Origin of the sequence: Zhenhengia yiwuensis (assembly GCF_014384995.1) — a bacterium.
Taxonomy (GTDB): domain Bacteria; phylum Bacillota; class Clostridia; order Lachnospirales; family Cellulosilyticaceae; genus Zhenhengia; species Zhenhengia yiwuensis.
In genome coordinates, this window is sequence record NZ_JACRSY010000003.1 from 1 (window position 1) to 57,671 (window position 57,671).

56 protein-coding genes, 11 tRNA genes and 1 riboswitch are annotated in these 57,671 nt (G+C 35.6%); of the genes, 58 read left to right on the forward strand and 9 right to left on the reverse strand.

The genetic code is table 11. The annotated features are described in order from the left end of the window. Positions 1-152: 152 nt before the first annotated feature. On the reverse strand, positions 153-1,988 hold the full coding sequence (locus H8718_RS02175) for a flavocytochrome c (protein ID WP_249331354.1): 1,836 nt from the start codon (positions 1,986-1,988) through the stop codon (positions 153-155). Positions 1,989-2,184: 196 nt separating this feature from the next. On the opposite strand from H8718_RS02175, the gene H8718_RS02180 reads away from it, so the two are divergent. The 16 genes from H8718_RS02180 (at position 2,185) to H8718_RS02255 (ending at position 17,726) form a co-directional block, all read left to right on the forward strand. Beyond that, positions 2,185-2,256 (forward strand) — tRNA-Glu (locus tag H8718_RS02180). Positions 2,257-2,642: 386 nt separating this feature from the next. After that, the gene (locus tag H8718_RS02185; RefSeq protein ID WP_249331355.1) at positions 2,643-4,364 is read left to right on the forward strand and encodes a phospho-sugar mutase; all 1,722 of its coding nucleotides are present in this window, start codon (positions 2,643-2,645) and stop codon (positions 4,362-4,364) included. Between the two features lie 88 nt (positions 4,365-4,452). Further along, complete coding sequence (gene hdhA / locus H8718_RS02190) at positions 4,453-5,241, forward strand: 7alpha-hydroxysteroid dehydrogenase (RefSeq protein WP_249331356.1); 789 nt, start codon at positions 4,453-4,455, stop codon at positions 5,239-5,241. Between the two features lie 21 nt (positions 5,242-5,262). Beyond that, entirely contained in the window at positions 5,263-5,790 is a 528-nt protein-coding gene (locus tag H8718_RS02195; protein ID WP_249331357.1) for a 2'-5' RNA ligase family protein, read from the forward strand. 158 nt (positions 5,791-5,948) lie between these two features. Then, a complete protein-coding gene (locus H8718_RS02200; RefSeq protein WP_177671008.1) occupies positions 5,949-6,269 on the forward strand; it encodes a PadR family transcriptional regulator in 321 nt (106 codons plus the stop codon). Further along, positions 6,262-6,858 (forward strand): DUF1700 domain-containing protein, encoded by a 597-nt coding sequence (locus tag H8718_RS02205; protein WP_249331358.1) that lies wholly within the window; start codon positions 6,262-6,264, stop codon positions 6,856-6,858. The genes H8718_RS02200 and H8718_RS02205 overlap by 8 nt, the downstream gene beginning before the upstream one ends. Continuing rightward, complete coding sequence (locus H8718_RS02210) at positions 6,852-7,847, forward strand: DUF4097 family beta strand repeat-containing protein (protein WP_177671006.1); 996 nt, start codon at positions 6,852-6,854, stop codon at positions 7,845-7,847. The genes H8718_RS02205 and H8718_RS02210 overlap by 7 nt, the downstream gene beginning before the upstream one ends. 230 nt (positions 7,848-8,077) lie before the next feature. Then, positions 8,078-8,899, forward strand: a complete 822-nt coding sequence (locus H8718_RS02215) for a metallophosphoesterase (protein WP_249331359.1) — start codon at positions 8,078-8,080, stop codon at positions 8,897-8,899. Between the two features lie 121 nt (positions 8,900-9,020). After that, the gene (locus H8718_RS02220) at positions 9,021-10,307 is read left to right on the forward strand and encodes an adenylosuccinate synthase (RefSeq protein WP_249331360.1); all 1,287 of its coding nucleotides are present in this window, start codon (positions 9,021-9,023) and stop codon (positions 10,305-10,307) included. A 528-nt stretch (positions 10,308-10,835) separates the two neighbouring features. After that, on the forward strand, positions 10,836-11,330 hold the full coding sequence (locus H8718_RS02225; protein ID WP_177671003.1) for a nucleoside deaminase: 495 nt from the start codon (positions 10,836-10,838) through the stop codon (positions 11,328-11,330). 714 nt (positions 11,331-12,044) lie between these two features. Next, entirely contained in the window at positions 12,045-12,200 is a 156-nt protein-coding gene (locus tag H8718_RS02230; protein WP_177671002.1) for a hypothetical protein, read from the forward strand. A 335-nt stretch (positions 12,201-12,535) separates the two neighbouring features. After that, entirely contained in the window at positions 12,536-12,595 is a 60-nt protein-coding gene (locus tag H8718_RS20915; protein ID WP_334299072.1) for a hypothetical protein, read from the forward strand. 169 nt (positions 12,596-12,764) lie between these two features. After that, the gene (locus tag H8718_RS02240; RefSeq protein WP_249331361.1) at positions 12,765-13,709 is read left to right on the forward strand and encodes an AAA family ATPase; all 945 of its coding nucleotides are present in this window, start codon (positions 12,765-12,767) and stop codon (positions 13,707-13,709) included. After that, the gene (locus tag H8718_RS02245) at positions 13,696-14,889 is read left to right on the forward strand and encodes a DUF58 domain-containing protein (RefSeq protein ID WP_249331362.1); all 1,194 of its coding nucleotides are present in this window, start codon (positions 13,696-13,698) and stop codon (positions 14,887-14,889) included. Before H8718_RS02240 ends, H8718_RS02245 begins: the two co-directional genes overlap by 14 nt. 14 nt (positions 14,890-14,903) lie before the next feature. Next, complete coding sequence (locus H8718_RS02250) at positions 14,904-17,042, forward strand: transglutaminase family protein (RefSeq protein WP_249331363.1); 2,139 nt, start codon at positions 14,904-14,906, stop codon at positions 17,040-17,042. 81 nt (positions 17,043-17,123) lie between these two features. Then, a complete protein-coding gene (locus H8718_RS02255; RefSeq protein WP_177670998.1) occupies positions 17,124-17,726 on the forward strand; it encodes a cyclase family protein in 603 nt (200 codons plus the stop codon). Between the two features lie 115 nt (positions 17,727-17,841). On the opposite strand, the gene H8718_RS02260 is transcribed toward H8718_RS02255, so the two are convergent. Further along, a complete protein-coding gene (locus tag H8718_RS02260; protein ID WP_177670997.1) occupies positions 17,842-18,390 on the reverse strand; it encodes a hypothetical protein in 549 nt (182 codons plus the stop codon). 202 nt (positions 18,391-18,592) lie between these two features. Between H8718_RS02260 and H8718_RS02265 the strand changes: the two genes are divergently transcribed. Continuing rightward, positions 18,593-19,036, forward strand: a complete 444-nt coding sequence (locus tag H8718_RS02265; RefSeq protein WP_249331364.1) for a hypothetical protein — start codon at positions 18,593-18,595, stop codon at positions 19,034-19,036. A gap of 46 nt (positions 19,037-19,082) precedes the next feature. Here H8718_RS02265 and H8718_RS02270 read toward each other — a convergent pair whose 3' ends face one another. Beyond that, positions 19,083-19,823: a putative ABC transporter permease gene (locus tag H8718_RS02270; protein ID WP_249331365.1), complete on the reverse strand. Its 741-nt coding sequence runs from the start codon at positions 19,821-19,823 to the stop codon at positions 19,083-19,085. Positions 19,824-19,885: 62 nt separating this feature from the next. Between H8718_RS02270 and H8718_RS02275 the strand changes: the two genes are divergently transcribed. The 5 genes from H8718_RS02275 to H8718_RS02295 all read left to right on the forward strand — a co-directional run bounded on the left by H8718_RS02275 (position 19,886) and on the right by H8718_RS02295 (position 22,089). After that, entirely contained in the window at positions 19,886-20,203 is a 318-nt protein-coding gene (locus H8718_RS02275; RefSeq protein ID WP_283246138.1) for a DUF1904 family protein, read from the forward strand. 21 nt (positions 20,204-20,224) lie between these two features. Further along, positions 20,225-20,584 (forward strand): nucleotidyltransferase domain-containing protein, encoded by a 360-nt coding sequence (locus tag H8718_RS02280; protein ID WP_177670993.1) that lies wholly within the window; start codon positions 20,225-20,227, stop codon positions 20,582-20,584. Then, positions 20,577-20,972, forward strand: coding sequence for a HEPN domain-containing protein (locus H8718_RS02285; protein ID WP_177670992.1), 396 nt, complete (start codon positions 20,577-20,579; stop codon positions 20,970-20,972). The genes H8718_RS02280 and H8718_RS02285 overlap by 8 nt, the downstream gene beginning before the upstream one ends. Positions 20,973-21,242: 270 nt before the next feature. Then, complete coding sequence (locus H8718_RS02290; protein WP_249331367.1) at positions 21,243-21,698, forward strand: LytTR family DNA-binding domain-containing protein; 456 nt, start codon at positions 21,243-21,245, stop codon at positions 21,696-21,698. Next, positions 21,691-22,089 carry a DUF3021 family protein gene (locus H8718_RS02295; RefSeq protein WP_249331368.1) on the forward strand — a complete coding sequence of 133 codons (399 nt, stop codon included), beginning with the start codon at positions 21,691-21,693 and terminating at the stop codon, positions 22,087-22,089. Before H8718_RS02290 ends, H8718_RS02295 begins: the two co-directional genes overlap by 8 nt. A gap of 70 nt (positions 22,090-22,159) precedes the next feature. On the opposite strand, the gene H8718_RS02300 is transcribed toward H8718_RS02295, so the two are convergent. Together H8718_RS02300 and H8718_RS02305 are read right to left on the reverse strand one after the other, a co-directional pair. Further along, a complete protein-coding gene (locus tag H8718_RS02300; protein ID WP_249331369.1) occupies positions 22,160-23,365 on the reverse strand; it encodes a cation:proton antiporter domain-containing protein in 1,206 nt (401 codons plus the stop codon). 54 nt (positions 23,366-23,419) lie between these two features. After that, positions 23,420-23,499: riboswitch (Fluoride riboswitch) on the reverse strand. 48 nt (positions 23,500-23,547) lie between these two features. Continuing rightward, the gene (locus H8718_RS02305) at positions 23,548-23,838 is read right to left on the reverse strand and encodes a rhodanese-like domain-containing protein (RefSeq protein WP_177670988.1); all 291 of its coding nucleotides are present in this window, start codon (positions 23,836-23,838) and stop codon (positions 23,548-23,550) included. A 220-nt stretch (positions 23,839-24,058) separates the two neighbouring features. Between H8718_RS02305 and H8718_RS02310 the strand changes: the two genes are divergently transcribed. From H8718_RS02310 to H8718_RS02335, 6 genes are all read left to right on the forward strand, one after another. Further along, positions 24,059-25,336, forward strand: coding sequence for an alkaline phosphatase family protein (locus H8718_RS02310; protein WP_177670987.1), 1,278 nt, complete (start codon positions 24,059-24,061; stop codon positions 25,334-25,336). A gap of 101 nt (positions 25,337-25,437) precedes the next feature. Beyond that, positions 25,438-26,193 (forward strand): hypothetical protein, encoded by a 756-nt coding sequence (locus H8718_RS02315; protein ID WP_249331370.1) that lies wholly within the window; start codon positions 25,438-25,440, stop codon positions 26,191-26,193. A gap of 188 nt (positions 26,194-26,381) precedes the next feature. Next, positions 26,382-27,416 carry an N-acetyl-gamma-glutamyl-phosphate reductase gene (gene argC / locus H8718_RS02320; RefSeq protein ID WP_249331371.1) on the forward strand — a complete coding sequence of 345 codons (1,035 nt, stop codon included), beginning with the start codon at positions 26,382-26,384 and terminating at the stop codon, positions 27,414-27,416. A gap of 20 nt (positions 27,417-27,436) precedes the next feature. Continuing rightward, positions 27,437-28,657, forward strand: a complete 1,221-nt coding sequence (argJ, locus tag H8718_RS02325; RefSeq protein WP_177670984.1) for a bifunctional ornithine acetyltransferase/N-acetylglutamate synthase — start codon at positions 27,437-27,439, stop codon at positions 28,655-28,657. Positions 28,658-28,668: 11 nt separating this feature from the next. Beyond that, positions 28,669-29,553, forward strand: a complete 885-nt coding sequence (gene argB / locus H8718_RS02330; RefSeq protein ID WP_249331372.1) for an acetylglutamate kinase — start codon at positions 28,669-28,671, stop codon at positions 29,551-29,553. After that, a complete protein-coding gene (locus H8718_RS02335) occupies positions 29,546-30,712 on the forward strand; it encodes an aspartate aminotransferase family protein (RefSeq protein ID WP_249331373.1) in 1,167 nt (388 codons plus the stop codon). The genes argB and H8718_RS02335 overlap by 8 nt, the downstream gene beginning before the upstream one ends. A gap of 67 nt (positions 30,713-30,779) precedes the next feature. On the opposite strand, the gene H8718_RS02340 is transcribed toward H8718_RS02335, so the two are convergent. After that, positions 30,780-31,256, reverse strand: coding sequence for an S-ribosylhomocysteine lyase (locus H8718_RS02340; RefSeq protein ID WP_249331374.1), 477 nt, complete (start codon positions 31,254-31,256; stop codon positions 30,780-30,782). A gap of 119 nt (positions 31,257-31,375) precedes the next feature. Here H8718_RS02340 and trpS point away from each other — a divergent pair, with 119 nt between their 5' ends. Then, on the forward strand, positions 31,376-32,383 hold the full coding sequence (gene trpS / locus H8718_RS02345) for a tryptophan--tRNA ligase (RefSeq protein ID WP_177670981.1): 1,008 nt from the start codon (positions 31,376-31,378) through the stop codon (positions 32,381-32,383). 83 nt (positions 32,384-32,466) lie between these two features. On the opposite strand, the gene H8718_RS02350 is transcribed toward trpS, so the two are convergent. Continuing rightward, positions 32,467-33,327, reverse strand: coding sequence for a YitT family protein (locus H8718_RS02350; protein ID WP_249331375.1), 861 nt, complete (start codon positions 33,325-33,327; stop codon positions 32,467-32,469). A gap of 175 nt (positions 33,328-33,502) precedes the next feature. On the opposite strand from H8718_RS02350, the gene H8718_RS02355 reads away from it, so the two are divergent. The 21 genes from H8718_RS02355 to H8718_RS02455 all read left to right on the forward strand — a co-directional run bounded on the left by H8718_RS02355 (position 33,503) and on the right by H8718_RS02455 (position 46,662). Beyond that, positions 33,503-34,219 (forward strand): phosphatase, encoded by a 717-nt coding sequence (locus H8718_RS02355; protein WP_249331376.1) that lies wholly within the window; start codon positions 33,503-33,505, stop codon positions 34,217-34,219. A 58-nt stretch (positions 34,220-34,277) separates the two neighbouring features. Then, entirely contained in the window at positions 34,278-34,565 is a 288-nt protein-coding gene (locus H8718_RS02360) for a YerC/YecD family TrpR-related protein (protein WP_177670978.1), read from the forward strand. 60 nt (positions 34,566-34,625) lie between these two features. Beyond that, on the forward strand, positions 34,626-37,031 hold the full coding sequence (locus H8718_RS02365; protein ID WP_249331377.1) for an ATP-dependent helicase: 2,406 nt from the start codon (positions 34,626-34,628) through the stop codon (positions 37,029-37,031). 84 nt (positions 37,032-37,115) lie between these two features. Then, the gene (locus H8718_RS02370; RefSeq protein ID WP_249331378.1) at positions 37,116-37,307 is read left to right on the forward strand and encodes a hypothetical protein; all 192 of its coding nucleotides are present in this window, start codon (positions 37,116-37,118) and stop codon (positions 37,305-37,307) included. A 118-nt stretch (positions 37,308-37,425) separates the two neighbouring features. Further along, entirely contained in the window at positions 37,426-39,387 is a 1,962-nt protein-coding gene (ligA, locus tag H8718_RS02375; protein WP_249331379.1) for an NAD-dependent DNA ligase LigA, read from the forward strand. Positions 39,388-39,426: 39 nt separating this feature from the next. Continuing rightward, on the forward strand, positions 39,427-39,594 hold the full coding sequence (locus H8718_RS02380; protein WP_177670975.1) for a hypothetical protein: 168 nt from the start codon (positions 39,427-39,429) through the stop codon (positions 39,592-39,594). Further along, positions 39,569-40,960, forward strand: a complete 1,392-nt coding sequence (locus H8718_RS02385) for an amidase (RefSeq protein ID WP_249331380.1) — start codon at positions 39,569-39,571, stop codon at positions 40,958-40,960. The genes H8718_RS02380 and H8718_RS02385 overlap by 26 nt, the downstream gene beginning before the upstream one ends. Before the next feature lie 798 nt (positions 40,961-41,758). Continuing rightward, positions 41,759-43,960: an N-acetylmuramoyl-L-alanine amidase family protein gene (locus H8718_RS02390; protein ID WP_249331381.1), complete on the forward strand. Its 2,202-nt coding sequence runs from the start codon at positions 41,759-41,761 to the stop codon at positions 43,958-43,960. A gap of 115 nt (positions 43,961-44,075) precedes the next feature. Further along, the gene (locus H8718_RS02395; protein ID WP_249331382.1) at positions 44,076-44,573 is read left to right on the forward strand and encodes a GerMN domain-containing protein; all 498 of its coding nucleotides are present in this window, start codon (positions 44,076-44,078) and stop codon (positions 44,571-44,573) included. Then, entirely contained in the window at positions 44,536-45,135 is a 600-nt protein-coding gene (locus H8718_RS02400; protein WP_177670971.1) for an XTP/dITP diphosphatase, read from the forward strand. The genes H8718_RS02395 and H8718_RS02400 overlap by 38 nt, the downstream gene beginning before the upstream one ends. A gap of 1 nt (position 45,136) precedes the next feature. After that, positions 45,137-45,649 carry a YfcE family phosphodiesterase gene (locus H8718_RS02405; protein ID WP_249331383.1) on the forward strand — a complete coding sequence of 171 codons (513 nt, stop codon included), beginning with the start codon at positions 45,137-45,139 and terminating at the stop codon, positions 45,647-45,649. Positions 45,650-45,740: 91 nt separating this feature from the next. Further along, positions 45,741-45,811: transfer RNA gene (locus H8718_RS02410), tRNA-Gly, on the forward strand. A 4-nt stretch (positions 45,812-45,815) separates the two neighbouring features. Then, positions 45,816-45,889 (forward strand) — tRNA-Arg (locus H8718_RS02415). A 4-nt stretch (positions 45,890-45,893) separates the two neighbouring features. Then, positions 45,894-45,967, forward strand: a tRNA-His gene (locus H8718_RS02420). 14 nt (positions 45,968-45,981) lie between these two features. After that, positions 45,982-46,053 (forward strand) — tRNA-Gln (locus tag H8718_RS02425). Positions 46,054-46,081: 28 nt separating this feature from the next. Further along, a tRNA-Lys gene (locus H8718_RS02430) sits at positions 46,082-46,154 on the forward strand. A gap of 3 nt (positions 46,155-46,157) precedes the next feature. Further along, positions 46,158-46,238 (forward strand) — tRNA-Leu (locus tag H8718_RS02435). 39 nt (positions 46,239-46,277) lie between these two features. Further along, positions 46,278-46,348, forward strand: a tRNA-Gly gene (locus H8718_RS02440). Between the two features lie 4 nt (positions 46,349-46,352). Continuing rightward, positions 46,353-46,426: transfer RNA gene (locus tag H8718_RS02445), tRNA-Arg, on the forward strand. Positions 46,427-46,433: 7 nt separating this feature from the next. Continuing rightward, a tRNA-Gln gene (locus tag H8718_RS02450) sits at positions 46,434-46,505 on the forward strand. Between the two features lie 85 nt (positions 46,506-46,590). After that, positions 46,591-46,662 (forward strand) — tRNA-Gln (locus H8718_RS02455). A gap of 672 nt (positions 46,663-47,334) precedes the next feature. On the opposite strand, the gene H8718_RS02460 is transcribed toward H8718_RS02455, so the two are convergent. Next, positions 47,335-47,790 (reverse strand): CYTH domain-containing protein, encoded by a 456-nt coding sequence (locus tag H8718_RS02460; protein WP_177671540.1) that lies wholly within the window; start codon positions 47,788-47,790, stop codon positions 47,335-47,337. A gap of 190 nt (positions 47,791-47,980) precedes the next feature. On the opposite strand from H8718_RS02460, the gene H8718_RS02465 reads away from it, so the two are divergent. After that, positions 47,981-48,523 carry a DJ-1 family glyoxalase III gene (locus tag H8718_RS02465; RefSeq protein WP_249331384.1) on the forward strand — a complete coding sequence of 181 codons (543 nt, stop codon included), beginning with the start codon at positions 47,981-47,983 and terminating at the stop codon, positions 48,521-48,523. 74 nt (positions 48,524-48,597) lie between these two features. Here the strand turns inward: H8718_RS02465 and H8718_RS02470 are convergent, their stop codons facing one another. Further along, entirely contained in the window at positions 48,598-49,029 is a 432-nt protein-coding gene (locus tag H8718_RS02470; RefSeq protein ID WP_177671538.1) for a hypothetical protein, read from the reverse strand. Between the two features lie 228 nt (positions 49,030-49,257). On the opposite strand from H8718_RS02470, the gene tig reads away from it, so the two are divergent. The 7 genes from tig (at position 49,258) to H8718_RS02505 (ending at position 57,602) form a co-directional block, all read left to right on the forward strand. Further along, positions 49,258-50,556, forward strand: coding sequence for a trigger factor (gene tig, locus H8718_RS02475; RefSeq protein ID WP_177671537.1), 1,299 nt, complete (start codon positions 49,258-49,260; stop codon positions 50,554-50,556). Between the two features lie 45 nt (positions 50,557-50,601). Next, entirely contained in the window at positions 50,602-51,183 is a 582-nt protein-coding gene (gene clpP / locus H8718_RS02480; protein ID WP_177671536.1) for an ATP-dependent Clp endopeptidase proteolytic subunit ClpP, read from the forward strand. Between the two features lie 17 nt (positions 51,184-51,200). After that, the gene (gene clpX, locus H8718_RS02485) at positions 51,201-52,484 is read left to right on the forward strand and encodes an ATP-dependent Clp protease ATP-binding subunit ClpX (RefSeq protein ID WP_249331385.1); all 1,284 of its coding nucleotides are present in this window, start codon (positions 51,201-51,203) and stop codon (positions 52,482-52,484) included. A 92-nt stretch (positions 52,485-52,576) separates the two neighbouring features. Then, positions 52,577-54,220, forward strand: coding sequence for an ATP-dependent protease LonB (gene lonB, locus H8718_RS02490; RefSeq protein WP_177671534.1), 1,644 nt, complete (start codon positions 52,577-52,579; stop codon positions 54,218-54,220). Positions 54,221-54,295: 75 nt separating this feature from the next. Next, on the forward strand, positions 54,296-56,611 hold the full coding sequence (gene lon, locus H8718_RS02495; RefSeq protein ID WP_249331386.1) for an endopeptidase La: 2,316 nt from the start codon (positions 54,296-54,298) through the stop codon (positions 56,609-56,611). A gap of 9 nt (positions 56,612-56,620) precedes the next feature. Continuing rightward, positions 56,621-57,229, forward strand: coding sequence for a ribosome biogenesis GTP-binding protein YihA/YsxC (gene yihA, locus H8718_RS02500; protein WP_249331387.1), 609 nt, complete (start codon positions 56,621-56,623; stop codon positions 57,227-57,229). Positions 57,230-57,413: 184 nt separating this feature from the next. Further along, the gene (locus tag H8718_RS02505; protein ID WP_177671531.1) at positions 57,414-57,602 is read left to right on the forward strand and encodes a hypothetical protein; all 189 of its coding nucleotides are present in this window, start codon (positions 57,414-57,416) and stop codon (positions 57,600-57,602) included. Positions 57,603-57,671 lie beyond the last annotated feature (69 nt).

Below are 57,671 nucleotides of genomic sequence, written 5' to 3' on the forward strand. Positions count from 1 at the left end.
AGAAACTAGGATGGATGAGCCCAGTAGAATACAGGGTGAGCCTCTTAGCTGCATAAAGAAATAGCGTAGCAGCTTAAACGCTACTACGCTATAAAGTCTAACTTATTGGGGTCACATCAATATAGGCTCTAGCTGTTTTTTATATAATAATATTATTTTGCAGTAGTTAAAGCACTGTTTACCGCTTCAAATACAGCAGTACTTGAGTTAGATGCACCTGTTACAGCATCAATGCCTTCTGTAGATTGGTTATAAATAATATCTGGAATTAAATCATTTTGAATAGACATAAAGATTGAAGATGTTTCATGATGTTCAAGAACTTCGATAGTATCAATGAAACCATCTTTTACAGTTACTTCAACTTTAATGGTACCGTTGTTACCAGTTGCTTCACCTTGGTAAACACCATCTTTGAAGCTAGCAGTAGCAGTTTCATTTATTTTTGGTGTAGAAGCTTCTTCTTTTTCAGAAACTGTAGTAGCACCTATACCACCATCTGCCATAGCAAGTGTAGCAGCTTTAGTACCAGCTTGACGTCCAAATACAATAATATCTGCTAAAGCATTACCACCAAGACGCTCAGCGCCATGTACACCACCTGTTACTTCACCAGCAGCAAATAAACCAGGAATAATATTACCATCTGTATTTACAACTTCAGCATTTGTATTGATTTTGATACCACCCATTGTATGGTGAACACCTGGTGCAATTTTGATTGCATAGTAAGGTGCTTTTTCAAAGGCAATATCCATACCAGCGCTACGTCCAAATGCAGCATCAATACCTGATTTTACAGAGTCATTCCATGCAGCGATTGTTGCTTTAAGAGTATCCGCATCCATTCCAAGAGCAGTTGCTAAAGCTTCAGGTGTTTCACCTTCAGTTGTAAGGCCTTGCGCTACATATTTTTCGATTGCTTTTAAGCTTTCGCGTACACCTTGGTCAAACACAAGGTATGCATATTGATCTTCTTGCTCTAAGACAGCAGCAGATACTTTGTCGCGAGTGGACATTTCATCTGTAAAACGTTCGCCTTTAGTATTTACAAGAATTGCACCATTACCGCGAACAGCTTCTGTAATAAGAGCAGCTGTTTCAGGATGAACTGTTGGGTGAATCTGAATTTGCTCAATATCGTCAAGAGCTGCACCAAGAGCTTCAGCTAAGATAATTCCATCACCTGTTGCACCTGGTTGGTTTGTACTAATAAAGCCATCAAGTTGTGGCTGATATTTTGTGTAAAGTTCTGGATTATTTCCAAATCCACCAGATGCAATAACAACAGCATCTGCTTTGATGATGTAAGAAGTTTTTTCACCATTTTCTGTAGCAATTGCTTTAATACCTGTTACTTTATCATTTTCGTAAATAACTTCAGTTGCTTCAGTGTTGAGCATTGTATCAATACCACGTTGTTCTGTATTTTGATAAAGAACATTTACTAAATGATCACCTACAGGAGCACCACCAGTTGGTCTATGAGCACGCTTGAAAGATGCGCCACCAAGGGAACCTACATCAGAAAGATCAGCACCTAAATCTGTAAGCCAAGCTACAGCATCGGCAGCATTTTCAGTCATAAATTTAACAAGTTCAGGATCGTTGAGTTCCTCTCCACCCTTCATTGTGTCAGTATAGTGAACTTCAACAGTATCTTCAATTCCAGCTTCTTTTTGAAAAGTTGTTCCAGCAGCGTTTAGACCACCTGTTGCACGAGCAGTATTTCCGCCAACGAAAGGCATTTTTTCTACTAAAATAACATGAGCTCCAGCATCATGTGCTTCAATAGCAGCACTTAAGCCACCACCACCAGCACCGATAACGATAACATCTGTTTCAAGTGTAAGAGTTTCTTGTGCTGATTCAGTTACTTCTGTTGTAACTTCTTTTTCTACTTGAGTAGGTGTAGAAGCACAACCTGTTAATAGGGAAACTGATAAACCTAAGCAAGCTATAGTAGATAAAAGTTTTTTCATCTTCATAATAATATCCCTCTTTATGTTTGATAAATTATTGTCAAACATAGTGTATCATAGTATAAAAAATAAATATATAGCTTAACATAATGTCTGAACAGGAAATATATTATGTGTTGTTTTAAATAATTTTAATAAGTGTAAAATTATTTAAAAAATGTATTGAATTAAATTGATAGGAGTTTTATAATATATAGTACAAGGCCCGTTGGTCAAGAGGTCAAGACGCCACCCTCTCACGGTGGACTCAGGGGTTCGATTCCCCTACGGGTCATATAAAAAGACTTAGCAAATGTTTGCTAAGTCTTTTCTGTTTTTTCTGTTATTAAATCAAATGATTGGATTCAATTGACTAAGTTAATTATACTATAGTAAAATTATTTTATAGGTTTTCGGAAGACCTATACACTCACTCCTTGACCTGTGAATATAAAAGTCAAGACTATAAAACTCCCCAATCTTCTTTATAGATGACCTGGTCAAGGAGGATTTTTGAACTAATTATATTGGAGATAGATTAAAGAGGACTACTTTATAAGTGTAGGCCTCTTTTTATACTTTAAATAAGGTATCGCTTATAACAATGAAATAAAATTGTAACTAGCTTTTTTTCCTAAAAAATGACATAATATAATCGACAATATACGAGGAGGGACTATGATGGATTTTAGACAAGGGTATAACCGCTGGTTAAATGAAGAAAAGGTTGATGAAGCTTTAAAAAATGAACTTCAAGCAATTGAAAATGAAAAAGAGATTGAGGACAGATTTTATAAAAATCTTGAATTCGGAACAGGTGGTTTAAGAGGTAAAATTGCAGCAGGAAGCAACCGTATGAATGTTTATACAATAGGTAAAGCTACTCAAGGGCTTGCAACATACCTTTTAAAACACAAAGCTGAGCCAAGTGTCGCTATTGCATATGATTCAAGAAATATGAGTAAAGAATTTGCAGACCAAGCAGCAAGCGTACTTGCAGCAAATGGGGTAAAAGTATTCCTTTACCCATCATTAAGACCAACACCAATGCTTTCTTTTACAGTTAGACATTTAGAAACAGATGCAGGTATTGTTATCACAGCATCTCATAACCCTAAAGAATACAATGGTTATAAAGTATATGGTAATGATGGTGGACAAATTACAGATGAAGCTGCAAAAGAGATTTTATCTTATATTGATGCAGCAGACATCTTTGAAGATGTTAAAGTTATGACATTAGAAAAAGCAGAAAAAGAAGGTAAATTAGAATACATTACAGAAGAAGTAGATAAAGCTTACTATCATCAAGTAGAAACTTTATGTATTCGTAAAGACCTTATTAAAGAAAAGGCGTCAGAACTTAAGATTATCTACACACCAATCCATGGTAGTGGTAATATTCCAGTTCGTACAATGCTTAATAAATTAGGTTTTACAAATGTAGCAGTTGTTAAGGAGCAAGAACTTCCAGATGGAAACTTCCCAACAGCACCATATCCAAACCCAGAAGATAAACGTGTATTTGAGCTTGCTATTGAAATGGCAAAAGAAACAGCACCAGACCTTATCTTTGGTACAGACCCAGACTGTGACCGTATTGGTGTAGTAGTTAAAGAAAGTGCTGATAGCTATAAAGTATTAACAGGAAACCAAGTAGGTATCCTACTTAGTGACTATATCTTAAATGCACGTAAGGAAATGGGTACTTTAAGTGGACAAGATACAATTGTTAAAACAATTGTAACTTCAGATATGGTAAAACCTATTGCGACGCATTATGGCACACAAGTAATGGATGTTTTAACAGGTTTTAAATACATTGGAGAGAAAATCAAAGAGTTCTTAGAAACAGGTGCAAATAACTTTGTATTTGGTTATGAAGAAAGCTATGGTTATTTATCAGGAGACTTCGTAAGAGATAAAGATGCTGTTATTGCTTCTGTACTTATTGCAGAGATGGCACTTTACTACCGTACACAAGGTAAAAACCTTTATGAAGCACTTGAAGATCTGTTCAAACAATATGGTTACTATAGAGAAGACTTAGTATCTATCCAGATGGAAGGGAAAGATGGTCAAGAGAAAATCCAAGCGATTATCTCTAACTTAAGAGAAAATGCACCTAAAGAAGTAGGTGGTATAAGAGTAGTAAGAGTTGAAGATTATAAACTATCTAAAGCTTACAATGTATTAGAAGGGGCAGAAGAAGCAATCTTCCTTCCAACTTCAAATGTTATGAAATTTATTTTAGAAGATGGTAGTTGGTTTGTAGTAAGACCTTCAGGTACAGAACCAAAAATGAAAATCTATGTATCTATCATTGGACAAGATGAAAAGGATGCTACAAATAAAGTAGAAAATTTCAAAAAACAAGTTTTAGAATTAGTAGAAAATAACTAGTTCATTCAGCTATAAGAAGCTAGGTCATTTCCTAATTTAGGTAGGCCTAGCTTTTTTTATATACATTGTTGTTAAAGGAGATTAAATCATGAAAAGAGTAGAAAATAAAGTAGCATTAGTCACATCTTCTACAAGAGGGATTGGACTTGCTATTGCTAAAACACTTGCTAAAGAAGGTGCACGTGTATACCTTGCAGTAAGAAGATTAGATGCAGGTCAGGAGGTAGCGAATGAAATTATTGCAGAAGGTGGATTTGCTAAGCCTGTTTACTTTGATGCTTCTAAAGTAGAGACACACATGAGTATGATTGAAGAAGTAGTTGAAGCTGAAGGACGTATAGATATTTTAGTCAATAATTATGGTTCAACAGACGTTCAAAAGGACTTAGATCTCGTAAATGGAGATACAGAAGCTTTCTTTAATATTGTTAATCAAAATCTTGAAAGTGTTTACTTACCATGTAAGGTGGCGGTACCTTATATGATTAAAAATGGTGGAGGAAGCATTATTAACATTTCTACAATTGGTTCAGTAAACCCTGACCTTGGACGTATTGCTTATGTTGTATCTAAAGCAGCTATCAACGCGCTTACACAAAATATTGCAGTTCAGTATGCAAAAAAAGGGATAAGATGTAATGCTGTTCTTCCAGGTCTTATTGCTACGGATGCAGCCCTTAATAATATGTCAGAGGAGTTCTTAGAACATTTCTTAAGACATGTACCACTTAACCGTACAGGGTATCCTCAAGATATTGCTAATGCAGTACTTTTCTTTGCAAGTGATGAATCTTCTTATATTACAGGTACACTTCAAGAAGTAGCAGGTGGATTTGGTATGCCATCACCTATTTATGGGGATGCTGTTAAGAAATAAGGTTATTTTAGGAGGGAGTTTATGAGATATGTCGTTGTTTGTGATGTCCTAGGTGAGGGTGGTCGGTTTAATAATAACCTTAGAAGAGAGGTTTATGAAAAACTAGGAGTAAAATCTTCTTCATTGCCGGCCCACTTTACGATTAAGGCGCCTTTTGAACATGAAGGTTCTATAGAGGACCTTGAGAAAGTGTTAGAAGTATTTTGTCATAAGGAACATGCAGCACCTTTTAGACTTAAAGGCTATGATCACTTTGATGATAGAGTGGTTTACATGCATGTAGACATGTCTGATGAAGGCCAAGCTATGCATAGCAGATTGATTGATGCAATGGCTGAGGTACCTTATATTATTTTTGATAAAAAAGATGGAAAAGATAAGATTTTTCATGTGACAGTATCTTCTAAGAAAGTAGCACCTATGTATAACAAGCTATGGGATTATGTACATCAGTATCCTTGTGATTTTGAATGTATGTTTGATAACATTAGCCTATATAGATGGGATGACTATAAATGGCAATTACACAAAAAATTTGAATTAAAATAATGGTAAAGGGATTAGACATTAAAATAAGATGTTTAATCCCTTTGTTGTTATTACAATTTGAATATAAAGAAAGTTTGTTTATGTAGTTGAATTATAATATTATACGACGTATAATATTGATGAATGAATAATATCATGCAGACAAAGGAGTAGAAGCTGTGGCAATTCAACTAGGAGGTAATTTGTTAGAAGCATGTGTACTGGCTGTTGTGCGTAATGAAGATGTTTATGGTTATCGTCTTACACAAGAGGTAAGGGAAGCCTTAGACATTTCGGAGTCCACACTTTACCCCGTATTAAGGAGATTACAAAAAGAGGGGTATTTACACGCTTATGATGAACCTTATCAAGGAAGAAACAGAAGGTACTATCAGATTACAGAATTAGGACATCAGAAGTATGAGGAGTTTTTAAAGGAATGGGATGTCTACAAGAAAAAAGTAGACCATATTTTAGTAGGAGGAGTAGAACATGAATAGGGAATTGTTTATGAGAGAGCTAGCAGGTAGACTGTCTAGGTTGCCAGAAGAAGAACGGTTAGCAGCTATGCAATACTATGAAGAATATTTTGATGAAGCAGGACCAGATAGGGAAGAGGAGGTGATTAGGGGACTTGGGAGCCCATCTGATATTGCTAAGCAGCTTCTTGCAGAATTTGTTGTCAAGGAAGCAGAAGTAAAACCTATGAAGCCAAAGCAAAGTTTTCAAGCAGTATGGATTGTTATTGCAGCACTATTTGCGGGGCCAATCGCACTGCCACTAGCTTTTGTAGTAGCAATTTTAGTATTTGCCGGATTTGTAACAATAGGCTCTCTTGTTTTTGCGGGAGTAATCACAGCAGTAGCTTTGCTTGGCGCTGCTAGTATTGTCTTAGTTGTAGGAATAAAGATGTTATTTATTCAACCAGCGACGGGCCTTGTGATGGTAGGAGGGTGTTTAGCTTTAATTGGAGTTGGTCTATTAGTAGGACTTTTAATGTACATTGTAATTGGCAAAGGATTACCTATGATTGCAAAAGGAGTTATTAGTTTATTTAATCGCCTTAAAGGGGGAACGGCCACATGTTAAAAAAATCAACGATAGTAGCTATAGCAGGTAGTTTAATTGTAGGAGGTATAGGCCTAAGTACAGTAGGATTAGCCTTAGGTGGGGAGTCTTCAGTACATTTTGATTCATTTTTAGAACTAAGTGAACCTACTTTTGAAAAAGAATATAGCCAGAAGATAATAGAGGCACAATCAGAATTAAGAATGACAATGGATAGAGAAGAAAAACTTGATACAGGTGAGGTTAAGCAAAAAGGTTGGGAGAAACTAGATGGTTTTAGTGAAATGAAAGTGGAAGTTGGAACAGTTGATTTTAATGTAGTCATAGGGGAAGACTATAAGATTGAGGTAGATGTAAAAACTAATGTAGATCTTAGCTATGATATTAGGGGAGAAAAGCTTTATATCAAGCAGAAAAATATAGAACAGTATAGAAGAAATAATGGCTTTAGAAGTAACTTAAATGATGGAACCATAACAGTGATGATTCCCCAAGATGCAAAACTTGAGGAGGTTATACTTAATTTAGGTGTAGGAGAAGGGCATTTAGAGGGAATTACAGTAAATGAGTTAGAAATTAGCAATGGCGTAGGCAGTATGAATATTAATAATGTAGTCGCTAATAATGCACATATTACAGGTGGTGTGGGAGACATAAAGGTAGAAGATTTTAAAGTAAAAGGTGTTGTTTTTGATAGTGGGGTAGGTGATCTTAATGTTACAAGCCTTGTAAGTGATAGATTAGAGGCGAATATGGGTGTAGGTGATGTATCTATACAAGGAGACATTCAGGGAGATATAGAAATAGGTGGAGGATTAGGATCATTAAGACTTGAATTAGTAGGGCAGGAGAAAGACTATAACTATTTTATCTCAAGAGGTGGTGGCCATATTACTATTAATGAAATGAACCAATTTGGTTTAGGTGATGTGAAAGTTAATAATAATAGCCAGTACAATATAGAAATTGAAGCTGGCTTAGGTGAGATTCTAATAAAAACGGATAAATAGAGAGAAGGACTGCTACATACAGTCCTTTTTAGATATTAAGAAATTTAAATACTGGTTTAAGATAAAATGATAAAATAGTCTTTTAGACTTTGGTGAATGAATGGAGAGGGGATTACTTTTTATGTCTGTGTAGAAAGTGAAGAAAAAGGACAAGCTATAAGGTAAGAAAATATTACCAACTCTTTATAGAAGGATGCTAAAATAAAAATAGAAAAAGAGGTGATAAGGACATGAAGAAAAAGTATTTTATTAGTACTTTATTGGTAAGTTTAAGTGCGATAGGTATTATATTTTACAATGGATTAGTAGTAAGAGAGTATCCTATACAAGTGGCAAATATGAAAAGTGGAGAGAGCGTAAAAATAGTTGTACTAACAGATTTGCATAGTTTCAAATATGGTAGACGCCAAGAGCGCCTAATTAAACAAATAAAAAAGCAGACTCCAGACCTTATTATGTTAGTGGGAGATATTGTAGATGATTATCGTCCAGTAGAGGGAGTAAAACTTTTACTAGAGGGTTTAAAGGATACTGTGCCTATATTTTATGTAACTGGCAATCATGAAGAGAATATCAAGAGCTTACCTAATGTTAAAGCCTTTTTAAGAAGTTATGGTGTTACTGTATTAGAGGGAGAATATGCAAAAGTTATGGTAAATGAGGTACCTATTAACATAGGGGGGTTAAGTGATACGTACAGTCGTTACCCTTTTGTAGAGCATTTTTATAAATTGGCAGAGGCTATAAAGGAAGAAAAAGGTGTGAAAATTTTACTTTCTCATAGACCAGAGTATGCGCCTCTTTATGAGAAAGGTGGCTATGATTTAGTACTGTCTGGGCATGCACATGGAGGACAGGTCAGGATTCCTTATTTGCTTAATGGGTTGTATGCTCCGGGGCAGGGATTCTTTCCTAAATATGCGGGAGGTTACTATAAGCTGAAAGACAATACACATTTTATAGTAAGCAGAGGGCTTGCTATTTATCCAACTTTACCACGTGTGTTCAATCCACCAGAGATTGTATCGATTACATTATCAGGAATGAAATAGAGTTATAAATTATACTTATAGATGGGATAATAAATAGTAATTTTACTTATACTAAAACTTATATTATGATAGAAGTAAAGTGATTGAAAATTAAACCTTGAAATCTTAGGAGGAACTTGAAATGGTTAGTGCAATTGTTGGAGGCAACTGGGGAGACGAAGGAAAAGGTAAAATTACAGATTTATTAGCAGGAAATGCAGACATTATCGTTCGTTTCCAAGGTGGTGCAAATGCTGGTCATACAATCATCAACGAGTATGGTAAATTCGCACTTCACTTATTACCATCAGGTGTATTTAGAAAAGATGTTGTAAATATTATTGGCCAAGGTGTAGCTCTTGATTTAAGCAAATTATTTGGAGAACTTGATGGACTTACAAGTCGTGGGGTGCCAATGCCAAATATTCTTGTATCAGATCGTGCGCAAATTCTTATGCCTTACCATATATTATTTGACCAATTAGAAGAAGCAAGACTTGGAGATAAAAGCTTTGGTTCTACAAAATCAGGTATTGCACCATTTTATTCAGATAAATACTTAAAAATTGGTGTTCAAGTTGGTGAAATGTTTGATGATGAAATTTTAATGGAAAGACTTGAAAAAGTTTGTGAAATTAAAAATCAAACTATTAAATCTCTTTACCAAGGTACTGAGCTTCTTGATCCAAAGGCAGTTTTTGATGAAGTAGTTAAATATCGTGAACGCCTTGAACCAATGGTAGCAAACATTGCTTACTACTTAAATGATGCTATTAAAGCAGGTAAACACATTTTACTTGAAGGCCAACTTGGTGCATTAAAAGATACAGACAATGGTATTTACCCATATGTAACATCTTCATCACCACTTGCAGGTTTTGCAACAGTTGGTGCAAGTATTCCACCACATGAAATCAAACAAATTGTAACAGTTGTTAAAGCATACTCATCAGCAGTAGGTGCTGGCGCATTCGTAAGTGAAATCTTTGGGGAAGAAGCAGAAGAACTTAGAAAACGCGGCGGAGACTGTGGGGAATATGGTGCAACAACAGGTAGACCACGTCGTATGGGTTGGTTTGACGTTGTAGCAACAAAATATGGTTGTATGCTTCATGGAACAACAGATGTAGCGTTATCACTTCTTGATGTACTTGGTTACCTTGATAAAATCCCAGTATGTATCGGATATGAAATTGATGGCGTTGTAACAGATGTATTTCCAACGACACCACAGCTTAACAAAGCAAAGCCAGTTCTTACTTATTTAGATGGATGGAAATGTGACATCAGTGGTATTAAAAACTATGATGATCTTCCTGAGAATGCTAAAAAATACGTAGAGTTCGTAGAAGAAAAATTAGGTTACCCTGTAACACTTGTTTCTAACGGACCAAAACGTGATGATATCATCCTAAGAAATTTCAAGTAAAATAGAATTTAGATAAAATTAAAATAGAGTTTTTGAATATATACAGGCAGACGGTACTGGAGAACCTCCAACAGCCCAATCTTAAGTTGTAGCATAGACAACCAAACATTGAAGAAACTAGGATACTTATATCTCACTGAGTATTATAGACAAGTTAGTGTAAACTAAAGAACCGCTTTATATGGAACCGTACGTACGGTGGTGTGAGAGGTCGGTAGATAAACTCATTATCTACCTCCTACTCGATTTCATATTTGCTAATGTATGATCTAGGTTCTTAATTACGTTTTCAGTCTATTGACTTTATATCTCAAATATTTTATAATAATCAACATAATAATCAACAACAGAAAATCAATATTATGGTTCATAATAATGGTGCCCGCAAGAGACTCATTAGGTAGATGGAATATGCTACTCATCTTGCATAGGGCTTATTATATAAAAACCAAGGATTGATAAAGGTAGCCCGATGGTAGGGCTACCTTTTTTTGTTGAATTTAGTAACTTGTATTAGGAGGAAATATTGTGAAAGATTTAGAACATGCTAAGTACATAAAAAGATGTATAGAAATTTCTATTGAATCCCTAAAAAACGGGAATCATCCATTTGGTGCATTGATTGTAGATAACGAAGGTAGGATAATTATTGAATCTGGAAACATCGAGGTTACTGATAAAGAATGTACAGGACACGCAGAAACAACAGCTATGAGAAAAGCCGTTAAACACTATTCAAAAGACTTTCTATGGAACTGTACGTTATACTCTACAGCAGAACCTTGCTGTATGTGTACTGGTGCAATCTACTGGGGCAATGTTGGGAGAATTGTTTATGGTATCAGTGAGAAAAAACTATTGGAGTTAACTGGAAGTGATGCGGAAAATCCAACTTTTGATATGCCATGTAGAGAGATTATCGCAAGAGGACAAAAACCCATTGAAGTTATCGGTCCTATCGCAGATGATGAATTAGCGAAAGAAATTGTCGAGCCACATATAGGATATTGGAATAATAAATAAGAAAACCTTAAATATCTTGTTTATTGTGTTGTGGAGTTATAAGTATAGACAAAACACCATTATTTCAAGCTATAATACATAGAGTTAATCATGGTATAAAGTCATTTACACTTTGAATTTGTACTGTGCATCATTATAACTCACAGGCAATCATTACACAGCATTGTGTAGTTCGGAATTGCACTCATAACCTTACCCGTTTTTCGAGAAGTCAGCTCATTACTTGCCAGATAGCCGCCTTAAAATCCCCTTGTACGAGCTATCACACAGTAGTATCAGTGGGATATGAAACACTGAAAAAGCCCTGAAATAACAGGATTTTTTAATACCAGACATCACTTGCTGATGCCTGATCGGGGTTACTCCTAAACGGTAGGACGCTGGTTCGATTCCAGTCGGGAACGTATATTTTATAAGGACTGCCTAAAGGGCAGTCCTGTTTTTATGTGGTGCGTCCAGAAAAGCTGGACTATGCTTGCAGGTGAAAGTCCTGCCTAGGTAATCGCCAAGGAGCCTAGTAACTAATCACCAGGCGTAGCAGAAATGTTGGGTCTGAAGCGTGAGGGTAATGTGTTCATCAGAATGCTAGTGAAAATGCAGGTTGTAACATTAAGTGAATTCTGCCGTATCGTTAAAAAGGACTCTTGTTAAAGAGATAAAGAGGAAGTGGAGCCTTGCGTATAAGGGCGAGGGCCATGGAGGAGGTAAGAGTGAGTGAATGCGATAGTGAATAGACGTCTAGTAGGATTTAGGAACTATTATGGTTTAAAACATGCAGGTAAACAACTGAACAAGATAGACTGGTATGTACTAGAAAAGTTCACAGTATGGAATTCTGAGGGCTGGAATGGTAGAGAAACATATATTTAAAGAAATAGGAGTAGGTGTACCACAAGGTGGTCCCCCTAAGTCCTATACTGAGTAACATCATGCTTAATGAACTAGACCAAGAATGAGAACGTCGAGGACATAAATTTGTAAGATACGCAGGCGACATGATGATTCTGTGTAAAAGTAGAAGAAGTGCGGAACGTACTTTAAGAAATATCATACCATTTATAGAGAGAAAACTGAGGTTGCCTACATAGGAAAGGTAAAATTCCTAGGATTTTCATTCTATAAACATAAGATGGGTATGAGATTACAGGTACATCCAAAGGCAATTAGCAGATATGAAACAATTGCTAGTTAGAACAGACGAATGGATGAGGCGACGAATAAGAATGGTCTATTGGAAACAATGGAAGAAAGTTAAAACTACATAGAGGATGCTCACGCACTATGGAATCAATAAATGGAAGGCATGGGAATATGCAAATACAAGAAAGGGCTACAATAAAACTGTCTTACTTTTTGTTTACTTTGATGATTCTTAAGAAAATATGGATTATGATATAATATTATAAAAATAGAGTTATATTTGGGGGTGGCACCGTGAGAAGTGTACAAAAGATAGTAGAGAATATTGAGAGAGTTATAGTGGGAAAGACAGAGGTTATTGAGTTATTAAGTATAGCGCTTATATGTAGGGGGCATGTGCTTATTGAAGATGTGCCGGGAGTAGGTAAAACAACTTTAGCAGGAGCTTTAGCAAAATCTGTATCGGGAAGACTTAAACGTATTCAGTTTACACCAGATGTATTGCCATCAGATTTAACAGGCTTTTCTATGTATAATCAAAAGACGGGAGAGTTTGAATATAAAGCAGGTACCTTATCTGGAGAATTTATTTTAGCAGATGAAATTAATAGAACATCGCCTAAAACGCAGGCAAGTCTATTAGAAGCGATGGAGGAAAGACAAGTTACTGTAGATGGTGTAACTTATAAAATGCCTAAAACCTTTATGGTGTTAGCAACACAAAATCCGGTAGATTACTTAGGGACTTTCCCCTTGCCAGAAGCGCAGATGGACCGATTTTTAATGAAGGTAAGTATTGGTTATCCAAGTGTGAGAGATGAGGAGAGAATGCTAGCTAAGTATAAGGCAGATAATCCTTTGCATACTTTACAGCCTGTTATAAGTAGTGAAGAGCTTTTACAAATTCAGGAGCAGGTATCAAAAATATATGTAGAAGAAAGTCTTTATAGTTTAATTGTTGAGATTGTAAGACAGACTAGGGTGCACAAAGATGTCCTACTAGGGGTAAGTCCAAGAGGAGCTCTAAGTTTATTGCATGCGGCTCAGGGACTTGCCTTTTTTAATGGAAGAGATTATATACTTCCAGATGATATTATAAAAATGGCACCATACGTATTGTCTCATCGTATTCAGCTTAAGCATGAAGCAAAGCTGAGAAACAAGGCTAATGAGGATATTATTCATTATATTTTAGAGGAAATTAGACTACCGAAGGTAAAAGCCTATGCTGAAAAATAGAATTTGCTATGGGATTGTTTTCATAATAGGTATGATTTTATGCTATGTTTATCAGAGTCCGGCTATATCCTTGTTTGGTTACACATTGATTTTCTTACCTATTGCTTCACTTCTTTATATGTTATGGGTATATGCTACGCTTACCTATACACAGGAGGTGGATAAGAAATTTATTACAAAAGGAGAATCGATTAGGTTTTTATTCAGTATTCATAATGAGAGTAGATGGGTCTATCCAGATATAGAAGTAATTTTTTATGGAGTAGATAGTATTCTGAATCAGTATTTTGAAAGTAAGTGTATGAGTATAGGTGGAAGAGAGAAGAAAACTTATGATTACCAGGTGCAATGTAAATATAGGGGCTATTATGAGATAGGCATTAGACAGATTTATGTTAAAGATTTTCTAGGACTTTTTAGAATTTCTTGTAAGGTGATGAATCCTAAGTTTGTAACAGTTTATCCCCGTATTATTCCACTTCGTTACTTTCCTCTTTTAGATCAAGATGGGCAAAATTTAGATATAGAAAGAGAGACATCTATAGGAGGGGGAGGTCTATTTTCCAGTATTCGTCCCTATGTTTATGGCGATAGCATGAAACAGGTTCATTGGAAGATGACTGCAAAAAAGCAGGAGCTGATGATGAAGGAAAGGCAAAGTGTATCTGTTTCTCATACTTATCTGTTTCTTGATTTGACTAAACATCCTTATGATATAGAAAGGAATACTGTTATTGAGGACAAACTTATTGAGTGTATGGTAGCAGTGAGCTATTATTGCCTTAGAAACAGTATGCCTATACAGTTTATCTATCATACAAAAAAGCTTATGACATATAGTGCTAGGGAAGAAAATGCCTTCCATATGCTTTATAAGGAACTTTCCGAGCTTAAGTTTGATTCAGAGATAGCTCTTGAGGAGGTTATTGCCCTTAGTCTTAGTCAGAGGGCGATAAGAAGTAATCAGGTGCTTATAACAGCTAAAGTCACTTATGGGCTTTATCAGCAAGTAGAGGCCTTAGTAAGAGAAGGGTGCCATGTCATTGTGGTATATGTAAGTCCTTATGAAGATAAACTAGAGGAAGATGAGGTGTGTCAGAGTGTATTAAAGGCTTTATATAAGCTTTCTGTAGTCTGCATCTATATGGGTTTTGAAGATGAACCGGAGAAAGTGTTATAAGGTAGGGGGGAACTATGAGACAAAAAATAATGAAGTATAGTTTATTAGTATGCCTTATGTTAGGCATGAGCTTTAGCTTAGTTTATAACCTCCTTTATGCTATTAGGCCTGATCAAAAGCCTGGCTTTATTTTCATAACAATAGCAGGCTGTATGTTGATAGCTATAGCTTTTGGAACTAGTATAAAGACTTTTGTAATAAGTTTGTTGGTGTTTGTTATAGGGGGAGTAGTATTAGGTTTTTATTTATATAGTGAAGGCCTTTTGGTTACAGTATATTGGCGTATTGTGTTTTTTATAAGGAGAAATCAGATGCTTTTAGGTATGAGCCTTTTAGTAACTTGGTTAGTATACTTTTTTACAATCAAAAAAATTAAATGGTTCATACCGGTTGGAGTAGGAAGTATATTTTGTGGTCTTTATATTATACAAAAGTTTCCAATGCCTACTTTGGGGATAGAAAGTTTTATTTTCATGAGTTTGTGTTATTACTTTTATCATTACTATGAAAAGATGCACTCGAAGGCTAAGAGTTACGCAAAAAGCATTGGAATATTTATGAGTATAGTACTGGGGTTAACCTATATTAGTGCATATATAGTGCCTATTAAGTTTACTTTTTTACATAATCTATTTGATAAAGAAGCTCATGAAAGTAGAACGTACAGATACAGCGAATATTATCCTTATACAGGAAGATTAGGTGGAGATCTAACGTTAGATGATAAGGAGATTCTAAATGTAGTAGCACCAAGTCAGACTTATTTAAGAGGCGGGACAAAGGCTGTTTATACAGGTCATGGATGGACTAATTATGAAGAAGAAGCTAATCGGTTTTTCATAGGTTCACATGCGCTTAAAGATACCCAGGAAGCGCTTTTAGGAAGTAAGCTTCTATCACAGGAGCCTTTTGAGAAACTTTTTGAAGGTAGTGCCTATAGGATTACTTATAAAGATATAAGAACAAGGTCTTTGTTTGTTCCGCCTAAAATGAATAATTTAGCAGTATCGCGTAATGGCTACAGTGTTTACTGTGAAAACGAAGATACACTTTTTCTAGATTATCCTTATGGCAGAGGCTTTATTTATGTAGTACAAAGTTATATACCGAGATACAAAAGTCCATATTTTGAGGAAGCTATGAAAAAAAGTCAGCCAGGCCTTTATAAAGAAGCAAAGATAATGGGAAAAGACCCTTTTGCAGGAGAATTGGATGTTTTTATAGAGCGAGCAGATTTTATAAGAGAGCGCTATACGCAGCTTCCTAAAAGTGTAACGGATAGGGTGAGGGAGCTGGCTGAAATGATTACTAAGGATTATCAAACGCCTTATGAAAAGGTACGTGCTATTGAAGCTTACCTAGCAGGAAACTATACATATACTTTAACGCCAGGGGAAACAAGTAGGACACAGGACTTTGTAGACCAATTTTTATTCGAAATAAAAGAAGGATATTGCACATATTTTGCAACAGCTATGGCTGTATTAACGCGATGTATAGGTATACCAAGCCGATATGTAGAAGGTTACGTTATACCAGAAGAGTCGAGTGGCGGAGAAAATAATTATACTGTCACAAGCAGAGAAGCACACGCCTGGGTAGAAGTCTATTTTGAAGGTATGGGATGGGCTATGTTTGAGCCTACTGCTAGCTATCAAAGTGATTTAAGAGGTTATATGAATTCACAGCAAGATACATATTATGTGCAGCCTCTGATAGAGGAAAGGACTAGAGTTGATAGGATAGATCCGATACCAAGACAAAATATTCAGTTAGATTATAGAATTTATGTTACTGGCATAGGAGGTATTATAGGTATTTTAATCCTATTGAGAGTAGGTATTTATATACATAAATATAGGCGTATGAAAAAAATGTCCCCCAATGGAGCTATATGTTATTTCTATCACCTAAGCTTAAAAGAACTTTACCGTAAAGGGTATGCTATAGAGCCAGGAGAAACAGAAATAATGTATGCTAGTCGTATGGATGAACTTTTTGAGATAGAGTTCCTTACTATGATGATGTGTACAGAAATTTATTTGAAGGCACAGTATAGCCCGGTAGAACTCTCTATAGAAGAAGTAAAAATGATGAGACAATTTTATAAACAGTGCAGAAAAAAATTAAAGTTTAGAGAAAAACAAGATTAGAGTAGACTTTAATAGTAAAATATTGGTATAATATGACGGTAAATAATTTACAAATCTTATTAAAACAAGAGATGGATTATAATGAAATACATAGATTTAACATTAACCGTGAGAAAGACCAATAAAGCATATCAATGGGCACAGACACAGCTTAAAAAGGAAATTGTAATGGGACATGTTGGGACACATATTGATATTTATGATAAACCTAATATTCCTTTAGACTATATGCAAACAAGAGGTGTTCTCTTAGATGCAAGTCATGTTACTGAAGGGGAAATCACAAGTGATGATGTTGATTTAGACTATGTAAAACCAGGAGACTTTGTACTGATTCGTACAGGAGCGATTGAGAGACATCCTTATGGTAGTGGACTATACTTTAGACAAAGTCCGATTTTATCATGGGAACTTATAGAGGAACTGATTGATTCGAAAGTAAGATTCATAGGACTTGATGCACCAGATATGAGACGCGGTCATGAACATGTACAAGCGGATAAAATGTGTGAATCAAAAGGAATCTATGTTGTAGAAAACATGAAGAATTTAGATCAGATCAATCCAGATACAGTATGCAAAGTCTTAACCATGTGGCATGAAGAACCAGAAGCGACGGGGATTAGATGCCGAGTTGTAGCTGTGCAACCAGAAGATGATGATGAGAAGAGCAACCATTCATAAAAGGCTGCTCTTTTTATTTACAATTTTATATTTTAAAGAGAGAAAGAATAATTTAGAAACAGTTTTTCGCGTGGAAGGATAAGGAAAGCATATTAAGTCCTATGATTTCACATACTTAAGCGGCTCTAGCAAGAGCTGGATTATCTACAAGCTTGTTGAGATAGCCTTCATAAATAAGGTGTAAATCAGGATGTCTTCTAAAGTCTCCAGCTGTTGTAAAGAAAGGGTCTTTGTCAAAATAGAGTGCTTTAGCTTCACGAAGTATGTAAGAAACGAAATGAGAGCAGAAATAGCTATTTTTAGGATGAAGTTTTACATTAAACATATAACTTATAACACCTAGTGTATTATATTTATATTTTTTCTGTTCAGACTTAAAATCTTCAATTTGCTGTTTAAGCAAGTGATAGGATTCATCGGTCACATCAAGTGTGTACATGAGACATTCTGTTTTAGGAAAAGCAGCGACCCATCTAGGATAATTCTCATTCATAAATCCACCTATAAAGGGATTACGAATTTTTTTTCTACTAAAGCTATACCCATTTGAAAAGTTATCATCAAAGAGAAGTGAAACATGAGCATAAGGCTCATGGGTATAGGAAGTAATTAAAGAGCAAAAGATACTTTCTGTTTTACTAAGCATAATATAAATTGTTTTCATACGTCATCCCCTTAAAGTAGATTTATCTATATGAAGATATTATAAAGAAAAATGTAGAGGAATACAATGAAGCGTTTATTCTAAAGGGGTACCCTATAGAAATAAACGCTTCATTGTATTCCTCTTTTTGTATTTAAGAGTAAAAGGAAAATTTTTGTCTATACTAATAGCTAGAAAATATAGCTTAAAATGAGGTGATAAAGTGGATGCCAATACAGAACTACTTAATTTTATTTTTCAAAATTCTGAGATGGGAACAAATACATTAGATGAACTCATTGAAATTGCAGGAGATGTACCTTTTGAACAGGTATTACTTAAACAAAGAGAAGGTTATAAAGTTATTAATCAAGAAGCAGTACGCCTTATGGAAGGAAGTGAGGAAGAGCCAAAAGGAATTAGTAAATTTGATCAAATAAGGACTTACCTTATGATTAAAGCTTCTACATTAACTAATCATTCAGCTTCTCACTTTGCAGAAATAATGATACAAGGGAGTACTATGGGAATAATCAATTTATGTAAGCAGCTCAATAGCTACAAAGAGGTAAACCCTGAAATTCGTGCATTAGCAGAGCGGTTATTACAGTTTGAAGAGGGAAATATTCAAGAACTTAAGAAATATTTAAGGCAGGATAAAGCATAAACAAAAGGGACTAGCCAGAAATGGGGAGTCCCTTTTACATTAGGAACTATTTAAGACGTTTACGAAGCTTATCCATATATTCTTCTAAATGGATAAATTGCATATGAGGGAAGGCATTTAAAAGACGTTGATGAAGAATATTTTTCTTAGATAATTTTTTGCTAAGTTCTTGCTCTAAGTATAGGGTGAGCTCGGTGCGAAGAACTTTAGGCTTTAAGGTAATATCATGTTTGGTTTTAAGGAGCTGGCTGATTTCTGAGATAGAATAGATTCGTGCTTTTAGCGAGCTTACGGTATAAAGTGTTACCACTAGGTCAATGCAGAAAAGACATTCAAAGCCCATAACTATAAGAGGTAGAGCATTCTCTGGAATATGTAGAATAAATTTCATAACTGCTGGGTGAACTAAGTAGATAATAAGAAGAGAAAGTATACCGAATAAAGTAGAGTTAAGTAAGCAGACGCGACCATGAATATTACATTTACGCTTAGAATAATCCCACCAATGTGCATGAAAGGCCTTTTCTAACATATAACTTGTTATATATTCGAGTAAACTTGTAAGAAAAATACCCAATAAAAGCACAAGAAATGGAGAAGCCTTGTAAGGTTCCAGTAGATAAAGGACGATAAGTGCACCAATACCATATACAGGGCAGTAAGGTCCATTGAGAAAACCATGGTTAATAAAATGCTTAGCAGGCAAAGAGCAATAAATCACTTCGCAGCTCCATCCTAAAATGCTGTAGATAGCAAAGTATAAAATAAAGATATAAAAAGGTGACATATACAACCTCCCTAGGTAAAATAGTAATAGATAAAAGAGTAAAGGAGCATAACAAAATGCCAATGATTCGTATAAGAGGAATTCAAATGAATAAAATAAAACAAGTAAGTAGCAAACTTGTAGAAGATTTACATCACATTATTGGATGTCCTAAAGATTATTTCACTATAGAGTGTATGCATAGTACATTTATTTATGAAGGAAAAGAAGTGGAAGCGCCTACACTTATAGAAGTGGCATGGTTTGATAGAGGTCAAGAAGTACAAGATGAAGTAGCAGAATGTATGATGAAACACTTCGGGGATGAGGCAGAATGTTTAGAGGTTTATTTTATACCGCTTCAGGAAACGGCGTATTATGAAAATGGTGAGCATTTTTAATAAGAAAAGAGATGAAAGAGAATGTTAGATATTCCAGAGATTTATCAGAAAAGATTAAAAGAAGTGTATAACTATTTTAACCAGAAGCAGTTTGATATTTATGAGATTTATCTGTTTGGTGGTTATGCACGCAAACAAATAAAAGATACAAGTGATATTGATTTATTATTTTTAATAGATGAGGTTGTAGCACCTAAGAAGGCAAAGCACTTGCGTATGGATATATGTGAGGAATACGAAGAATATGTTAAATATGCTTATGAGGTAGACGTTAAAATATATGGCAAAGCACGTTTTTATGAGCTGGCTTCAAGGCTTTCATTTGAAAGTGAGATTGCTAAATATATGATGCCTTTGAAGGAGGCGGTAGGCTGTGAATAGATCTATGATTGATTTTGCAGGAACAGACTATGCTCTTGTACAGCATATTAAAGATATAGAAGGGATGGAAGACCCTACAATTATCAATTGCCAGCAATGTGCAGAAAAGTATTTAAAGCACCTTATAAGAGAGTATTTAAATGAAATTATAAGAAGTCATAGCCTTTCGGCTATGATTTCGCAGCTTGAGGAAAAGTTTCCTGAGCTTATAGAATATAAAAGAATTGCTCGTTTCTTAACAGACAGCTACTATGATAGACGTTATGAAAGTGAAGATTATGTCATGCTTGAGCCAGATGAGTATGAGGATTACTTAGCTCAAAGCTTAGAGTTTATTGAATACCTAAGAAAGTTATGTGGAGTGACTTCTTGTAAGGAGGAAGGCTAATATGCTTAAACATATTGCACATGTAGGAGTTACTGTATCTAATTTAGAAAGATCTATAGATTTTTATCAAAAATGCAAGGATTTGGTAAGAGTAAGGCTGTTTATTTTAAAGATCCTGATGGGATTCTATTAGAGCTTATAGAAGAAATAGAGTAAGGGTATTTGAAGAGCTATTTAGGGCAGGTAAGTGTAAAACTATTGTTCCATTTTCTTATTTTTCATATAATTTTAGTGTAAGCTTACAAAACAAAATATGAAAGGAATGGGGAGATGAAGCTGACTATTAATCAAAGTCTAAATCAGGGAGAGACAGAAGTTATTATTAACTGCAATGTAATAGATGCTAGGCTACAGCATTTGATAGATTACATTAGACAATACTCCTTTTCTCTAGAGGGGAGAATAGGAGATGAGGTGTATAGTATTGCATTAGAAGATATCTATTACATTGATTGTGTAGATGGAAAGACCTTTCTATATAGTCAGGAACAAGTTTATGAGAGTAAAGAACGCTTAAATACTTTAGAAGAAAAGCTAGGTAGCACTTCTTTTACGCGTATTAGTAAGAACTGTATTTTAAACTGTATGTATTTAAAAAGTGTCAGTCCACTTTGGAATCATCGTATGGAAGCTACTTTGGTAAGTGGGGAAAAGTTAGTGATTACACGTAATTATATCGGTAGTTTAAAAGAGAAGTTAGAAATGGGGAGGTTTAAGCATGCATAAAATTATGAAGTTTTATTTTCCAGGAACTTGTATAGTTTTTACACTAGCTATGCTTTCAGCGACAATCACTAATGCCTTGCATGGGGATTTTAGTGATTATCATATGTATATGTTAGAAATATTAGGAATGATTATTTTGTTTTATACCTTAGATTATTTTATTTCTAAGATAAATTTTAAGACTTATAGAAGTTATGTGTTAACGGGATACACTATTATGCTTATTATTTATTTAGGACTAGGTAAAGTGTTTGGCTGGTTTCAGTTTACTATAAGTAATATTATTAGTGTAACCATTTCATTTACATTGATTTATATAGGTATCTATTCTTATTTTAGATATATGGGTAGGAAAGAGGCAGATAGAATCAATCAACTTTTAAATCAGTAAAAGGCACATTAGGCCAGAGGGGATGTATGTGATGGGCGACCTAAAAGGCTGTTAAAACAAGGAGGCAAAACTAATGAAATTGTTTTGCCTCCTTGTTATTGCAAGAGAGTAATTTATTATAAGCAGAATCAATACAAAAGGCACCAAGGGGAGCTGTTACTAAAATGGCAACAACAGAGACAGTAAGTACAATGGGCCCACAGGCGAGGCCCATGCTAAGCGGGATGCCACCAATAGCAGCTTGTACTGTTGCTTTAGGCATATAGGCAAGTATACAAAAAAGACGTTCTTTAGGATTCAGGGGTGTGCCTAATAAGGAAATCCATACGCCAGAAGCCCTAAATATAAGAGCGATTACAATAAGTATAAGGGACGGTAAGATTGCTTTGAGTGCATAACTCAGATCAACAGTAGCACCGACTAATACGAAGAGTAGAAGCTGAGCAGCAATCCAGAGTTTAGACAACTTCAAAGAGAGCCTTTGTGCTAATGGGCCATGGCCACGGTAAAGTAAAGCACCTAGAGACATAATAGCAATCAAACCTGAAAAAGGTATGAATGCTTCTAGATGGTCTTCAAGACCTACCAAAAGAAAAGAAATGCTTAATAAAATAATGACTTTTATAGAATCACGTAAATGGAGACTCTTAAAGTAAACTGTAAGCGCAATGCCAAGAATAATGCCGATTATAATACCTGTTACAATAGAAATAGGAATACTTAAAAAGCTTAAACCATTAAAATGACCGCCATCTGCTAAGGCTGTAAAAGAAGTAAAGAGTACAATAACAAAAATATCATCAACGGAGGCACTTGCCATAATGAGTTGGGGAATACTTTTATTTATTCCATAGCCTTCTTCAATAAGCTTTACCATACGAGGGACAATAACTGCAGGAGATACAGCAGCAAGTACAGTCCCTAATAGAGCTGCCTCGAGAAATGAAATATGAAAGATGAGGGGGGCAAATAGTAAGATACCTATTAATTCCAAAGTAGCAGGAATAAAACACATTAAAAGTGCAGGACGCCCTACTTTTTTGAGGGATTCAAGGTCTAGTGAAAGTCCTGCACGAAGCAGAATAATCACAAGTGCTATCGTTCTAAGATCAGGACTAATTAAAAGAATATTAGGATCTAATAGATTAAGTGCATAGGGACCTAATAGCATACCTGTTAGAAGCATACCAAGTAAATCAGGTAATTTTAATTTTTTCATCATACTACTTAGTAGTAAACCTACTAAGAAAATAAGTGCTAAACTTGTAAGTAACATTTTATCCTCCTTTATCTTCAAGAGCCTAAGCGCAAAAAAAAGCTGGTGACTCTGCTAGGCGCAGAAGTCATCAGCTTTAATATTAGCGGTTTCGGTCTCATTCACCAAGGGAGTACTTCATTCCCTTTAGTATTTAATTAAAGTTATTTTAACATGAGAAAGTCTATATAGCAAATTTTTTTCTATTTTTCAAGTTCTTCTGGCCAATCAGAAATAGCGCCTAGATTATAAACCTTATCATAACCTTGACTTTCTAAAATATGGCAGCCTACTTTGCTTCTTACACCTGCTCTACAGTAAACGTAAATAGGTTGATGTAAGTCTTGTAATGTTTCACATGCATGGTCTTCAAGCATGTGAAGTGGAATATGAAGGCAGCCTTTAATGTGTCCTTCTTTGTATTCGTAATCTTCTCGAACATCTAAAATAATAGCATTGTTTTCTGCTTTTAAGTTTTTATACATTTGGTTCATCAGATTGTCTCCTTGATGCAAATAAAATATAAATAAAGTATATGTATCTTTATCATAATATATAGAGATACTTATATCTTTTAAATAGCTATTCTTATTATACATTAAAATTAAGAAAAGATAAAACTATAAATAGACTTGAGTTGCTATAAATAAGTATGGTATAGTTAAATGTTTGATACATTTATCAACTATTAAATATAAAATAAGGAGAAACGCTATGAAAAAAAGAATGCTAGTTATTTCACTTGATGCAATGATTTCTGAAGACTTAGAATATATGAAAACACTCCCTAATTTAGGACCTATCGTAAATAACGGATCTATTGTAAAAAATTCTCAAACAGTCTACCCTTCATTAACTTATACAGCACATGCTTCTATGATTTCTGGTACTTATCCAGATAAACATGGTGTTGTAAATAATGAGATTTTTAATCCATTTATGAAATTTGGTGATTGGTTTGAAAATCGTACAGATATTCATGCGAATATCTTACCAGAAGAATGTGAAAAACATGGTCTTAAAGTACTTATTAACAGTTGGCCGACAATGGTAGGGGCTGATGTAACTTGGAACCTTCAACGTGCAGGTATTCACCAAGTTGCAGATGATAAAAAAGCTTCTATGATTGCCAACTCTACACCGGGCCTTATGGAAAGAATGTATGAACTTTGCAGTGACGCATGGAAAGAAGATAAATATTATGATTCAGATAAATTCTCTGGTCTTGCAAGTAAAATCCTTATTGAAGAATCTACTCCAGATGTCATCTTTATGCATATGACACTTATTGATCATTACAGACACGTATATGGTGTATACAGTGAAAAAATCAAAGATGCTATTAAATTTATTGATGAAATGCTTGGCTATACTTTTGATGCACTTAAAGAAAAAGGGCTTTATGATCAAACAATCTTTGTAATTTGTTCAGACCACGGTCAAGTCAACATCGATGAAAGCATCAACATTAATCAAGATTTCATTAAAAAGGGCTGGATTACAGTAGATGAAGACTTCAATGTAACAGACTGGAAAGTTTATGCACACTCAGCAGCAGCTTCAGCACAAGTTTATGTAAAAGATAGTGATCCTGCTCTTATCAAAGAAGTAGGTGAGTACTTAGAAGCAAATAAAGAACGTTTTAGAATCGATCGTATCTTCACAATGGATGAAGTGAAAAATGAATTTAATTTAGATGGTCAATTTGTATATGTATTAGAAGCAAAAGAAGGCGTTGGTTATAACTTCCGTTTAAGCGATCCATTTGAGAAAAAGGTTGCTAATGAAGATTACCGTACAAGTGTAGGAACACATGGACATATTCCGACAAGAGGTTCTCAACCAGCGCTTGTAATAAGTGGACCTGGTATTCCAAAAGGTCGTATTATTGAGAAAGCAAGCAATGTAGATATTGCGCCAACATGTGCAGCACTTTTAGGTTTTGAAATGCCAGGTGCAGATGGACGTGTATTAAAAGAACTTATTTTCTAGGGTAGAGAAATAAGTTTTAAATAGATGAATAACAAGCAGCTATTAGGGCAATTACTCTAAAAAATGTAAAGGATAGATGAGTGAGAGGAGTTTGACTTTGCATGATGAGGAGAAAGAAGCATACTAATAGCTGCTTATTACATTTATTAGGGCTTTTAGCTGGTTCAGGATTTATACTTTTATGCGTAGCATTTGGTTTATACTTCCTAACTGAAAAGCCTAGTGTATATGAACAAGATGATAGAGTGATGAATCCCCCTCTTAGTTTAGAGCAAGAGGCAAGTAGTATGGGAGAAGGGCTAGAAGAGGCCAAGCGCTCTTCTAATGAGGTAGCGGATATAACAGATGAGAGTATAGAAGCTTCTGTTATAGTACCTGAAGAGAAAATAGAGGAAAAGCCACTAGAAGATTCAATGGAAGTAGTACAAGATGATATAGCACCTGATGTATCAGCTGATACGAGTGATGAAAGTGGTATAGGACCTTCATCTGAAATAGGGGAAGAGTCTTTAGAATTTGAAGAAGTAACTGTGTATGATTCCTATGTTTTACAGCTAGATGAAGATGTTTTAGACCAGATTGGACATACTTTAAAGAATGGGCAGGTTGATTATGCAGCAGTAATAAGTGAGATGTTTAGCAGTTTATCTTTTGCGGAACAAGTTAAATTGCTGAACATGATTCTGTCAAAGGTGCAAAACATCAATATAAACGAAATATGGAATATGATCAGTGATGGTGTAAGCAAAGAAGATAGTGCCAAGTTACAACAATTGGTACAGGAGCATTTTACTCTAGAGGAATTAGATGAGTTATATAGTTACTATGCCTCTATGGATATAGTGGAAAATGAATAATAAATAAACTGACCTTTAGTTTTGTGTTTTACAGAAAATGAGGTCAGTTTTTTTGTAAGTTATATGAATATAAATACAAAAAAATAAAAAAATATTAAAAATAAGTTGCATAATTAGTTATATATAAGTATAATAATTAATAAAATAAATTTTCTAAAAAGTTGATAAATAGTTTAAGGGGGATGAAAATGATGAAAGTAGCAATATTAGGGGCAACAGGATATGTAGGGGCAGAGCTAGTGCGGCTACTTTACAGACATCCTAAAGTACAACTTACACATCTTTCTTCACATAGTTATCAAAGTGAATCATATAGCAAAGTTTATCCGCACTTTAAGGGATTAGTAGAGGAAGTATGTATAGAAGATGATTTAAATAAAATAGATGCAGATGTGCTCTTTATTGCTTTGCCACATGGCTTTGCGAGTAAGATTGTAACGCCGGCGTTACTGCAGAAAACAAAGGTCATTGATATGGGTGCAGATTTTCGTATTAGCAAGGAGGCTTATGATAACTGGTATCAGGTAGAACATTTTGGTGAGGAGCTTCTAGAAGAAGCTATCTATGGATTAAGTGAATGGAATAGAGAAAAGATTAAGTCAGCACAGCTTATTGCCAATCCAGGGTGTTATGTAACATGTAGTCTTCTAAGTCTTATTCCATTAGTTAAAGAAAAGGTAATAGATTTAGAGAGTATTATCATTGATGCTAAGTCAGGTGTAACTGGTGCAGGTAGAGGGTTAAGTATAGGAAGTCATTATACGGAATGTAATGAGAGTATCAAAGCTTATGGGCTCACGACTCATAGACATACACCTGAAATAGAAGAGAAGCTTCTATGCTTTGGAGGAGAAAATGTGACACTTACCTTTACACCGCATCTAGTTCCGATGAATAGAGGAATTTTAGCAACTATTTATGGAAAGCTTAAAGCAGGTGTAACAAATGAACACATTATGCATATTTATAAAAAATACTATAAAGATGAAAAATTTATAAGGTTGCTAGGTGATACAGCTGTAGCAGAGACAAGATGGGTAAAAGGATCTAATTTCTGTGATATAAGTTTTAAAGTAGATGAACGTACAGGAAGAGTCATTATCGTGAGTGCATTAGACAATATGATAAAAGGTGCAGCAGGTCAGGCTGTACAGAATATGAATTTGATGATGGGATGGCAGGAAGACTTAGGGTTAGAGGATGCACCTATTTTTCCAGCTTAATAAAAATAAGGGGGAATAAAATGAAACTGATTAATCAAGGGATCCTAGCAGCAAAAGGTTTTGTAGCTGTAGGAGAGCATATAGGAATAAAAAAACAAAAAAAAGATATGGCTATGTTATATAGTAAAGCACCTTGTATGTATGCAGGGGCTTTTACTCAAAACAAGGTAAAAGCTGCACCTGTTATATGGGATCAAAAAGTATTAAAGGCAGGGGAAAAAGTTCATGCTATTGTAATCAATAGCGGTAACGCTAATGCTGTAACAGGTATAAAAGGACACCAGGATACAGAGCAGATGGCCCAGTGTACGGCAGAGCAATTAGGTATTAAGAAAGAAGAAGTACTTGTGTGCTCTACAGGTGTGATTGGGGTGCCTCTTCCTATGGATTGTATATTAGATGGAATAGATATGGTAGCTGGTAAGTTGGAACGTACACCTTTAGCAGCAAAGAGTGCAGCAGAAGCGATTTTAACAACAGATACTTTTACAAAGGAGATTGCCTTAGAAGAAACTATTGGAGGGTGCAAGATTAGGCTAGGAGCTATAGGAAAAGGCTCAGGCATGATTCATCCTAATATGGCTACTATGCTTGCCTTTATTGCAACAGATATTAATATTTCACAGACCATGCTTCAGAAAGCACTCAGTGAGTGTGTAGAGACTTCCTTCAATATGATTACAGTAGACGGAGATACAAGTACCAATGATAGTGTTATCGTATTAGCTAATGGGATAGGGGGGAACTCTTGTATCACAGAGGAAAATGAAGATTATGAAGCCTTTAAGGCTATGCTTTTCGAGGCACTTAAATATGTAGCTATTTCTATTGTAAAAGATGGAGAGGGTGCAACGAAGCTATTAGAAGTAGAAATACAAAATACCTTAGACTTTGCATCAGGTAAAGCACTTGCTAAAAGTATTTTAACATCTAGTTTAGTGAAAACGGCTTTCTTTGGAGAAGATGCTAACTGGGGGAGAATATTAGCCGCTATGGGGTATGCAGGCGTAGATTTTAATGTGGAGGGTGTTAGTCTTGCTTTAGAAAGTGCAGCAGGTTCTATTCACCTATTTAAGCAAGGTACGCCACTTAAATTTAATGAGATAAAAGCTAAGCATATTCTAGAGGAAGCTGAAATTAAAATTGTTGTAAAGATGAGTGAAGGTAGTGAAACAGTAACCGCATGGGGATGTGACCTAAGCTATGATTATGTAAAAATAAATGGAGAATATAGAAGTTAGGGGGAGGGGAAATGAATTATCAAATTATCGAAAAGGCGAAGGTGTTAAGTGAAGCACTCCCTTATATACAGGCATTCAAAGATCAGGTGGTAGTTATTAAGTATGGCGGGAGTGCTATGCTTGATCCTAAGATCAACGAGACCATTATTCAAGATATGGTCTTGCTTAAATCAGTAGGATTAAGGCCTGTTATTGTTCATGGTGGAGGGCCTGAGATTAATCAGGTATTAAATAAGATGGCTATAGAGTCTAGCTTTATAGATGGACTTCGAGTAACTACTAAGGAAACAGTAGAAGTAGTAGAGATGGTACTTGCGGGCAAGGTGAATAAGAAAATTGTTTCTATGATTCATGAGCAAGGAGGAAGTGCTGTAGGACTTACTGGAAAAGATGGACAGATGATAGAAGCTAAGAAGCTAGAAAAAGAGGGGATAGATTTAGGATTTGTAGGCGAGATTACAAAGGTGCATACTAAGCTCATTAACACTTTAATAGAAGGTGACTTTATACCTGTTATTGCACCTATCGGTACAGATAAAGAAGGGCATACGTATAACATTAATGCAGATTATGTAGCAGTAGCCGTTGCTGGGGTATTAAATGCGCAGAAGTTAGTTTTCTTAACAGACGTAGAAGGTGTGTTAAAAGATAAGGAGGACCCTTCTTCACTTATTTCTTATTTAAGTAAGCGTGAAGCAGTAGAGTATCTAGAAGATGGTACTATAAAAGGTGGTATGATTCCGAAAGTGACTTGTTGTTTAGAAGCTATAGATAAAGGGGTTGAAATGGTTCATATCCTAGATGGTAGAGTACAGCATGCACTGATTCTTGAAATTTATACTCATAAAGGAATAGGAACTATGCTTTATAAAGGTGAGGAGGAGAAAGATGTTTAGCCAGTTAGAAAAACAATATATGATGCCTACATATGGACGCTTTAACTTGGTGCTAGAAAATGGAGAAGGATGTTATGTCTATGATGAAGAAGGTCATAAGTATCTGGATATGGGCAGTGGGATTGCTGTAAACAGTTTAGGGCACCATCACCCTGTACTGACAGAAGCACTTAAAAATCAGGTGGATAAACTTATTCATATATCAAATTATTATTATACTAAGCCGCAGATAGAAGCAGCTCAGTTACTTGTCACCTATAGTTCGTTAGATAAAGTTTTCTTCTGCAACAGTGGAACAGAAGCTAATGAAGGTGCTATTAAACTTGCTAGAAAATATGGTAAGCAAAAATCTCCTACAAAGACACAGATTATTAGTTTAAAAGGGGGATTTCATGGGCGTACTTTGGGAGCTTTAAGTGCTACACCGAAAGAGCAGTACCAAAAGGGTTTTAAGCCTTTAATGCCAGACTTCTACTATGCCCAGTTCAATGATATAGAAGATATAAAAGCCTGCATCAATGAAAATACCTGTGCAGTTATATTAGAAGTTATTCAAGGCGAAGGTGGTATCATTCTAGCAGATGAAGTTTACCTTAAAGCAGTAGAAAAATTATGCGTACAGTATGATGCACTGCTTATTATAGACGAAGTTCAGACAGGAATTGGGAGAACAGGAAGTTTATTTGCCTACTCGCAATTTGGACTTCAACCTGATATTGTAACGACTGCAAAGGGCTTAGGGGCAGGATTACCTATTGGTGTTATTTTATGTACAGACAAAGCCAATGTTTTTACACCAGGTAATCATGGTACTACTTTTGGTGGGAATTTATTAGCTACAACAGCGGCTAGCGTAGTGCTTAAGGAATTATGTGAAAATGGCCTTATGGAACATGTACAGAGCGTAAGTAAGTATTTGAAAGATAAGCTTTTAAAAATACAAGCAAAAAGTGAGAAAATAGTAGAGGTAAGGGGAATGGGACTTATGATCGGTATTGAAATAAATGAACCTGTCAAGCCTTTACTAGAAAAATGTATGGCTAAAGGTCTTCTTGCTATTGCAGCAGGCGAGAAAGTGATAAGGCTATTGCCACCGCTTATCATGACAGCTAAGCAAGTTGATGAAGGTATAGCTATTTTAGAAGAGTTACTTATATAAAAGCAAAAGATACCTATATAAAAAGGTAGAGCCTTTCTGAGGAATTAGAAGGACTCTACCTTTTCGTTTATTCTGGATAAGTTAAGTGAGCTGGTGTAAGATTGTGAAGAACCTCTAAATATTTCTTAGCTTCAAAGCGTGCCATAGGTAAGTTCATATCTAAATAGTTACCGCAGTCACGTGCTGATGCCCCAGGTACTTCGCCTTCAAAAGTTGCAACAAACTCAAAGAGTTCAGTAATCAGAGTTGCAATATCTGCTGAAGAACGGTCACCTTTTAAAATGAGGTAAAAGCCTGTACGACAGCCCATTGGTCCAAAGTATACAACGTCATTTTCCCATTTTGAATGGTTACGAAGGAAAGTAGCACCTAAATGTTCAATTGTATGCATTTCAGCATTTTGAAGTACAGGTTCTTTATTAGGCATTTTCATGCGAAGATCATAAGTTGTCACAGCATGCTCACCTACATAATCTACTCTAGATACATAAATACCTGCTAACAGGTCTAAATGATTAACTGTAAAACTTGCAATTTTTTTCATAATCAAAATCCTTTCTTAAACGTTTAATCTTATTATACACTGAAAGACGTTTTGCTTTCTATGAAAATATGATATGATAAATCTAATTCACTAAAACGATTGAAAAAAGAGGTGCAATCATGGAAAATGAAAAAAAAGTCATCTTTAGTGGGATGCAGCCTTCAGGGGTTATCACACTTGGAAATTATTTAGGTGCACTCAAAAACTGGACCAACTTACAAGATGAATATAATTGTTTATATTGTATCGTAGATATGCATGCCATTACAGTAAGACAAGATCCAGCTACACTTAGAAAAAATGCAAGAAACCTTCTTATGCAATATATAGCAGCTGGTCTTAATCCAGAAAAAAACGTGATTTACTATCAATCACATGTATCTGCACATGCTGAACTTGCATGGATTTTAAATTGTTATACTTATATGGGTGAGTTAAGTCGTATGACTCAGTTTAAAGAAAAATCAAGTAAGCATGGAGAAAATATCAATGCAGGATTATTTACTTATCCAGCCCTTATGGCAGCAGATATTCTTCTTTTCCAAACAGATCTTGTACCGGTTGGTGCAGACCAAAAACAACATTTAGAACTTGCCCGTGATATTGCTACACGTTTTAATGGCTTATATGGAGATACATTCAAAGTGCCAGAGCCTTATATTGGTAAAGTAGGTGCTAGAGTTATGAGCCTTCAAGAGCCAACAAGTAAAATGTCTAAATCAGATGAAGATGCTAATGCAAGTATTTATCTTATGGATGATCCAGATGCCATTATGCGTAAATTTAAACGTGCAGTAACAGACTCAGATGCTTGTGTACGTTTCGACCAAGAAACGAAGCCAGGTATTAGCAATTTAATGAGTATTTATGGAGCTATTACAGGTCAAACTATGGAGCAAATTCAATCTGAGTTTGAAGGTAAAGGCTATGGTGATTTTAAAATGCGAGTAGGAGAAGCTGTAGTAGAAGAACTTCGTCCGCTTCAAGCACGCTTTAAAGAATTAAGTAGCGATAAAACATATATTGATAGTATTATTAAGAAAAATGCTGAAACAGCTAACTATCTTGCAACAAAAACACTTCGCAAGGTACAGAAAAAAGTGGGATTCCCACCGGTTGTGCGCTAAGAATTTAAAAATAAAAAGATGTGACGATGCATTTACAAGCATTTTCACATCTTTTTTGTGAAAAAATAACGTTTATAAGGAAGTTACTCACTAATATTATGCATAAAACCTCGTCCATTTCCAAACACTTGTGCAGTTGGAGTTACAGTTACAAAAGCTGCTAGATCATGATGTGCAACAATAGATTTGATTTTAGCGAGTTCTCTAATACTAACAGTGGTATAGAGAATATAGCGGTTAGCTTGGGTATAGGCGCCTTGCGCAGGGATAATTGTGACCCCCCGAAGCAATTCAGACATAATATGATTAGCCATGGGCTCATAATGTGTTTCGTCTGTAATAATAAAGAGTGTACGTTTATAGTTGACACCATCTACGACAAAGTGTGTGACACGGCTAGCAACAAACATAGTAGCAAGAGTCAAAGTAGCAAGGTCGATACTAAAAAAGCAAATAGAAAGAACAATAATGATAGTATTAACCATCATGTTGACATTAGCCATACTAATGGAGAAGTGTTTATTGACGATTTTAGCGATAATATCAGAACCACCTGTAGAGCCATCGCCTCTAAAAATAATACCACTTCCAAGTCCGTTTAAAAGTCCACCTAGCACAATAACAGTAAGAGGGCTTTCTGTAGAAATAGTAATAGAAGTAGTCACCTCAAGCCAGAAAGAAAGCATAAGCATGCCGAAGAGACTAAATACGATGAAGTGCTTTTTTAGGAAAAATATAGAAATTATGAATAAAGGAATATTAAGAACAATGACCATTAGGCCTACATTCCAGTCTAGGGTTAGGTGTAAGAAAGTAGCTATGCCATTAATACCCCCACTTAAAAGACGATTAGGAATAAGAATAGCATTTGTAGATAAAGCTATTAAGAAAGTTCCTACAATAATAAAAAGAGTACGCTGAATATCTAATTTTAATTTGGGCATGGACATCTCCTTTCTGAAAATAAACTAAATATTTTATAATATTTCATATAATTATATTATAAAGGTAGTTTGAGAGGATTGAAAAGCTTTTATAACTAAAAAGTTAAAATTCATTTTGTCAAAATGAGTCTTAGGGTGTAAGATAAAAAGAGATAAGAAAAGCAGGTGATAGAACATGAAATTTTTAACAGATATGCATATTCATACAGTAGCAAGTGGACATGCTTATAGTACAATAGATGAAATTGCAAGATTTGCAGCTGAAAAAGGATTAAAAGTTATTGCTATGACAGATCATAGTAGTGGCATGCCAGGTGGTCCTCATGACTTCCACTTCCATAATATGCGTGCTATTCCAAGAGTATTATATGGTGTAACAGTAGTGCGTGGTATAGAGGCTAATATTGTTGATTTTGATGGTAAAGTAGACATTAACGAAGACTATATCAATGTTTTAGATTTTGCTATTGCAAGTCTTCATCCACCATGCATTCGCTTTGGTGATAAAGAAGAAGTAACTCGTGCTATGATTGGTGCTATGGAAAATCCTTATGTGAAGATTTTAGGGCACCCAGGGGATAACCGTTATCCGTTTGACCATGAAGCTGTTGTATTAGCTTCTAAGCGTACAGGTACTTTACTTGAGGTGAATAATGCTTCTTTAAGACCAGGAGGTTTTAGACCAGGTGTGAGAGAGAACCTTGTAGAACTTCTTAAATATTGTAAAATACATGGTGTACCTGTTATAGCAAATACAGATGCGCATACTGCGTACGCTGTAGGTGAGTTTGAAGAAAGTATTAGACTTTTTGAAGAAGTAGACTTTCCTAAAGAACTTATTCTGAACCTATATCCTGAAAGATTGCTTGACTTTATTACTCTAAAGAATTGAAATGGCAGATGGAATAGGATAAAATGGTGAAGAATATAGGAGAGGGGGAAGTTGCAAGATGAATAGTAAACTAAAAGACGATATGACAGATCGTTTGTTTGAAGCTATTTTAAAACTTGAAAATATAGAAGAGTGTTATGCATTCTTTGAAGATATATGTACCATTAATGAAATCAAATCACTGGCTCAAAGGTTAGAAGTAGCTAAAATGCTGGAGGAGAAAAGAACATATACAGAAATTCAGCAGATTACAGGTGCATCTACAGCTACTATTAGTCGTGTGAATCGATGTTTAAGTTATGGTTCGGATGGTTATAAATTAATTTTAGAGAGAGTTAAAAAATAAAACAGCTTGAGGGAGCTGTTTTATTTTTTGAATACTCATAGGAAAAAGGAGAGAATGTGAATGGACTTTACATCAGGATTGAATGATAGACAAAAAGAAGCTGTTCTGCATACAGAAGGTCCACTTCTTGTTTTAGCAGGGGCAGGTTCTGGGAAGACGCGTGTACTGACACACCGTATTGCCCACTTAATAGAAAATAAAAAGGTAACACCTTGGTCAATTTTAGCTATTACCTTTACGAACAAAGCAGCTGCAGAGATGCGCGAGCGTGTTGGAAACTTAGTTGGAGAAAATACAGTACGGGATATGTGGATTAGTACTTTCCATGCTATGTGTGTACGTATTTTACGACGTAATAGTGAGAAGTTAGGGTATGGCAGATACTTTACAATTTATGATACAGCAGACCAGAAAGCTGTTATTAAGGAAGTTATGAAAATGCTTAACCTTAATGAAAAGAATTATCCCGTATCATCTGTACTGGGGACAATCAGCAGTCAGAAAAACCAGTACATTACAGCTGAAGAATTTTCAGCTTCTGCTGGGGATGATTATAAGAATAAAATGATTGCCAAAATCTATGCACATTATCAAAAGAAACTAAGAGAAAATGATGCGATGGACTTTGATGATTTACTTCTTAACACATGTATTCTTTTTAGAGATCATAAAGATGTTTTAGAATTTTATCAAGATAAATTCAGATATATTTTAGTAGATGAGTATCAGGATACAAATGGTGTACAGTATCAGCTTGTACAGCTTCTTGCTAAAAAGTATAAAAACCTTTGTGTAGTAGGGGATGATGACCAGTCTATCTATGGATGGCGTGGTGCAGATATTAGTAATATCTTAGACTTCGAGCGCGATTTTGACAATGCAGCAGTTATCAGACTTGAGCAGAATTACCGCTCTACACAAAATATCTTGGAAGCAGCTAATAAAGTCGTAGCCCATAACCAAGGTCGTAAAGTGAAAAAGCTTTGGACAGAAAATGAAAAAGGTGAGCGTATTAGTATCCTTCAAATGGACAATGAATACCGCGAAGCTGACGCTATTTCAGAAATCATTGTAAATGGTATTGAAAATGGCGACTATGATTATAAGGACTATGCTATCCTTTATCGTACCAATGCACAGTCTCGTGTACTGGAGGAAAAAATGATGCAGCATGATATTCCTTATCGTTTACTTGGAGGTACACGCTTTTACGAACGTAAAGAAGTTAAGGACATGCTTGCATACCTTAGAACAGTGGCCAATACAAAAGATGATATTTCTATGAAACGTATTATTAATATACCAAGACGTGGTATTGGTGCATCAAGCTTAGAAACTATTACACGTTATGCCAATGTACAAGGCATGGATTTTTATGAAGCAGCTAAATTGTCTAAAGAAATGAGCATCTTAGGAAATGGACCTGCTACAAAAGTACTTGGCTTTGTAAACCTTGTTGAAGAACTTAAAGAGATTGCAAGGGAAGACGATGTAAAAGTGCTACTTGAAAATATTATTGAGAAGACAAGCTATAGAGAGTACCTTCGTCAGACAGAGGGTGAAGACTACTTAGAGCGTATTGCCAATATCGAAGAGCTCGTATCTAAAGCTGCTTCTTATATGGAAACAAGTGAAGAGCCATCCTTAGCAGCTTTCCTTGAAGATATTGCTTTAGTGGCAGATGTTGATAACTATGATGCTAATAGTAACTCTATTGTTCTTATGACACTTCATAGTGCCAAAGGCTTAGAGTTCCCAGTGGTATTTATTCCTGGGGTAGAAGAAGGCTTATTCCCTAGCTATATGAGTATGACAGAAGGGGACGATAAAGTAGAAGAAGAAAGACGTCTTTGTTATGTAGGGATTACCCGTGCAAGAGAAAAGCTATATATGCTTTATGCACAGCAAAGAACCGTGTTCGGGCGTACACAAGGTGCTGTATGCTCTAGATTTATTAAAGAGCTTCCTATTGAAGTAACTAACTTAGAAGCACTTGAGAGGAAGAGACAGCAGCCATCTAGACCAACTATGCAACCAATATCAAAAGGTACATCTACAAGCGGAATGACACGTGGTACAAGTGGGCAGACGAGAGGATCAGCAGCAGATTACTTTGCTGGTAGGCTGAGCATTCCAGCGCCAGCTACTAAAACTCAGAAAGACGGTACGATGCGACTTAATACAGCTTATACTAATCCTCTTTCGCCGTTTAATCGTCAAAAGATAGGAAGTAATAAGGCGGAGGCCTATAAACCTAATACGGGTCTAGCAGGTAAAAAAATCGAAAACCTTCCAAAAGTTGAAGATACTTATGAACAAGGTGATAAAATTAAACATAAGATGTTTGGCACAGGTATGATTACAGCTGTAGAACATACAGAGGATGATGTATTTGTAACAATTGATTTTGACAAAGGTATGACAAAAAAACTAAGTGCTAGATTTGCTAAATTGCAAAAAATGTAAAATATTAAAAAAAGTACTTGATGGTATTTAATGGAAATGGTACAATGTGATTAGAAAGGTTTAGGGCAATGAGGGGGTAGCATTGTGGAAAAAATACAGAATGATTTAAGTTTAGCAGAGCTTGTAACCATTACAGAAGATTTTATTAAATTGGCAGACAAGCTATATAACACGGGTAAGATTACTAGAGAAGAATATGATGAACTTACCTTTATGAAAAAAGACTTTCTAAAAAAGGCAAAAATGCAACAACAAGAACAAATAAATTATTTCTAAAAAAGAAGACTAAATACGTATGGGGATACAGTATTTAGTCTTCTTTTTTGCATGGATTTTGACCAAAGATGGAAAAACTATTACAATAGAAAGAAAAGAAGGTTGCAAAGGAGAAATTATGAATTACGAAGACAAAATGAGACGTATGCAGGAACTCGTAGACTTACTCAAAAAAGCTACCTATGCCTATGAGCAGGAAGACAGAGAAATTATGAGTAACTTTGAATATGATAAATTATATGATGAACTATTAGGCTTAGAGGTAGAGACAGGTACAGTTCTAGCAGGAAGTGTAACACAAAAAGTAGGTTATGAAGTAGCTAGCAACCTAAAAAAAGTGACCCATCCATCCCGTATGCTTTCATTAGATAAGACGAAAGAAGTAGAAAAGCTCAAAAGCTTCCTAGGCAGTCAGCTTGGTATGCTTTCTTGGAAATTGGATGGCCTTACTATTGTATGTACTTATGAAGAAGGGAGACTTACACAAGCTGTTACAAGAGGCAATGGTGAAATTGGTGAAGACGTTACAAATAATGCTAAAACCTTTATCAATTTACCTCTTACAATTCCTTATAAAGAGCGCCTTGTCATAAGAGGGGAGGCTGTTATCCACTATAGCGACTTTGAGCGTATTAATGAAAAGTTACCAGCAGAAGAAAAGTATAAAAATCCACGTAACTTATGTAGTGGGAGTGTAAGACAACTTAATTCAGAGATTACATCTAAAAGGCATGTAAGATTGTATGCTTTTTCAGTAGTAGAGGGAAATGATGAACTGACAAGTAAAATGGAGAAAATGCAGTGGCTTAAAACACTTGGGTTTGAAGCAGTAGAGTATAAGGCTGTTACACAAGAGAACCTAGAAGAAGCTGTTCAGTACTTTAGTGAAGAAATCACTAAACGAGACTTTGCATCAGATGGTTTAGTACTTGTATATGATGATATTCCTTATTCAAAAAGCTTAGGAACAACAGCTAAGTTCCCAAAAGATGGTATTGCTTTTAAATGGCAGGATGAAGTAAGAGAGACGCATATTTTAAGAGTAGAGTGGAATACTTCAAGAACAGGACTTATTAATCCAGTAGCCATTTTTGAGCCTGTAGAGTTAGAAGGTACTACAGTAGAGCGTGCAAGTCTTCATAACTTGAGTATTGTAGAAGAGCTTAAAATCGGTATAGGTGATACAGTAAAAGTATTTAAAGCTAATATGATTATTCCACAAGTAGCCGAAAATCTAACCCAATCAGGGCCTATAGATACACCTTGTACTTGTCAGGTATGCGGGGCAGAGACTGTTGTAAAGCAGGATAAAACAGCTAAAACACTTTACTGTCCAAATGGTAACTGCCCAGCGCAGAGAAGCCAGGCATTTGTGCATTATGCAAGCCGTGATGCTATGAATATTGAAGGTTTATCAGAGGCTACAGTAGAAAAATTCCTAAATAAAGGCTTTTTAGTAGACTTTGTTTCTTTGTATCACTTACAAGATTATGAAGAAGAAATTAAAGCTATGGAAGGCTTTGGTCAGAAGTCCTATGATAAATTGATTAAAGCTATTGAAAACACACGTCAAGTGGCATTACATCAATTTATTTATGCTTTAGGTATTTTACAAGTAGGACCTATGAATGCTAAACTCATATGCAAACACTTTGAGGATGACTTGGAACGTATTATGGAAGCTAAGGTAGAAGATTTTGTGACTATAGAAGGTGTAGGACCAGTTATTGCAAGGGAACTTAGTAACTATTTCCACTTACCAGCAAATAGAGAGATGCTGGGACGTCTTACTTGTGAGGTCAACTTTGTTAAAGCAGAGAAGAAAGATAAAGAAGGTCTTATCTTAGAAGGAAAAACTTTTGTTATTACAGGTGATGTTCATCATTTTGATAATCGTAAGGCGTTAAGTGCTAAAATTGAGGAACTCGGTGGTAAGGTGACTGGTTCTGTAAGTAAGAAGACAGATTACCTTATTAATAACGATAATACATCAGGTTCTAGTAAGAATAAGAAAGCAAAAGAATTAGGGATACCTATTCTTACAGAAGATGAATTTTTAAATATGATTAATGAAGTATAGGGGGGCGTATAGCCCTCCTTTTTTGATAGGAGACTTAATATGAAACTTGATAGAAAGCAGCTTATGGATATTTCAAAACAGGCTAAAATACATTTGACTGAAAGAGAATTAAGTTATTTTGAGAATGAGATTAATCAAACACTTGAAATGTTTAAACCACTAGAAAGATGGGAGATGCATTATGATACTATCCAATATGACCATTAGTAAATTAAGTAGCAGACTAGAAGAAGGTAGTTTAAAGAGTGTGGATCTTACGCGGCATTACTTAGAAAAAGCAAAGCGTATGAATAAAGTTATTAATGCCTATATTCAATTTGATTTAGAAGAATACTTATTAGAGCAGGCCTATAAGGTAGATAAAAGAAGAGAAAAGGGGGAGCAACTCTCCAAATTAGCAGGGTTGCCTATAGGAATTAAAGATAACATTGGGACAAAACGGATGGCTACAACAGCAGCGTCTAGACTTTTACAAGATTTCTATACAGGAGAGAATGCTACAGCAGTGCAAAGGTTAGAAGACTTAGGTGTGATTAACCTAGGAAAATTAAATATGGATGAATTTGGGATGGGGTCTTCTAATGAAAATTCTTTCTATGGCAGTGTGATTAATCCTCGTCATAAAGATTATGTACCGGGAGGTTCTTCAGGAGGGAGTGCTGCGGCAGTAGCTGCAGATATGGCTGTTTTTACATTGGGGACAGATACAGGAGGTTCTATTAGACAGCCGGCATCTTATTGCGGAGTTGTGGGGATGAAACCTACTTATGGCGCTGTGTCAAAATATGGGCTTTTGCATCTGGCACCTTCTTTTGACCAAATTGGAGCAGTAACTAAAACGGTAGAGGATATGGCTATTGTAATGGATAATCTTATAGCTTATGACCCTAAAGACCCTCATTCTAAGATGTATAAAATGGAAAAGTCTTTTGAAAGTAGGCTTAAAGAGGATATAAATGGAATGCATGTAGCGTTGCCAAAGGAATATTTTGGTGAGGGGTTAAGTAAAGAAGCTAAAGAGGCTGTACTAATAGCTGCACAGGATTTAGAGAAAGCTGGCGCTAAAGTTGAAGAAATTTCCATGCCTTTTACAGCTTATTTAGTATCTGTTTACTATGGAAGTACTTGTGTAGAAGTTTATGAGGATTTAATGCGCTATCCGGAGAAGATTACGGGGGAAGAAAAAATAAAAAGGCGTAGTCAAGGATTTGGAACACAAGTGAAAAAACGTATTCTTCTAGGAGGTGCGCTTCTGCAAGGAGAAAATCGTAAGTATTATAATAAGGCACTAGAAGGTAGAAAGTTTATTTGTAATGAGATGAATGAACTTTTCCAGAAATATGAAATTGTTCTATCACCTACAGCAACAGGAACAGCCTTTAAGTTTGGCGAGAAGCAAAGTCCTACAGCTATGTATCTTTCAGATATTTATACAGTAAGTGCCAATATAGCAGGCATACCTGCTATTTCTGTTCCGAGAGCAAAAGGGGAAGATGGTATGCCTATAGGAATTCAGCTAATGGCAGGAAGAGGTAAGGAAGATATACTTTTAAAAACTGCATATAAATTATAGAATACTGCATAAACATATAAAATTTAGTTATAAGTATAAAAAGTATATGCTGATTTTATAGGGTTTGGGGATACTTGTCTTTATGGTATGGTATTTTTTTATAGAGTATCAACTGGAGCGGTGAAGGAAGAATTGTTCCTTACTTATGGTTAAAATGAGAGTAATGAGGCAGGAAGTTTATTGGCTTTTTTAGGCGCGATGTATATGTATGCCTATGTGTTTATGCAAATTCCAACAGGTATTCTAGAGCCGCGTAGGACTATTACATTAGGAATGGGAGGAACATTAGTCTTTGTGAGTATTTTTAAAATTACTTCCGACTAGTCTCCAGAAGAGAAGTTTAGTGCGCTATTGGGGCTTATGCCTTTTATAGGAAATCTAGGTGCTATTTTAGCAATGTTACCTTTAGCAATTTTAAATGGCTTAGTGGGATGGCGATGTGCCTTTATGAGGATGAGTGGTATAACTTTCCTATTAGGGTTAATAGAGGGAATCAAAGAGAAATGAGTCATTGATAAGAGTAAGGCTAATAATAAAGAGGTATGTTGGAAAATATGGAAAGTACTTGAGGAAATTATAAAAGATAGAGCACTTTATCCTAAAAGAATATTTAGGGGTGACCATGTCTGTTGTAAATTTTTTAGTTTTTATACGTATTCTTATTATCACTAAAGAAAATTAAATATATTAGCAAATATTACAAGTTTGTTAAGAAACATAAGGAATTAAAATGCCTCTTAAATATTTTGTTATAATATGGATATACATTAAGCAAAATATGACATTTAGGAGGAATTTATGCGCAAAACTACAAAGAAGTTATTAGTAAGTACATGCATAGCTTTAATGAGCGTTAATCCAATATATGCGTACTCTATGGAACTTGTCTATGATGGGAAAAAGCATGACTATACACTAGCGCCTATTACTTTATATGTAAATGGAGAAGTAGTAGAAACAAAAATTATGCCACCTGTACAAATTGATAGCCGTGTACTTGTACCTGCAAGAGAAGTCTTTGAACCATTGGGGGCAGCTGTAGAATGGAAAAGTTATGAAAAGAAAATTTATGTGAGCTATAAAGACTCACTTATGATTTTAGAGCCAGATAAGCAAGAAGTCTGGTTAGATGGAAATACTGTAACATTAGATGTACCAGCTAAGATTATTAATGACAAAATTATGGTGCCACTACGTTTTATAGGGGAAAATATAGGATTAGGGGTAGAATGGAAGGGCGAAGATCGTTCCGTACATATTACAGAAGGGGAATCAACACCTGACGTGCCAACTCCAGAGCCACTTCCGGAAGAGAAACCAGAAGAGCTACCAGATGTAGAAGAAAAACCAGAGGAAAAACCAGATATTGAAGATGTGCCAGAATCTAATCCAATACCAGTTTTACCAAGTGAAGAAAATAAGTTAGAAAATGTGTTAAATGGTATTTTAAAATTCTATCAAGGGGATAGCATAAGTTTAATGGTAGATAGCTCTATGCAAAATTTCAATATGACAACAGTAGATGGTGTTACAGTATTGCCAGGACGTATAGATGCAACAGCTCTTATTGAAGCAAGTACACCTATTACAGATATTGAGGTAAGTAAGTATAATGGCAAGCTCGTTATTGATATTAAAAACAGTAAAAATAGATTAAGTTCTACCATTACAGTACCAAATAATACTTTTATTAAACAAATTCGTACAAGTCAATTTGCATCAGATACAACTCGTGTTGTATTTGACCTAAAGTCAGGAGCAGAGGCCTTTGTATCATTAGGTGAAGATAGACGTGAAATAGTTGTTCAGTTTACACAAGAAGAATTATCTGCTTTAGCTTTAGGAGAAGATTACAAGGGTGAATATGTGGCTATTGAAGGAATTACACCGGACCAAATGTATGTAGAAGAAGATAAAGATAATAATGAAATTATTATTACGCTCTTCAATACAACTATTTCTGAAATGGTAGAGTGGAACCGTATAAGAGGTACTTATATTGATGCAATCACTACAAGAGAGTCGGGTAATGATAGTGAGATTGTGATTAGAGTACAAGAAGATATGAAATTTATGCATACGACAGAGAATGTAAATGGGAATACACTTGTACGTTTTGGCAAGCCGCTCTTTGAATTTATGGAGTATAATGGGACGTTTGGCAATACTATTAAACTGGAAATGCCATCAGGTTTCTCATTAGCAGATATTACTGTAACAGATGTATATAGAGATAAGACCATTCTTGTGGACCTTGGAGATGATTACTCAGATGTCTTTAGTAATGGAACCATGACAATTGGTGATGGTATTGTAGAATCGATTACCGTAGAAAATGGTGTGACAACACGTCTTAAAATTAAAGAGCAAATTGTGCGTGCTGTAAATGTAAATGAAAGTAATGGAAGTCTTATTATTGAGCTTGTAAAGCCAAGAGAAAAATATGATAAGATTCTTGTGCTGGATGCAGGTCATGGTGCCCATGATAGTGGATCAAGTGGAAATGGTGTTGTAGAAAAAGAAGTAAACTTAAGACAAACACTTGCTATAGCAGATTATTTAAATACCCATTCAGATATTAAAATCTATCTAACAAGAGAAGAAGATACTTATCCAAGTCTTACTGGCAGAACAGATTTAGCTAATGAAATTGAGGCAGATATATTTGTAAGCGTACATAACAATTCACATAATGCAGTAAGTAAGGGAACAGAAGTACTTTACTACCCAAGTACAACAGATATAAGAAGTAAACAAATGGCTCAAATTGCCCAAGATTATATTGTTAAAGAATGCGGCACCTATAATAGAGGGATTAAGGCAAGACCAGAACTAGTTGTTCTCAATACAAGTAAGATGCCAGCTATTTTACTTGAAGGGGCTTTTATTTCAAATCCTACAGAAGCAGCTTTATTAAAATCATCTGTATTTACGCAGAATTATGCAAGAGCAGTAGGTGATGCTATTATCGAAATGTTTGAAACTATGTCATTTAGATAAAAATTATAAATAAAAAGTAGTAAGTGTGGAGACTTACTACTTTTTTTGTTGAACAGATTTTCTTGCCAAGCCTCCTAAATGAAAATACAATAAAAGAAAGGGGGATTGGTAAAAAATGTTAAAAGCTCTAAGTGTGTCTTTTGTAATGTTATGCGTAGCTATAGGCGGTTTAAATGTACCTAGTTATACAGTCAATGTTGAGTTAGAGAATAAGGAAGAAGCTTTTGATAAGATTTTAGAGCAGGGGCTAGAAGAAAAACTTAGAGAGATAGAAGAAGCATTAAACTACTCTTCACAAATTAAAATTTTAGACTTAAAATATGAAGAGAATGTCTTAACAATAGATTTATCACAAGAACTTACAGCGTATAAGGGTGGCAATGCTGCAGAAGCTTATGTAGCTTATACACTACTTGACTGGGGATTTCAAAGAACAAATGCAGATTACATAACACTTCTAATTGAAGGAGAGATGAATCAGTTCCCAGAAGGAGGAGTGTATACACTTTATATGAGAGAGGACTATGAGACATTTATTTTACCAAAACTATCAGAACAAGATGAGGGTACTATTGATGAAAAAAATAATATTTGCAACACAGAATCAAGGTAAAGTAAAAGAAATTAAAAAAATATTAGAAGGTATGCCAGTAGAAGTTCTTACAATGGATGAGGCTGGAATTGATATAGAGATTGAAGAGAACGGAAAAACTTTTGAAGAAAATGCAGTCATTAAGGCAGAGGCCTTAAAAGTTTATACAGATGCTATTATTTTAGCTGATGATTCAGGACTTGAAATTGACTGTTTAAATAAAGAACCAGGCGTATATTCTGCTAGATATTTAGGGAAAGATACACCATATGAAGTAAAGAATCAAATTATCTTAGATAGGTTAAAAGACGTAGAGCAAGAGAATCGTACGGCTAGATTCGTATGTGCTATTGCAGCAGCAGGTAAAGATATGGAAACTATGACTACACTTGGGACTATAGAAGGCTATATTGGTCATGAGGCAAGAGGTGCAAATGGCTTTGGTTACGATCCTATTTTCTATGTGGAAGGGACTAGTATATCTACAGCAGAACTTACACCAGATGAGAAAAATGCTATCAGTCACCGTGCTAAAGCTTTAAATGCTATGAAAGAAAAGTTAAAAGAAATAATAGGTGAATGAGATGAAAGTACTCGTTATCAGTGATACACATGGTCGTACAAGCCATGTGTGTCAACTTATTGAACGTCTTAAAATGCATGGTCTTACTCATATTATTCATTGTGGAGACTGTATAGAAGATGCTAAATATATAGAGCATCTGTATCCAGAACTTGTTATGTATAAAGTAGCTGGTAATTGCGATGGTTATGGGGCAGGAGGTACTATCTTAGAATATATAGATGATGTACCTATTATGATTACTCATGGACATAGGCAACATGTAAAAGAAAGCTACGAAGAGATGTGGATTGATGCTATAGCACATGAAGCTAAGCTTGCTGTGTTTGGGCATACGCACATTGCTTACTTAGAGCGTAAAGATGACATTATTTTGTTAAACCCTGGAAGTATGACACTACCTAAGGATGAAAACCTTCCATCCTTTGCAATTATCGAGATTAAAAAGGGTGAAATTGTAGATATAGGATTGATGCAAACCCTTGGGAATGGAGAGATTCATAGGAAATTATAAAAAAATGTAAAAAAGGTGTTGACGTATGGAAGGAATTTATATATAATACATTTTGTCGGTTGAGGCCGACACATTAAAATCCAAAAGTTACGCGGGTGTAGTTCAATGGTAGAACACCAGCCTTCCAAGCTGGCCACGTGGGTTCGATTCCCATCACCCGCTCTGTGTATCCATAGCTCAGCTGGATAGAGCAACGCCCTTCTAAGGCGTGGGTCCGGGGTTCGAATCCCTGTGGATACGTATGGTGGGGATAGCTCAGTTGGTTAGAGCGCCAGATTGTGGCTCTGGAGGCCGTGGGTTCGAATCCCATTCTCCACCCTGGGTTTTAATGTAGGGTTATCGCCAAGCGGTAAGGCACAGGATTTTGATTCCTGCATTCGGAGGTTCGAATCCTCCTAGCCCTGTTGCCTATATGGCAAAACAACTTAACATGGGTCACTAGCTCAGTTGGTAGAGCACTTGACTTTTAATCAAGTGGTCCGGAGTTCGAGCCTCCGGTGGCTCATATGCGGGTGTGGCGGAATTGGCAGACGCACTAGACTTAGGATCTAGCGCCATTGGCGTGGGGGTTCGACTCCCTTCACCCGCATCTTTTAAATAATATATCGAATGTACATACTTACTATGTGCGGGTGTAGTTCAATGGTAGAACACCAGCCTTCCAAGCTGGCCACGTGGGTTCGATTCCCATCACCCGCTTTGTGTATCCATAGCTCAGCTGGATAGAGCAACGCCCTTCTAAGGCGTGGGTCCGGGGTTCGAATCCCTGTGGATACGCTTATAAAGGGTTATCGCCAAGCGGTAAGGCACAGGATTTTGATTCCTGCATTCGGAGGTTCGAATCCTCCTAGCCCTGTAAAAAATGGCTACTTAGGTAGTCGATTTTTTTGCTCTCTTGAATTATCAGAAAGTTTATGTTAAACTTAAAAAGTAAATAATATTGGGTTATCGCCAAGCGGTAAGGCACAGGATTCTGACTCCTGCATCCGAAGGTTCGAATCCTTCTAGCCCAGTTTGTATAAGAAAGAGAGGTTCTCGTTAGTAGAACCTCTCTTTCTTATTTTGTTTATTTATCTAAAAAGCTGATCTAAAGAAACTGTCCCCCTTTTAAATGACAGTTCTATAAATCGGCTTTTAAAGGTGGTAGAGTATGATTGTTTGGAATGTAAACTTTAAAGTATGAAGCAATGCTATAAGCGGGGAAGTAAGGCGGGAAGAGCATAAGCTACTATAGGTGAAAGGGATGGCAGTTCCATATATCACGGCAAGGGGCTTAGGCTGGTAACGACTTATTTGGTCTGCGTCTAGTATGACATCTATACGATGGGTTTACAGTAAAACAATCTTATAAGAATGAACCTGTATTAGAAAGCTACCACTCTTTCAGTTACAGTTTTTTTAGAAGAGCTTATATAAAGGAGAAGGGGGAACCTTATCATAAACTTTTCTAAGATTGTAAAAAACATAACAGCCTAGGATATGTTTTGTCCTTTACAATTATATATATACGGATGAGGGGCTTAAATGCGTCAAAAATTTTATTGAAAATAAGAATTTATATTTAATGCATAAAAACAGAGACAAGTATTGTATGTTTTGAATAGCGATTTAGAATATAGAAATAAAGATAAAAAGGAGTACTATATACCTGGTAACAGACTTACAGTACTCCTTTATGGAATGATTTATGTTGTGGGCATTCCATAAACAGAAAGATGATTATTTTTATAACGGTTGTCATGAGTAATATCTTCACCGAACCAACTAGGTGGGATGAAATTTGCTGCCTCCACAGGTGAATCAAACTCTACTTCTACAGTAAGAAGCCCATCAAGGTGACCTTGGTATACATCGAGTTCAGCAGTCAAGTTATGATCTAGTGAGATAAAATAACGTGTTTTTTCCACAGGGGAATTTTCTACTTTTGGCCAGAGTGCATCACATTGTTCTTTTGTGATACTAAGCTCAAATTCTTCTCGTATCATATGTCCTTGAGATTTTAAGCATACACAATAAGTATCACCCATTTGGCGTACTCTAATGACAGGATCTGTGGAAATATAGCCTTGCACAATTCTTTTGTGAGGATAAATGTTAAGGTCAGGGAGTTCTTTTACTAAAAATTTACGTTCTATTTCCATGACAGCTACCTCCTAGAATAATAATTACTTATATTGTACCATAAATGGGACTAAGAAATATAGATTAAAAAATAGCTAGATTTGATTAGAGAATTATAGTATTTTATACTACACATAAAGTTGTACTAATATTAAAAATATGCTAATATAAGGACTAGAAAATGACTTATAGAATTAGGAGAGTGACAGCATGAAAGTTGTAGTATTCTTTGCAACAGGTTATGAGGAAGTAGAGGCTTTAAGTGTAGTTGATGTTTTAAGAAGAGGCGGCGTAGAAGTTATTATGGCTGGTGTAGACGGCGAAGAAGTAACAAGTGCACGTAATATTACAGTGAAAATGGATCAAAAAGCAGAAGAAGTTAACTATGATGAAGTAGGTATGATAGTATTACCAGGCGGTCTTCCTGGAGTAGATAATTTATTTGCAAGTGAATTTGTAAAATCAAAAGTACTTGAATTTAAAGCGGCTGATAAATGGGTTGCAGCCATCTGTGCTGGACCTAGTGTACTTGGTAAGTTTGGTGTATTAGAGGGTGAAAAAGCAACTTGCTATCCAAACTTTGAACAATTCTTATACGGTGCAACACATGTTGAAGATCGTACTGTAGTAAGTAATAAAATTGTGACAGGTAAAGGTGCAGGTGCATCTTTTGAATTCGCACTTAAACTCTTAGAAGTAATTTCAGGAGAGGAAAAAGAAAATCAAATCAAACAAAGCATGTTAATTATCTAATGCAAATGATAAAAGAGCTGCTATAGCACTAAATATTTAGTGCTATAGCAGCTCTTTTATGTAAAAATTAAAATTTATCTTACCTCGTTATTTACAATAAAAACAGAGGTATAGATGTTGTTAAATACATCCATAACCTCCTGTGAAGATACAGAAGATTTATCAAGTGTATCAAATGCAGCTTGTACTTTATGAATATTGATTTCATAAATATCAGCCAGGATTTCAGGAGTATATTGGTCTACTTGAGCATATTTCCATTGTCTTTGAATGAGTCTACAGATATAACTTGAAGAATGCATAACGATCGTGAAAAAGTCTACGAGAGTAATAGAGGGAATACTATGCTTGGTCATAATACTTAAAACTTCTTGCACGGGCATACCTAGAACAAGGGCAACCTCTACATGGTTATATGGAGCTTCATTTGTTTTAAGGAATAAATCTATTCCTATTAGCTTTGGGGAAATATTTTGCATATAGATCTGTTTAAAGCTAATATCCATAAAGGCTATCCTTTCTAATTTCCATACAAAACATCACATGAGTTGATTATAAAACAATTTAAAGATACATACTATATGTAATACTTGGAACTTGAGTGCTTTCAGTTTATAATGAAGAATAGAAGTAGCTTTTTTGCATCTTTTATGCTATAATTATGGAATGTTAATTTATAATGCAATATTTATGCTTAAACCTAACGAATATTTAATCCAAGGAGGATCACTTTCATGAATACAGAAGTAAAAGCATTAGAAAATAGTATCGTATCTCTTACTGTAGAGGTAGGTGCTGATGTAGTAGCAGCAGCAGTAACAAAAGCTTACAATGAAATGAAAAAAGATTTCAATATGCCAGGTTTCCGTAAAGGTAAAGTACCTAAAGCTATGATTGAAAAAATGTATGGTCAAGAAGTATTCTTCAACAAAGCTGCAGATATCATCATTGATGAAACTTTAGCAAAAGCTGTAGAAGAAAACAAAATCGATATGGCAGCACGTCTTCGTCAAGGAGATATTGAAGTTACTGAAATGTCAAAAGATGGTATGAAATATATTGCAAATATCACAGTTAAACCAGAAGTTGAACTTGGTGAATATAAAAACCTCCAAGTTGAAGTAGCAGCTGCTGAAGTAAGCGATGAAGAAGTAGATATGGAAATCGCTAAAGAAGCTGAGAAAAATGCTCGTGAAATCACAGTAACAGACCGTGCTGTAGAACCACAAGATAAAACAATCATCGACTTCGAAGGATTCGTTGATGGTGAAGCATTTGAAGGAGGTAAAGGAACAGATTACCCACTTGTAATCGGTTCAAAATCATTCATCGAAGGTTTTGAAGATCAATTAATCGGTAAAAACATTGGTGAAGAAGTAGAAGTAAACGTTACATTCCCAGCTGAATACCATGCAGAAAACTTAGCAGGTAAACCAGCTATGTTCAAAGTAACAGTTAAAGAAATCAAAGTTAAAGAACTTCCAGCAATCAACGATGACTTTGCAGCAGACGTTTCAGAATTTGAAACATTAGCTGATTACAAAGCAGATGTTAAAGCTAAACTTGTTGCTCAAAAAGAAGCTAGCCGTAAAGCTGAAATTGAAAACCAATCAATTGAAAAAGCAGTAGAAAATGCTAAAGTAGAAATTCCAGCTAACATGATTGAAGATCAAGTAGATAGAAGTGTTAAAGAATTCGAAATGCGTATGAAACAACAAGGTCTTGAGCTTGCTCAATACTTCCAATTCACAGGTATGAACATGGATGCATTCCGTGAAAACTTCAAAAAAGATGCGCAGTTCCAATTACGCTCAAGAGCAGTACTTGAAAAAGTAGTAGAAGTTGAAAACATCACTATTACAGACGAAGAATTAACAGCAGAAATCGAAAAACTTGCAGCTCGTTACAACATGGATGCTGAAGAACTTAAAAAATCATTCGGTGGCTATGAAAAAGAAATGTTATCTTCAGATCTTAGAGTACAAAAAGCAGCTGAAATCATTACATCAACAGCTAACGTTGTAACAAAATAATTAATGAATTAATTGGGTAAAATAGAAAAGTTGGGAGGGTGAAACATGAGCTTAGTTCCAGTTGTTGTTGAACAAACCAGTAGAGGAGAACGTTCATACGATATTTATTCACGTTTGTTAAAGGATAGAATTATCATCTTAGCGGATGAGGTTAATAAAGTAACAGCCAATCTCGTAGTTGCACAGCTTCTATTTTTAGAGGCGGAGGACCCAGATAAGGATATTATGCTTTATATTAATAGCCCGGGTGGGGTTATTACAGATGGTATGGCTATCTATGATACAATGCAATATATTAAGTGTGATGTATCAACTATTTGTATGGGTATGGCTGCTAGCATGGGATCTTTCTTACTTGCGGGGGGAGCTAAGGGTAAACGCTTTGCTCTTCCACATGCAGAGATTATGATCCATCAACCATTAGGTGGTGCACAAGGTCAGGCAACTGACATTGCCATTCAAGCAGAACATATCATCAAAATTAAAAATAGAATGAACGAAATGCTTGCCCAAAACACAGGGCAACCTCTTGAAAAAATCAAGAATGATGTAGAAAGAGATTATTTTATGACTGCCGAAGAAGCGAAAGCTTATGGCATCATTGATGAAGTAATCACTAGAAAATAATAGAATAGAGGTGGAGCATGCCAAGTAAATTTGATGATACAAAAGGGCTTAGATGTTCCTTTTGTGGGAAAAATCAAGATCAAGTAAGAAGACTTATTGCAGGCCCACAAGTCTATATTTGTGATGAATGTATTGAACTTTGTTCTGAAATTATAGAAGAAGAGTTTGAAGGCGAAGAAGAGAGTGGTAACAGCTTTGATATGCCGACACCTAAAGAAATTAAAGATCATCTTGACCAATATGTTATTGGCCAAGATGATGCTAAAAAAGCTTTAGCGGTAGCTGTATACAATCACTATAAACGCATCAATGCACCATCTCACAAGGATGACGATGTGGAAATACAAAAAAGTAATATTTTACTTTTAGGGCCAACAGGTTCAGGTAAAACATTCCTTGCACAGACACTTGCAAAAATGCTGAATGTACCTTTTGCTATTGCAGATGCGACTGCACTTACTGAAGCAGGTTATGTAGGGGAAGATGTTGAAAATATTTTATTAAAGCTTATTCAAGCTGCAAACTACGATGTAGAGAAAGCTCAAGTAGGTATTATCTATATCGATGAAATTGATAAAATAGCTAGAAAATCTGAAAATCCATCCATTACACGTGATGTAAGTGGTGAAGGTGTACAACAGGCTCTTCTTAAAATATTAGAGGGAACTGTTGCTTCTGTTCCACCACAAGGTGGTAGAAAACATCCACATCAAGAATTTATCCAAATTGATACAACTAATATTTTATTTATTTGCGGTGGAGCATTCGACGGCATAGATAAAATTATTGAAAATCGTGTTGGACATAAAACAATGGGATTTGGGGCAAGTATTGTGAGCAAAAAAGAAAAGACTGTTGGACAGCTTCTTAAATCTTTAGAGCCACAGGACCTTCTTAAATTTGGTCTTATTCCAGAGTTTATCGGTCGTATTCCATCTATTGTATGCTTAGATAGCTTAGATAAGGAAGCACTTAAGCTTATTTTAAGTAAACCTAAGAATGCATTAGTAAAACAATACCAAAAACTCTTTAGCTATGACCACATTGCTCTTGAATTCCAAGAAGAAGCATTAGAAGCAGTTGCAAATCTTGCAATTGAACGTCAAACGGGTGCACGTGGATTACGTGCAATCTTAGAAGATGTTATGCGTAATGTAATGTATGAAGTGCCATCAATGACTTCAGAAGTAAGTAAGGTTATCATTAATAAAGAAACAATCACTGATAAAAAAGATCCAGAGATTGTTTATAAAGATGAAACAAAAAAGAAAAAAAATAAAGCAGATGGTGAATCTGCTTAAGCATAAAAGTATGCAGGGCGTTTAATGTCTTGCATACTTTTTTTGTCTGCTGGCAATAATCTAAAAAATGTTTATTGTAAGGAGGCAACAAAGTGATAGAGGGATTACTAATAGGGGTACAGATATTCTTTTCGTGTGTAATAGGATTGTATTTTTTAATACAACTTCGAAATACAAGGCAGTCTAAAACTAACCTTTTTAACGATTCTCAAGAGAAGTATGAGAAAATGCAAAGAATGAGATATATTAAGCTTACTCAGCCGCTTACAGAGAAAATGAGGCCTAAGAGTGAAGAAGATATTATTGGGCAAGAGGATGGACTTTTAGCACTTAAGACGGCACTATGTAGCCCTAATCCACAGCATATTCTGATTTATGGTAGCCCTGGAGTAGGGAAGACTGCTGCTGCACGTATAGCGCTGGAGATGGCTAAAAAGTGTGAGCTTTCTCCTTTTACCTCCACAAGTAAGTTTGTTGAGATTGATGCCACGACGCTAAGATTTGATGAACGCAGTGTAGCAGACCCACTTATGGGTTCTGTACATGACCCGATTTATCAGGGAGCGGGTGCATATGGTCAGGCTGGTGTACCGCAGCCTAAGCCAGGAGCAGTAACTAAAGCACATGGAGGCGTATTGTTTATTGATGAAATTGGAGAGCTTCATCAGGTGCAGATGAATAAACTTCTTAAGGTTTTAGAAGATCGTAAAGTTTATTTAGAAAGTGCATATTATAGCTCAAGTGATGAGCATACACCACCTTATATACATGATGTTTTTAGAAATGGACTGCCTGCAGATTTTAGGCTTATAGGAGCCACTACACGCTCACGTGAAGAGATACCACCTGCGCTTAGATCAAGGTGTGTAGAAATCTTCTTTAAAGATTTAGATGAAGAAGCTATTATGAAGATTGTAGAGCGTGTTATAGACAGGGAGAAGCTGTCTATCGAATCCGATGCGAAGGAGATGATTCCGGATTATGCAGCTAATGGGCGTGAAGCTGTAAGTATTTTACAAACTGCTTATAATAAGATGCTTTATGATAAACAAAGTAATATTAAGAAAGCAGACATTGAATGGATTGTAAAGTCTGGTAGATACAGCAAAGCACTTCACAAAAAACTAAATACAGGCTATTATATAGGTAAGGTCAATGGACTAGGTGTTATGAGTACATCAGCAGGTATGGTGTTAGAAGTTCAAGCGGTAGCCAAGAAAGTAGCCTCAGGTAAGGGGCATATTAATATTACAGGGGTTATTGAAGAAGAAGAACTTACTATGCAGCATAGTAAAGCAAAACGTAAGAGTATGGCTTATAGCTCACTAGAAAATGTACTAACCTTAATGAAAACACAATATCAAATAGACTATGAAGATTATTATATACATGTCAATTTCCCATCAGGTATTCCTGTTGATGGCCCATCAGCAGGTATTGCTATGTTTAGTGCGCTATATTCTGCACTATTTAATGAACCTGTTCCAGGTAATATTGCTATGACAGGAGAGGTTACTATACATGGGGAAGTCTATCCTGTAGGGGGAGTCAGTGAGAAAATTCTTGCTGCTAAGAAGGCGGGAGCTAAGGCGGTTATTATTCCAAAAGAGAATATGCAAGGTACTTTTGCAGAGTTAGGGATAGAGATTATCCCAGCCCAAACTGTTAAAGAAGTGGTAAGTTATCTTTGGGATATACCTATTACGCAGAAAGCTGAAAATATATTGCATGCATAATTCAAATAGGAGTGGCTTTACTTAAGGAGTCTATAAGTAGAGCGCTCCTTATTTATAGAGAGAAAGGACAAAAGTATGACACAAGAGAGAAAACATATACCTTTAATTCCTTTAAGGGGACTTACAGTCTTTCCAAATATGATTATTCATTTTGATGTGGGAAGAGATAAATCATTAAAAGCTATTGAAGCGGCCATGGTAAAAGATGAGTATGTTTTACTGGTGACTCAGAAAAATACAATGCAGGAAAATCCAAACCATGAAGAAATTTATGATATTGGTACTATTGTAAAGATTAAACAGATTGTTAAACAAAAACCACCTATAATTAAAGTATTGGTGGAGGGGATTAAAAGAGCGAGAGTACTTGAAGTAGCAAATGGGCAGTACCTTGAAGCTTACATAGAGGAAATTGAAGAAAAAGAAGCAGAAGATACACCTGAAACAGAGGCGCTGATGCGTAGCGTAGGAGAGCTTTTTGAACGTTATGCAGGTCTTAATACGAAACTCTCTATGGAAATGGTGTATAGTATTTTAGGAGCAAGTTCACCACTTGAAATTATGGATCTTATTGTAGCAAACATCCCTTTAGAAGTTACACGTAAACAAGAAATTTTAGAGTGTTTAGAGCCTGCTCAGCGTATGTATAAAGTGCTTGAAGTATTAGAGTCTGAAGTAGAGATTTTAGAACTACAAAAAGAGATTCAAGGCAAAGTAAAAGATAATATTGACCAACTTCAAAAAGAATACTACTTAAGAGAACAGCTTAAAGTTATTCAAGAAGAACTGGGGGAAAAGGATGGTGTAAAAGCTGATGTTGAGCAGTATCGTGCTAAAATGGAAGAGCTTGAACTAAGCGAAGAAGTAAAAGATAAACTTGAAAAAGAAATTGGTCGTCTTTTAAAAGTGCCAAGTAGTTCTCCTGAAAGTGGTATGATTAGAAGTTATATTGAAAGTCTTTTAGCATTACCATGGAGCCATGTTACAGAAGAAAATATAGAGCTTGATCATGCAGAAACTGTACTTGAAAGAGATCACTATGGATTAGAAGAAGTTAAAGAGCGTATTTTAGATTTCTTATCTGTAAGAAAGTTTACTGAAGCTATAGGTGCACCTATTTTGTGCTTAGTAGGCCCCCCAGGTGTAGGTAAAACTTCTATTGCACGTTCTATAGCAGAAGCTACAGGTAGAAACTATGTCCGTATATCATTAGGTGGTGTACGAGATGAAGCAGAAATAAGAGGGCACCGTAGAACTTATGTAGGAGCTATGCCAGGGCGTTTTGCAAATGCTCTTAGTGAGGCAGGCTCTAGCAATCCCCTTATGCTCTTAGATGAAGTGGATAAGATGATGAGTGACTTTAGAGGTGACCCTGCTGCAGCTTTATTAGAAGTATTAGATAGTGCTCAAAATCATAGCTTTAGAGACCACTATCTTGAAGTGCCTTTAGATTTAAGTAAGGTACTCTTTGTAGCAACAGCAAATACTTTATCCACTATTCCAAGGCCACTTCTTGACCGTATGGAAATTATTGAAGTGAATAGTTACACACCAATTGAGAAGATAGAGATTGCTGATCGTTATCTTGTACCAAAAGAAATGAAAAAGCATGGTTTAAATAAGAAAAGTTTTAAAATGTCAAAAGATGCTATTAATTATGTCATTGAGCATTATACAAGAGAAGCTGGTGTTAGAAACTTAGAAAGACAAATTGGCACACTGTGTCGTAAAGCAACACGCGAGATGCTTCGTGAAAACAAAAAGTCTGTGACTATTAACACTAAAAAAGTGCAAAACTATTTAGGAGCAGAAAGAGTAACTTATAAAGAAAAAAATGCGAAGCCTCAAGTGGGAGTTGTACGTGGACTTGCATGGACGGCTGTAGGTGGAGATACACTTTCTATTGAAGTGAATGTAATGGATGGAAAAGGTATTTTTGAACTTACAGGCAATATGGGTAACGTAATGAAAGAGTCTGCTAAAGCGGCTATGAGTTATATCAGATCAAAAGCACCTGCTCTTGGGCTTTCTAAAGATTTTTATAAACAGATAGATATTCACATTCATATTCCAGAAGGTGCAGTACCTAAAGATGGACCATCAGCAGGTATTACAATGGCTACAGCTATTATTTCAGCGCTTACAAATAAAAAAGTACGTAATGATATTGCTATGACAGGTGAGATTACAATTAGAGGAAGGGTACTTGCTATTGGCGGACTAAAAGAGAAGATTCTAGCGGCTAAACGTGCAGGTATTTTTGAAGTAATTGTCCCAAAAGAAAATGAGAAAAATATACAGGAAATTAGCAGCGATGTTTTAGACGATGTTACAGTAATCTATGCTGAGACAATGGATGATGTACTGAAACACGTTTTTGCAGAGCGCTAGGAGGAAAAAATGAACGTAACAAAAGCAGAACTGATTATTACAGCCGGAAATAAAAATCAATTCCCAGAGATGACAATGCCAGAAGTGGCTTTTGCAGGGAAGTCAAATGTTGGTAAGTCTTCACTGATTAATTGTCTTGTAAATCGTAAGGCACTTGCAAGAACAAGTTCACAACCAGGCAAAACCCAAACGATTAATTTTTATGGAGTTCAAGATAGACTTCGATTTGTTGACCTTCCAGGATATGGTTATGCCAAAGTTTCTAAAACTGAGCGTGAAAAATGGGGTAAGCTTATTGAAGGATATCTTACACATAGAGAAACCTTAAATGATGTCATTTTACTTATTGATATTCGCCATGAAGTAGGTAGCAATGATAAGATGATGTATGATTGGGTAGCACATTATTACAATAGAGTTATTGTTGTAGCAACTAAAGCAGATAAGATCAATCGTAGTCAAATTCAAAAGCACGTAGCTATGATTAAAAAAGGTCTTAATCTAAGACCACAAGATATGATTATTCCATTCTCAGCTGTTACGAAACAAGGGAAAGAGGAGATTTGGAGTGTACTTGATAAAGTGGTAGAAGACTTTGAACAAGGAGAAGAAATTTAAAATTAAGCTTTAGAGAAACTTATATGGAATAAGCAACAGGGGTGTTTGTGAAAAAGAATTTTTGCAAAGCTCCTGTTTTCTTATATTCTAGGAAAGTGTACATTTCTACAATATAAAGAGGTAAGAGTAGATGTTGAAGTAAGGATTCCTAAATGGTATAATATGGATATAAGGGGGAGGAGTTATGAGAGAGTATTTTAAAACCTATTATTTAAAAAATGGACGGTTAGATCTATCTTTATTAGAAGATCACCAAGAAGAAGTAGTACAAGAAGTGAGGCAAGCTAGAATTCCTAAAATTTATATAGACGATAAGATTAGCAGTATATTAGAAGAGATGGGAAACTGTTTTCTAGAAGAGGAAAAAATTTGATAAAAGGGCTTGACTTGAGTAAGAGGATATGATAATATAATTCTTGTCAGATGGATGACACAAGTCAAA

Bases quoted from the DNA above. Each gene is read 5' to 3' on its own strand.
- H8718_RS02175 (WP_249331354.1), bottom strand. From the start codon at position 1,988: ATGAAGATGAAAAAACTTTTATCTACTATAGCTTGCTTAGGTTTATCA.
- H8718_RS02185 (WP_249331355.1), top strand. From the start codon at position 2,643: ATGGATTTTAGACAAGGGTATAACCGCTGGTTAAATGAAGAAAAGGTT.
- hdhA (WP_249331356.1), top strand. From the start codon at position 4,453: ATGAAAAGAGTAGAAAATAAAGTAGCATTAGTCACATCTTCTACAAGA.
- H8718_RS02195 (WP_249331357.1), top strand. From the start codon at position 5,263: ATGAGATATGTCGTTGTTTGTGATGTCCTAGGTGAGGGTGGTCGGTTT.
- H8718_RS02205 (WP_249331358.1), top strand. From the start codon at position 6,262: ATGAATAGGGAATTGTTTATGAGAGAGCTAGCAGGTAGACTGTCTAGG.
- H8718_RS02210 (WP_177671006.1), top strand. From the start codon at position 6,852: ATGTTAAAAAAATCAACGATAGTAGCTATAGCAGGTAGTTTAATTGTA.
- H8718_RS02215 (WP_249331359.1), top strand. From the start codon at position 8,078: ATGAAGAAAAAGTATTTTATTAGTACTTTATTGGTAAGTTTAAGTGCG.
- H8718_RS02220 (WP_249331360.1), top strand. From the start codon at position 9,021: ATGGTTAGTGCAATTGTTGGAGGCAACTGGGGAGACGAAGGAAAAGGT.
- H8718_RS02245 (WP_249331362.1), top strand. From the start codon at position 13,696: ATGCTGAAAAATAGAATTTGCTATGGGATTGTTTTCATAATAGGTATG.
- H8718_RS02250 (WP_249331363.1), top strand. From the start codon at position 14,904: ATGAGACAAAAAATAATGAAGTATAGTTTATTAGTATGCCTTATGTTA.
- H8718_RS02255 (WP_177670998.1), top strand. From the start codon at position 17,124: ATGAAATACATAGATTTAACATTAACCGTGAGAAAGACCAATAAAGCA.
- H8718_RS02260 (WP_177670997.1), bottom strand. From the start codon at position 18,390: ATGAAAACAATTTATATTATGCTTAGTAAAACAGAAAGTATCTTTTGC.
- H8718_RS02270 (WP_249331365.1), bottom strand. From the start codon at position 19,823: ATGTCACCTTTTTATATCTTTATTTTATACTTTGCTATCTACAGCATT.
- H8718_RS02275 (WP_283246138.1), top strand. From the start codon at position 19,886: ATGATTCGTATAAGAGGAATTCAAATGAATAAAATAAAACAAGTAAGT.
- H8718_RS02280 (WP_177670993.1), top strand. From the start codon at position 20,225: ATGTTAGATATTCCAGAGATTTATCAGAAAAGATTAAAAGAAGTGTAT.
- H8718_RS02290 (WP_249331367.1), top strand. From the start codon at position 21,243: ATGAAGCTGACTATTAATCAAAGTCTAAATCAGGGAGAGACAGAAGTT.
- H8718_RS02295 (WP_249331368.1), top strand. From the start codon at position 21,691: ATGCATAAAATTATGAAGTTTTATTTTCCAGGAACTTGTATAGTTTTT.
- H8718_RS02300 (WP_249331369.1), bottom strand. From the start codon at position 23,365: ATGTTACTTACAAGTTTAGCACTTATTTTCTTAGTAGGTTTACTACTA.
- H8718_RS02305 (WP_177670988.1), bottom strand. From the start codon at position 23,838: ATGAACCAAATGTATAAAAACTTAAAAGCAGAAAACAATGCTATTATT.
- H8718_RS02310 (WP_177670987.1), top strand. From the start codon at position 24,059: ATGAAAAAAAGAATGCTAGTTATTTCACTTGATGCAATGATTTCTGAA.
- H8718_RS02315 (WP_249331370.1), top strand. From the start codon at position 25,438: ATGATGAGGAGAAAGAAGCATACTAATAGCTGCTTATTACATTTATTA.
- argC (WP_249331371.1), top strand. From the start codon at position 26,382: ATGATGAAAGTAGCAATATTAGGGGCAACAGGATATGTAGGGGCAGAG.
- argJ (WP_177670984.1), top strand. From the start codon at position 27,437: ATGAAACTGATTAATCAAGGGATCCTAGCAGCAAAAGGTTTTGTAGCT.
- argB (WP_249331372.1), top strand. From the start codon at position 28,669: ATGAATTATCAAATTATCGAAAAGGCGAAGGTGTTAAGTGAAGCACTC.
- H8718_RS02335 (WP_249331373.1), top strand. From the start codon at position 29,546: ATGTTTAGCCAGTTAGAAAAACAATATATGATGCCTACATATGGACGC.
- H8718_RS02340 (WP_249331374.1), bottom strand. From the start codon at position 31,256: ATGAAAAAAATTGCAAGTTTTACAGTTAATCATTTAGACCTGTTAGCA.
- trpS (WP_177670981.1), top strand. From the start codon at position 31,376: ATGGAAAATGAAAAAAAAGTCATCTTTAGTGGGATGCAGCCTTCAGGG.
- H8718_RS02350 (WP_249331375.1), bottom strand. From the start codon at position 33,327: ATGCCCAAATTAAAATTAGATATTCAGCGTACTCTTTTTATTATTGTA.
- H8718_RS02355 (WP_249331376.1), top strand. From the start codon at position 33,503: ATGAAATTTTTAACAGATATGCATATTCATACAGTAGCAAGTGGACAT.
- H8718_RS02360 (WP_177670978.1), top strand. From the start codon at position 34,278: ATGAATAGTAAACTAAAAGACGATATGACAGATCGTTTGTTTGAAGCT.
- H8718_RS02365 (WP_249331377.1), top strand. From the start codon at position 34,626: ATGGACTTTACATCAGGATTGAATGATAGACAAAAAGAAGCTGTTCTG.
- ligA (WP_249331379.1), top strand. From the start codon at position 37,426: ATGAATTACGAAGACAAAATGAGACGTATGCAGGAACTCGTAGACTTA.
- H8718_RS02380 (WP_177670975.1), top strand. From the start codon at position 39,427: ATGAAACTTGATAGAAAGCAGCTTATGGATATTTCAAAACAGGCTAAA.
- H8718_RS02385 (WP_249331380.1), top strand. From the start codon at position 39,569: ATGATACTATCCAATATGACCATTAGTAAATTAAGTAGCAGACTAGAA.
- H8718_RS02390 (WP_249331381.1), top strand. From the start codon at position 41,759: ATGCGCAAAACTACAAAGAAGTTATTAGTAAGTACATGCATAGCTTTA.
- H8718_RS02395 (WP_249331382.1), top strand. From the start codon at position 44,076: ATGTTAAAAGCTCTAAGTGTGTCTTTTGTAATGTTATGCGTAGCTATA.
- H8718_RS02400 (WP_177670971.1), top strand. From the start codon at position 44,536: ATGAAAAAAATAATATTTGCAACACAGAATCAAGGTAAAGTAAAAGAA.
- H8718_RS02405 (WP_249331383.1), top strand. From the start codon at position 45,137: ATGAAAGTACTCGTTATCAGTGATACACATGGTCGTACAAGCCATGTG.
- H8718_RS02460 (WP_177671540.1), bottom strand. From the start codon at position 47,790: ATGGAAATAGAACGTAAATTTTTAGTAAAAGAACTCCCTGACCTTAAC.
- H8718_RS02465 (WP_249331384.1), top strand. From the start codon at position 47,981: ATGAAAGTTGTAGTATTCTTTGCAACAGGTTATGAGGAAGTAGAGGCT.
- H8718_RS02470 (WP_177671538.1), bottom strand. From the start codon at position 49,029: ATGGATATTAGCTTTAAACAGATCTATATGCAAAATATTTCCCCAAAG.
- tig (WP_177671537.1), top strand. From the start codon at position 49,258: ATGAATACAGAAGTAAAAGCATTAGAAAATAGTATCGTATCTCTTACT.
- clpP (WP_177671536.1), top strand. From the start codon at position 50,602: ATGAGCTTAGTTCCAGTTGTTGTTGAACAAACCAGTAGAGGAGAACGT.
- clpX (WP_249331385.1), top strand. From the start codon at position 51,201: ATGCCAAGTAAATTTGATGATACAAAAGGGCTTAGATGTTCCTTTTGT.
- lon (WP_249331386.1), top strand. From the start codon at position 54,296: ATGACACAAGAGAGAAAACATATACCTTTAATTCCTTTAAGGGGACTT.
- yihA (WP_249331387.1), top strand. From the start codon at position 56,621: ATGAACGTAACAAAAGCAGAACTGATTATTACAGCCGGAAATAAAAAT.
- H8718_RS02505 (WP_177671531.1), top strand. From the start codon at position 57,414: ATGAGAGAGTATTTTAAAACCTATTATTTAAAAAATGGACGGTTAGAT.